The organism is Streptomyces sp. NPDC059142, assembly GCF_042755665.1.
GTDB lineage: Bacteria > Actinomycetota > Actinomycetes > Streptomycetales > Streptomycetaceae > Streptomyces.
Window position 1 is genome coordinate 1 of the sequence record NZ_JBHZDA010000022.1, and the last position, 46363, is coordinate 46363.

39 protein-coding genes, 1 tRNA gene and 1 pseudogene are annotated in these 46363 nt (G+C 72.7%); 18 read left to right on the forward strand and 23 right to left on the reverse strand.

The annotated features are described in order from the left end of the window. Positions 1 to 89: 89 nt before the first annotated feature. Both ACFXPK_RS11255 and ACFXPK_RS11260 read right to left on the reverse strand, forming a co-directional pair. The gene (locus ACFXPK_RS11255; RefSeq protein ID WP_385074089.1) at positions 90 to 2633 is read right to left on the reverse strand and encodes an ABC transporter permease; all 2544 of its coding nucleotides are present in this window, start codon (positions 2631 to 2633) and stop codon (positions 90 to 92) included. Between the two features lie 51 nt (positions 2634 to 2684). Further along, positions 2685 to 3455 (reverse strand): ABC transporter ATP-binding protein, encoded by a 771-nt coding sequence (locus ACFXPK_RS11260; protein WP_385005036.1) that lies wholly within the window; start codon positions 3453 to 3455, stop codon positions 2685 to 2687. Between the two features lie 512 nt (positions 3456 to 3967). Between ACFXPK_RS11260 and ACFXPK_RS11265 the strand changes: the two genes are divergently transcribed. Next, positions 3968 to 4050: transfer RNA gene (locus tag ACFXPK_RS11265), tRNA-Leu, on the forward strand. A 175-nt stretch (positions 4051 to 4225) separates the two neighbouring features. Next, complete coding sequence (locus ACFXPK_RS11270) at positions 4226 to 5104, forward strand: Bax inhibitor-1/YccA family protein (RefSeq protein WP_385074091.1); 879 nt, start codon at positions 4226 to 4228, stop codon at positions 5102 to 5104. A gap of 212 nt (positions 5105 to 5316) precedes the next feature. On the opposite strand, the gene ACFXPK_RS11275 is transcribed toward ACFXPK_RS11270, so the two are convergent. After that, complete coding sequence (locus tag ACFXPK_RS11275; protein ID WP_329823452.1) at positions 5317 to 5547, reverse strand: DUF4287 domain-containing protein; 231 nt, start codon at positions 5545 to 5547, stop codon at positions 5317 to 5319. A gap of 162 nt (positions 5548 to 5709) precedes the next feature. Between ACFXPK_RS11275 and ACFXPK_RS11280 the strand changes: the two genes are divergently transcribed. Then, on the forward strand, positions 5710 to 6030 hold the full coding sequence (locus ACFXPK_RS11280) for a hypothetical protein (RefSeq protein ID WP_384992388.1): 321 nt from the start codon (positions 5710 to 5712) through the stop codon (positions 6028 to 6030). A 19-nt stretch (positions 6031 to 6049) separates the two neighbouring features. On the opposite strand, the gene ACFXPK_RS11285 is transcribed toward ACFXPK_RS11280, so the two are convergent. From ACFXPK_RS11285 to ACFXPK_RS11295, 3 genes are all read right to left on the reverse strand, one after another. Further along, entirely contained in the window at positions 6050 to 7003 is a 954-nt protein-coding gene (locus ACFXPK_RS11285; protein ID WP_385074192.1) for a hypothetical protein, read from the reverse strand. Between the two features lie 383 nt (positions 7004 to 7386). Further along, on the reverse strand, positions 7387 to 8607 hold the full coding sequence (locus ACFXPK_RS11290) for an acetyl-CoA C-acetyltransferase (RefSeq protein WP_384992386.1): 1221 nt from the start codon (positions 8605 to 8607) through the stop codon (positions 7387 to 7389). Between the two features lie 131 nt (positions 8608 to 8738). Next, the gene (locus ACFXPK_RS11295) at positions 8739 to 9794 is read right to left on the reverse strand and encodes an SGNH/GDSL hydrolase family protein (RefSeq protein ID WP_384992383.1); all 1056 of its coding nucleotides are present in this window, start codon (positions 9792 to 9794) and stop codon (positions 8739 to 8741) included. Positions 9795 to 9938: 144 nt separating this feature from the next. On the opposite strand from ACFXPK_RS11295, the gene ACFXPK_RS11300 reads away from it, so the two are divergent. Further along, complete coding sequence (locus tag ACFXPK_RS11300) at positions 9939 to 11381, forward strand: cystathionine beta-synthase (protein WP_385074095.1); 1443 nt, start codon at positions 9939 to 9941, stop codon at positions 11379 to 11381. A 292-nt stretch (positions 11382 to 11673) separates the two neighbouring features. Here ACFXPK_RS11300 and ACFXPK_RS11305 read toward each other — a convergent pair whose 3' ends face one another. The 5 genes from ACFXPK_RS11305 to ACFXPK_RS11325 all read right to left on the reverse strand — a co-directional run bounded on the left by ACFXPK_RS11305 (position 11674) and on the right by ACFXPK_RS11325 (position 15858). Next, on the reverse strand, positions 11674 to 12093 hold the full coding sequence (locus ACFXPK_RS11305) for a hypothetical protein (protein WP_385074098.1): 420 nt from the start codon (positions 12091 to 12093) through the stop codon (positions 11674 to 11676). Positions 12094 to 12294: 201 nt separating this feature from the next. Beyond that, complete coding sequence (locus ACFXPK_RS11310) at positions 12295 to 13239, reverse strand: ABC transporter substrate-binding protein (protein ID WP_385074194.1); 945 nt, start codon at positions 13237 to 13239, stop codon at positions 12295 to 12297. A gap of 67 nt (positions 13240 to 13306) precedes the next feature. Further along, positions 13307 to 13972, reverse strand: coding sequence for an ABC transporter permease (locus ACFXPK_RS11315; protein ID WP_384992376.1), 666 nt, complete (start codon positions 13970 to 13972; stop codon positions 13307 to 13309). 6 nt (positions 13973 to 13978) lie between these two features. Further along, positions 13979 to 14644: an ABC transporter permease gene (locus ACFXPK_RS11320; RefSeq protein ID WP_384992373.1), complete on the reverse strand. Its 666-nt coding sequence runs from the start codon at positions 14642 to 14644 to the stop codon at positions 13979 to 13981. Then, the gene (locus ACFXPK_RS11325; protein WP_385074102.1) at positions 14641 to 15858 is read right to left on the reverse strand and encodes an ABC transporter ATP-binding protein; all 1218 of its coding nucleotides are present in this window, start codon (positions 15856 to 15858) and stop codon (positions 14641 to 14643) included. The genes ACFXPK_RS11320 and ACFXPK_RS11325 overlap by 4 nt, the downstream gene beginning before the upstream one ends. A 174-nt stretch (positions 15859 to 16032) precedes the next feature. On the opposite strand from ACFXPK_RS11325, the gene ACFXPK_RS11330 reads away from it, so the two are divergent. From ACFXPK_RS11330 to ACFXPK_RS11340, 3 genes are all read left to right on the forward strand, one after another. Beyond that, positions 16033 to 17703: an aromatic amino acid ammonia-lyase gene (locus ACFXPK_RS11330; RefSeq protein WP_385074197.1), complete on the forward strand. Its 1671-nt coding sequence runs from the start codon at positions 16033 to 16035 to the stop codon at positions 17701 to 17703. Between the two features lie 10 nt (positions 17704 to 17713). After that, entirely contained in the window at positions 17714 to 18550 is an 837-nt protein-coding gene (locus ACFXPK_RS11335; protein WP_385074105.1) for a MurR/RpiR family transcriptional regulator, read from the forward strand. A 160-nt stretch (positions 18551 to 18710) separates the two neighbouring features. Continuing rightward, positions 18711 to 19277 (forward strand): hypothetical protein, encoded by a 567-nt coding sequence (locus ACFXPK_RS11340; RefSeq protein ID WP_385074107.1) that lies wholly within the window; start codon positions 18711 to 18713, stop codon positions 19275 to 19277. A 45-nt stretch (positions 19278 to 19322) separates the two neighbouring features. On the opposite strand, the gene ACFXPK_RS11345 is transcribed toward ACFXPK_RS11340, so the two are convergent. The 5 genes from ACFXPK_RS11345 to ACFXPK_RS11365 form a co-directional block, all read right to left on the reverse strand. After that, positions 19323 to 19697 (reverse strand): hypothetical protein, encoded by a 375-nt coding sequence (locus ACFXPK_RS11345; protein WP_384992363.1) that lies wholly within the window; start codon positions 19695 to 19697, stop codon positions 19323 to 19325. A gap of 171 nt (positions 19698 to 19868) precedes the next feature. Next, complete coding sequence (locus ACFXPK_RS11350; RefSeq protein WP_385074110.1) at positions 19869 to 20261, reverse strand: roadblock/LC7 domain-containing protein; 393 nt, start codon at positions 20259 to 20261, stop codon at positions 19869 to 19871. A gap of 130 nt (positions 20262 to 20391) precedes the next feature. Further along, positions 20392 to 21135 (reverse strand): transcriptional regulator, encoded by a 744-nt coding sequence (locus ACFXPK_RS11355; protein ID WP_384992402.1) that lies wholly within the window; start codon positions 21133 to 21135, stop codon positions 20392 to 20394. 146 nt (positions 21136 to 21281) lie between these two features. Then, the gene (locus ACFXPK_RS11360) at positions 21282 to 21845 is read right to left on the reverse strand and encodes a hypothetical protein (RefSeq protein WP_385074113.1); all 564 of its coding nucleotides are present in this window, start codon (positions 21843 to 21845) and stop codon (positions 21282 to 21284) included. Between the two features lie 192 nt (positions 21846 to 22037). Beyond that, a complete protein-coding gene (locus ACFXPK_RS11365; protein WP_385074116.1) occupies positions 22038 to 23402 on the reverse strand; it encodes a diaminopimelate decarboxylase in 1365 nt (454 codons plus the stop codon). A 151-nt stretch (positions 23403 to 23553) separates the two neighbouring features. Between ACFXPK_RS11365 and hutU the strand changes: the two are divergent. From hutU to hutI, 4 genes and pseudogenes are all read left to right on the forward strand, one after another. Beyond that, positions 23554 to 25206 (forward strand): annotated as a pseudogene (hutU, locus tag ACFXPK_RS11370) (urocanate hydratase); the annotation flags it as partial. 119 nt (positions 25207 to 25325) lie between these two features. Further along, a complete protein-coding gene (locus ACFXPK_RS11375; RefSeq protein WP_385074119.1) occupies positions 25326 to 26681 on the forward strand; it encodes an allantoate amidohydrolase in 1356 nt (451 codons plus the stop codon). Then, positions 26678 to 28141: a formimidoylglutamate deiminase gene (locus ACFXPK_RS11380; protein ID WP_384992352.1), complete on the forward strand. Its 1464-nt coding sequence runs from the start codon at positions 26678 to 26680 to the stop codon at positions 28139 to 28141. Before ACFXPK_RS11375 ends, ACFXPK_RS11380 begins: the two co-directional genes overlap by 4 nt. Positions 28142 to 28293: 152 nt before the next feature. Beyond that, the gene (hutI, locus tag ACFXPK_RS11385; RefSeq protein ID WP_385074122.1) at positions 28294 to 29472 is read left to right on the forward strand and encodes an imidazolonepropionase; all 1179 of its coding nucleotides are present in this window, start codon (positions 28294 to 28296) and stop codon (positions 29470 to 29472) included. 43 nt (positions 29473 to 29515) lie between these two features. Here the strand turns inward: hutI and ACFXPK_RS11390 are convergent, their stop codons facing one another. Beyond that, positions 29516 to 31000 (reverse strand): hypothetical protein, encoded by a 1485-nt coding sequence (locus tag ACFXPK_RS11390; protein ID WP_385074125.1) that lies wholly within the window; start codon positions 30998 to 31000, stop codon positions 29516 to 29518. Positions 31001 to 31138: 138 nt separating this feature from the next. Between ACFXPK_RS11390 and ACFXPK_RS11395 the strand changes: the two genes are divergently transcribed. Beyond that, positions 31139 to 31585: a DUF6415 family natural product biosynthesis protein gene (locus ACFXPK_RS11395; protein WP_384992345.1), complete on the forward strand. Its 447-nt coding sequence runs from the start codon at positions 31139 to 31141 to the stop codon at positions 31583 to 31585. Between the two features lie 98 nt (positions 31586 to 31683). Here ACFXPK_RS11395 and ACFXPK_RS11400 read toward each other — a convergent pair whose 3' ends face one another. Continuing rightward, on the reverse strand, positions 31684 to 32892 hold the full coding sequence (locus ACFXPK_RS11400) for a cytochrome P450 (RefSeq protein ID WP_385074200.1): 1209 nt from the start codon (positions 32890 to 32892) through the stop codon (positions 31684 to 31686). Positions 32893 to 33301: 409 nt separating this feature from the next. Between ACFXPK_RS11400 and ACFXPK_RS11405 the strand changes: the two genes are divergently transcribed. The 6 genes from ACFXPK_RS11405 to ACFXPK_RS11430 all read left to right on the forward strand — a co-directional run bounded on the left by ACFXPK_RS11405 (position 33302) and on the right by ACFXPK_RS11430 (position 40924). Beyond that, positions 33302 to 34444 carry a GNAT family N-acetyltransferase gene (locus ACFXPK_RS11405; protein ID WP_385074128.1) on the forward strand — a complete coding sequence of 381 codons (1143 nt, stop codon included), beginning with the start codon at positions 33302 to 33304 and terminating at the stop codon, positions 34442 to 34444. Positions 34445 to 34691: 247 nt separating this feature from the next. Next, on the forward strand, positions 34692 to 36089 hold the full coding sequence (locus tag ACFXPK_RS11410; protein WP_385074203.1) for a glycosyltransferase family 2 protein: 1398 nt from the start codon (positions 34692 to 34694) through the stop codon (positions 36087 to 36089). A 35-nt stretch (positions 36090 to 36124) separates the two neighbouring features. Beyond that, entirely contained in the window at positions 36125 to 36895 is a 771-nt protein-coding gene (locus tag ACFXPK_RS11415) for a polysaccharide deacetylase family protein (RefSeq protein WP_385074206.1), read from the forward strand. Between the two features lie 62 nt (positions 36896 to 36957). After that, complete coding sequence (locus tag ACFXPK_RS11420; protein ID WP_385074131.1) at positions 36958 to 39201, forward strand: hypothetical protein; 2244 nt, start codon at positions 36958 to 36960, stop codon at positions 39199 to 39201. 20 nt (positions 39202 to 39221) lie between these two features. Further along, positions 39222 to 39809, forward strand: coding sequence for a hypothetical protein (locus tag ACFXPK_RS11425; RefSeq protein ID WP_385074134.1), 588 nt, complete (start codon positions 39222 to 39224; stop codon positions 39807 to 39809). Continuing rightward, positions 39806 to 40924, forward strand: a complete 1119-nt coding sequence (locus ACFXPK_RS11430) for a glycoside hydrolase family 26 protein (RefSeq protein ID WP_385074137.1) — start codon at positions 39806 to 39808, stop codon at positions 40922 to 40924. The genes ACFXPK_RS11425 and ACFXPK_RS11430 overlap by 4 nt, the downstream gene beginning before the upstream one ends. Here the strand turns inward: ACFXPK_RS11430 and ACFXPK_RS11435 are convergent. The 5 genes from ACFXPK_RS11435 to ACFXPK_RS11455 all read right to left on the reverse strand — a co-directional run. After that, positions 40903 to 43227, reverse strand: a complete 2325-nt coding sequence (locus ACFXPK_RS11435; protein ID WP_385074139.1) for a lipopolysaccharide biosynthesis protein — start codon at positions 43225 to 43227, stop codon at positions 40903 to 40905. The two genes, ACFXPK_RS11430 and ACFXPK_RS11435, sit on opposite strands and share 22 nt — an antisense overlap. Beyond that, entirely contained in the window at positions 43220 to 44377 is a 1158-nt protein-coding gene (locus ACFXPK_RS11440; RefSeq protein ID WP_385074208.1) for a DegT/DnrJ/EryC1/StrS family aminotransferase, read from the reverse strand. Before ACFXPK_RS11440 ends, ACFXPK_RS11435 begins: the two co-directional genes overlap by 8 nt. Before the next feature lie 173 nt (positions 44378 to 44550). Further along, the gene (locus ACFXPK_RS11445) at positions 44551 to 45045 is read right to left on the reverse strand and encodes a GNAT family N-acetyltransferase (RefSeq protein ID WP_385074142.1); all 495 of its coding nucleotides are present in this window, start codon (positions 45043 to 45045) and stop codon (positions 44551 to 44553) included. Positions 45046 to 45059: 14 nt separating this feature from the next. After that, positions 45060 to 45797 carry a class I SAM-dependent methyltransferase gene (locus ACFXPK_RS11450; RefSeq protein ID WP_385074145.1) on the reverse strand — a complete coding sequence of 246 codons (738 nt, stop codon included), beginning with the start codon at positions 45795 to 45797 and terminating at the stop codon, positions 45060 to 45062. A gap of 119 nt (positions 45798 to 45916) precedes the next feature. Beyond that, positions 45917 to 46363 (reverse strand): RlpA-like double-psi beta-barrel domain-containing protein (locus ACFXPK_RS11455; RefSeq protein WP_385074147.1); only part of this gene is annotated, 447 nt, incomplete at its 5' end.

Genomic DNA, 46363 nt, shown 5'->3' on the forward strand with positions numbered 1-46363 from the left:
CCGTCCCCGACGATCTCGCGGAGGCGGTCACCCGCGCGTACGCCCGGCTCGGCGAGCGGGCCGCCTGCGCCGTCCGTACCCGTGCTCCGTTACTCGGTCTTGATCGCCGTCAGCATGTTGAGCCTGGCCGCGCTGCGCGCCGGCCACAGCGACGCCAGGACACCCACCAGGGCGGCCAGCGCGAGGAAGAGCGCGATCCTGTCCCACGGGACGAACAGCGCGTACCCGGGGATCGCGTTCTTGATCGTCTGACCGATCGCCCAGGCCAGGAAGGTACCGAGACCGACCCCGACCACCGCGCCGAAGAGCGAGATCACCACGGCCTCCAGCCGGATCATCCGCTTCACCCTGCGCCGGTCCAGACCGATCGCGCGCAGCATGCCGATCTCCTGCTGCCGCTCGAACACCGACATGGCCAGGGTGTTGACGACCCCGAGGACCGCGATGATCAGGGCCATCGCCAGCAGGCCGTACATGATGTTCAGCGCCGTGTTGATCAGCCCGCTGGTCTGGTTCCTGATGTCGTTCTGGTCCATCAGCGTGATCGCCGGGTTCTTGCCCAGGGCGTCCACGAGGGCCTGGGCGCGGACGTCGCTCGGGCCGCCGTCCGTCTTCACCCACACCTCACGGATGTGGTGCGTGGTCTCGTGCGGGTTCGCCAGGTCCGTCGAGATGAGCATCGGGGAGAGGAACTCGTTCCCCTCGTAGACCGCGCCGATCTTCAGGTCGGCGCTCTTCCCGTCGTTGTACTTCACCTGGACGGTGTCGCCGGTCTTCCAGCCCTTGGACTTCGCGGTGTCCTCCGCGACCGCGACCGCGTCGCCGGAGAGCGAGCCGAGCGAGCCGGAGACCGTGGTGATGTTGAAGACCTTCTCGATGTCCCCGGGGGTCACTCCGGAGGCCGACACGTAGTCGCCCTTGATCTCCAGGTCGACCGCCTGCTGCGGGGAGACCGCGCTGACGCCGGGCGCCTTCTCCAGCGCGCTCAGGGCGCTCGGGTCGAGGGGGCTGCCGTTGGCCATCGAGGCCATGTAGTCGGCCTTGATGTTGTCGGTGGTCATCTGGTCGATGGCCTGGCCGATCGTGACACCCAGCACGGTGAGGGCGGTGACCAGGGTGAGCCCGATGGCCAGCGCGGAGGCGGTGGCCCCGGTGCGCCGCGGGTTGCGCACGGCGTTCTGGCCGGCCAGCTTGCCGGAGACCCCGAAGGCCCCTATGAGCAGCGGCCGTACGAGCGCGATGACCGGCCGGGAGAGCAGCGGGATGAGCACGATGACACCGATCATCGTGAGGAACCCGCCCGCGGCCAGCAGGAACCGGCCGTCGGAGCCCTGCTTCGCGCCCACCAGGATCAGGGCGGCGCCCAGCAGGGCGATGACCAGGCCGATGGAGTTGCGGACGACGAGGGACTTGGTGGTCGCCACGGCGTGCACGCTGCTCATCGCCGCCACCGGCGGGATCTTGGCGGCCCGGCGGGCGGGCAGCCAGGCGGCGAAGACGGTGATCAGCACGCCGACGCCGAGCGCGGCGGCGATCGCGACCGGGGAGACGACCAGCGGTCCGGCCGGGATCTTCGCGCCGAACGAGTCCATCAGGCCGCGCAGTCCGATCGCCAGACCGAGCCCGAGGGCGAAGCCGACCACCGAGGCGATGACGCCGACGATGGCCGCCTCGGCCAGCACCGAGCGCTTGACCTGCTTGCGGGAGGCGCCGACGGCGCGCAGCAGCGCCAGTTCCTTGGTGCGCTGGGCGACCAGCATGGTGAAGGTGTTGGAGATCAGGAAGATGCCGACGAACAGGGCGATGGCGGCGAAGGCCAGCAGCATCTGGTTGAGGCCGGAGAGACCCGACTCGATGTCCTTCGCCTGCTTCTCGGCCAGCGCGTCGCCGGTCTCCGCCTCGGCGTTCTTCGGGAGGAGCTTCTTCACCTGCGTGAGGAGCGCGGCGTCGGAGGTGCCGGGGGCGGCGCTGACGGTCGCCTTCTCGTAGTAGCCGGGCTCCAGGTAGAGCTTCTGGGCGACCTCGGTGGTGAAGAGGACCAGGCTGCCGCCCGCGTTGACCGCGCCGTCCTCGGTGGTGAAGACACCGGAGAGGGTGTACTCCTTCACCGGTCCGTTGGTGGCGACCCGCACGGTGTCACCGACCTTGTACTCGCCCTTGGTGGCGGTGTCCTTGTCGAGCGCGATCTGGCCTTCCTCGCGGGGGCCCGAGCCGTCGGTGAAGGTGTACGCGGGGTCCTTGCCGTTCTCGCCGGGCGCGAAGTTGGAGCCCGTGTTGGACCAGCCGTTGCCGATCAGCTTGCCGTCGGGGTCCGCGACCCCGGCGAAGTTCTCGACGCGCCCGGTGACGGAGGAGACCCCGTCGAGCGCCTGGATCCGGTCCATGGCCGTCTGGCTGAGACCCGCGCCGCCCTTACGGGCCTCCGGGTCGTCGCTGTCGCGGGAGTCGTAGGCGGATATGGAGACGGCTACGTCCTTGTAGCTCTTCGACGACTGGTTGCGGAAGGCGCTGCCGAGGGTGTCGGTGAAGATCAGGGTGCCGGAGACGAAGGCGACGCCGAGCATGACGGCGAGCACGGTCATCAGCAGCCTGGCCTTGTGCGCGAGCACAGTACGCAGGGCGGTACGGAACATGATGGAAGTCCTGGTGAGGGTGGGCCGGAGGGGACGGGACTGCGCGTACGGTCAGCTCGTGCGGCCCTTGGCGTCGAACGCCTTCATCCGGTCCAGCACGCCGTCGGCGGTGGGCGCGAACATCTCGTCGACGATGCGGCCGTCGGCGAGGAAGATCACCCGGTCCGCGTAGGAGGCCGCCGCCGGGTCGTGCGTCACCATCACGACGGTCTGGCCCAGCTCCCGTACCGAGTTGCGCAGGAAGCCCAGCACCTCGGCGCCGGAGCGCGAGTCCAGGTTCCCGGTCGGCTCGTCACCGAAGATGATCTCGGGCTGCGAGGCGAGGGCGCGGGCGACGGCCACGCGCTGCTGCTGGCCGCCGGAGAGCTGCGTGGGCCGGTGGCCGAGCCGGTCGGAGAGGCCGATCATCGTGATGACCTGGTCGAGCCACGCCTTGTCGGGCTTGCGGCCGGCGATGTCCATGGGGAGCGTGATGTTCTCCAGGGCCGTCAGGGTCGGCAGCAGGTTGAACGCCTGGAAGATGAAGCCGATCTTGTCCCGGCGAAGCTGGGTGAGCTTCTTGTCCTTCAGGGTGGACAGCTCGGTCTCGCCGATGCGGACGGAGCCGCTGCTGAAGCTGTCGAGGCCGGCCACGCAGTGCATCAGCGTGGACTTGCCGGAGCCGGACGGGCCCATGATCGCGGTGAACTCGCCCTGGCGGAAGTCGACGGAGACATGGTCGAGCGCGACCACTTGGGTCTCGCCCACTCCGTAGACCTTCGAGAGATCGGAGGCGCGAGCGGCCACTGCGGTGGCGCGGTGGGCGAGCGGGGTGGTGGTCACGGAAGAACACTCCTGTCGGACGGTCAGGACGGGACCGGGCTGAGCCGGCGGCGGGGCTCCGCGGACGGAGGAACCCCTCCCTCGCGGACCTCTCCATCCTCTTCGCGAAGGACCCCTCCGGGCGTCCGTCGCGATGCCCGTTCCCGTGGCCGCCTTGGGTCTGACCCTCGGGGGTGCGCTCTCCTCCTGGGGTATGACACCGGCCCTGAGAGGGTGTACATCCGGTCCCCGGAAGTTCCCCGGCCCCTCGCGCGCCCACCCGCGCGCCGGAGGCGCCCCGGCGTACGTCGGAGCGGCGCCTGTGCCGGATGCGTGACCGGGCGGCGACTTTTCGTCATTCTCGTGTGCCTCGGTACGAGATGACCACCCGCGCCCGGCATGTGCCGATGGCTCGTTACGTGCCCTGACGCACCCTCAGACCTCAATAAAATAAGACAACATCGGGTAGGCGCTCGGCTGTTCGAGTGGTGTGTCCCGATAGGCTCCTGTGCCAACGCGGCGTCGCGCGCCTTGCCCGGATGGTGGAATGCAGACACGGCGAGCTTAAACCTCGCTGCCCCTCGGGGGCGTGCCGGTTCAAGTCCGGCTCCGGGCACATCACGCGCCACGTGCCGGTCGGCGCCGCGGTCCCTTTGGGCGGCTTTTGTGACGAGCGGCACGCCGTTGGCGTCCCGATTCGGCGAAAGATCCTCCCCGAGCACTAGGACGTACGCTTTGCTCTCCCATTACTCTTGACGCAAGGCCGCGCTGGGTGGCCATGGAGGAGTGAGATGAGGAGCAGCAACCCGGTCTTCTCGCGACGGGGCTTCAGCCGCGACAACGGCCACGCGGGCTTCAACGCGGCGCCGCAGGCCGGGGGCCCCGCCGTAGGAACCAACCCGTACGCGACGAACCCGTACGCGACCAACCCCTACGCGCAGCAGCAGGGCGCCCCGGTCGGCACGCCGCAGGCACCGCCGAGCACCGGTGCCATGACCATCGACGACGTTGTCACCCGTACGGGGATGACGCTGGGCACGGTCGTGCTCACGGCGGTCCTCTCCTGGGTGCTGCTGCCGGTCGACCCGGCGAACATGGGCATGTCGTACGGCATCGCCATCGGCGCCGTGCTCGTCGCGTTCGCCCTGTCGATGATCCAGTCCTTCAAGCGCAAGCCGTCCCCGGCGCTGATCCTGTCGTACGCGGCGTTCGAGGGTGTCTTCCTCGGAGTGATCAGCAACGTCGTCAGCACGTACATCGCGCCCGGCGTGGTGGTGCAGGCCGTGATGGGCACGATGGCGGTCTTCGCCGGCGTGCTGTTCGCGTACAAGATGCGCTGGATCCGCGTCACCCGCCGTTTCTACGGCTTCGTGATGGCCGCCGCGATGGGCTTCGTGCTCCTCATGGTCGCCAACATGCTCTTCAGCGTCTTCGGTGGCGGTGACGGCCTCGGCTTCCGCAGCGGTGGCCTCGGCATCCTCTTCGGGATCATCGGCATCATCCTCGGCGCGTGCTTCCTGGCGCTCGACTTCAAGCAGGTCGAGGACGGCGTCGCGTACGGCGCTCCGCGCGAGGAGTCCTGGCTGGCGGCCTTCGGCCTCACGCTGACCCTGGTGTGGATCTACATGGAGATGCTGCGGCTCTTCTCGATCCTCAGCGGCAACGACTAGCAGGTCGGCGGGGTACCCGGCGGGCCGGCAGCGGCCGACCGGGTGACGGACACACAGACGGAGGGGGGGGGGGGGCGGGGCCCGCGGGGGGCCCGCCCGGGGGCGCCCGCCCGGCGCTGCGAGCGCGGCGGAGCCCCCCCCCCGCCCCCCCACCCCTCCGTCGTCCTTCGTCGTGTCGAACCGTTGCCGACCGGTACGCCTACCGGTGCGGCTTAGGTGAGGCGGCGTGCCGCGCGCCTCAGGTCGTACTCGTGGACGATCGCCTTGGCGTGTCCGTACGCGAGGTCGTGCTCACTCCGCAGCCAGCTCACCTTCTCCTCGAAACGGAAGAGGGACGGGCCGTCCTCGACGGTGCGGAGCCAGTCGGAGATCTCACGACCGGTGCAATGGGGGATTCGGGCGAGCAGGTTGCGGTGGGTCTCTTCGGAGAAGACAAGGGACATCGGCGCCTCCGGACGCTCTGCGCTGCTTGCTGGTCCTTCTGGACGGGATCCTTTCGGTCCTTCCGGTCCTTTACGCCCACCGTGCCTGAGCCGGGGGCCGTTGGCAAGGGCTGTTGGCAAGACGGTGGCAGCGGGTCCCGACGGCCGCGTAGGGTCGGGCGGGTGCTCGATACAACGCCTCTGACGGCTGCCGTGGACCGTTTCGCCGACCGGCTCAGGACCGCCCCGCAGAGCCGGCTCCAGCGCGGCGCCGCGGCCCGCGCGCTGGAGCTGGCCAGGGAGTTGTCCGTCAGGGCGCAGCGTCTGGAGAGTCCGGGGACGCCGGTGCGGATCATGCCGGACGCCGGGGTCTTCGCCGTCGCCGATCAGCTCACGGTCGCGGCCGGGGACCTGGCGGAGGCACTGCGGACGGCCCCGTCCGAAGAGGAACTGGACGAGGCCGTGCGGTCGGTGGAGAAGACGGTGGCCGACGCGTCGCTCTGACGCTCGGCGAGCGGGCCGGTCAGAGTGACGCTATGACGCGGTCCGCCAGGATGTAGATGTGCTCGGCGCCGGTGTCGCCGTGGGGGTATCCGTCGCCGCCGCAGGAGAACGTCAGGGTGTACGCGCCCGAGACACCGGACCCGCCCAGCAGGAACGGGGCCTCGCCCTCGCGCAGCGCGTCGGAGAGCCGCTCGGCGGTCTCGCGGTGCCCCGGGGTCATGCACAGCGTCGTACCGTCCGCGAAGACATAGACGTCGAGCGTGCCCAGCGGGCCGGGGCGGACGTCGGCCAGCGCCGTACGCGTCCGTGCCAGCTCTTCGAGCCGGGCGACGGTGCGCTCGTGGTCGGTGACGACCGGGGTCTGCACGGGGACGAAGTCCGGGTGCGAGGGGTGGCGGCGGCGGGCGGCGGCCAGTTCGGGGGAGTCCTCCGCGAACTCGACGGCCTCGCTCGTACCGGCCATGCCGCCCATGCCGAGCGCGGTCCCGACCGGCTCCGTCAGCTCACCGGAGGCGGAGTGGTCCGGGTGGCCCGAGAAGTCGTCGAACGCCTCGGCGGCGTCCAGGTCGAGCGCCTCCAGGGCCTCCAGCGACTCCAGGCCGACGAAGTCCATCTGGCGCGGCACGTAGAACGGGGTGTCCTCCGCGCCGAGGCCGGACAGCCCGCCCAGCATCGACGGGGAGTCGGTGGCGTCGCGGGCCTCCTGAGCGGCCCAGAAGGCGCGCGCCTCGGCCAGCTCCCGCTCCCGCTCCTCGGCCAGGGCCTCGGCGACGGCGGTACGTATGGCGTCGGTCTGGACGGCGTCGGCGGCGCTTCTGGCCTGCGGAACGGCGGCGGCGAGGCCGACGGGGCGCACCGCGGCCAGTTCACCGCGCAGGGCGCTGACCTGCCGACGCAGCGAGTGAGCGGCGTGCAGGGCAGCGACGCCCACGGCCGTGGCGGTGGCCGTGGTCAGCAGCAGGGCAAGAGACATGGTGCTCACTGACTACTCCCGATTCCGATCGATACCCCCGACTTCCTACCTCAGCTTGTCGGGGGCGGGGACCGCGCGGCAGTGCATTACGTCATGAAATGGACAGGTCTTTCGACCTTACGTATCGCCGGTTCACCGCCCTGACCAGGGCAAACGAATCTCCCCCGGGCATAGGTCACATCCTGGGGGAGATTCAGTCACGACTGGGGATCGGGGGCGGCCGTGGTCGCTTTTCCGTACTGCGCGGACACGTTGGGTGACAGGCCCTGGTCTCCGCCGCGGCTCAGCTCAGCCGCTCGTGTTTCCGGTCGCGCTGGGCTTCGCCTCCGCTGCGGGCAGGTGCCGTCCTCGTACCTCGGACGACCCCTGCCCTCCGCTGCGGCTCAGCTCAGCCGCTCGATCACCATCGCCATGCCCTGTCCGCCGCCCACGCACATCGTCTCCAGGCCGAACTGCTTGTCGTGGAACTGGAGGCTGTTGATCAGTGTGCCGGTGATCCGCGCGCCGGTCATGCCGAAGGGGTGGCCCACCGCGATGGCGCCGCCGTTGACGTTCAGCTTCTCCAGCGGGATGCCCAGGTCCCGGTAGGACGGGATGACCTGGGCCGCGAACGCCTCGTTGATCTCGACCAGGTCGATGTCCCCGACGGTCAGCCCGGCGCGGGAGAGCGCCTGGCGGGACGCCTCGACCGGGCCGTATCCCATGATCTCCGGCGACAGGCCGGTGACGCCGGTGGAGACGATCCGGGCCAGCGGCGTCAGGCCCAGCTCGCGCGCCTTGGTGTCCGACATGATCACGAGCGCGGCGGCGCCGTCGTTGAGCGGACAGCAGTTGCCGGCCGTGACCCGGCCGTCCGGGCGGAAGACGGGCTTGAGGCCCCGTACGCCCTCCAGGGTGACGCCCGCGCGCGGCCCGTCGTCCGCCGTGACGACCGTGCCGTCCGGCGTGGTCACCGGGGTGATCTCGCGCTCCCAGAAGCCGTTCTTGAGGGCTTCCTCGGCGAGGTTCTGCGACCGTACGCCGAACTCGTCCATCTCCTCGCGGGTGACGCCCTTGAGGCGGGCCAGGTTCTCGGCCGTCTGCCCCATCGCGATGTACGCGTCGGGCACCAGGCCGTCGGCGCGCGGGTCGTGCCACTCGGCGCCCTCGCTCCCCGCGACGGCGGCGGTCCGCTCCTCGGCCTCCGCGAAGAGCGGGTTGTGCGTGCCGGGCATGCCGTCCGAGGAGCCGTTGACGGAGCGCGAGACCATCTCGACGCCCGCCGAGATGAAGACGTCGCCCTCGCCCGCCTTGATGGCGTGCAGGGCCATCCGCGAGGTCTGGAGCGACGAGGAGCAGTAGCGGGTGATCGTGCACCCGGGAAGGTGGTCCATGCCGAGCTGTACGGCGACGATACGGCCCAGGTTGTGGCCCTGTTCGCCGCCCGGCAGGCCGCAGCCGAGCATCAGGTCGTCGATGTCGCGGGGGTCCAGCTCGGGGATCCTGTCGAGCGCGGCACGGATGATCGTGGCGGTCAGGTCGTCGGGCCGCAGCTCCTTGAGCGAGCCCTTGAAGGCCCGGCCGATCGGGGAGCGGGCGGCAGAGACGATCACGGCTTCGGGCATCACGGCTCCAGGGGTGCGGGAGTGGATCCAAGGGCAGGGCTCACTGGGAAGTTACCCGTACGTAGTACACGGGTCACCTGGCCCGGCGTGTGATGCGGGCCTCTTTTCTAAGCGCTTGCTCACCCCCGGGCTCATGTCTCCCTGACCCCGTGCGCCTCCGCCGCGCTCGGGTCCTCCGGGGTGGCCTCCGCGGGGGACGGCAGCGGGTGGCGCCGGCGGCGGTGCTTGAGCAGGGCCCACGGCGCCCGGACGCCCGTGACCTCCGTACCGGCCCGGGACGCCGCCGCCGAGGCCGCCTTCGCGACCGGCAGCATGTCCTCGTCGCGCGCGGCGTCGAGGTGGTCCGTCTCCGGCCACAGGCCGAGCACCGCGCAGAGGGTGGGCAGGACCGCCATGGCGGCCGTCGCGTACCCCTCCGCGGAGGGGTGGTAGTTGTCCGGGCCGAACAGCTCGCGCGGGTTCGCCGCGAACTCCGGGCCCAGCAGGTCGCCCAGCGAGACCGTACGGCCGCCCTGCTCCACCGCCACGATCGTCTGCGCGGCGGCGAGCTGGCGGCTCGCGCGCCGGGCCAGCCACCGCAGCGGCTGGTACACCGGCTCGATCGTGCCCAGGTCGGGGCAGGTCCCGACGACCACCTCGGCACCGGCCGTACGCAGCCGCCGTACCGCCGCCGCCAGGCAGCGCACGGACTCGGTGGCCGGCATCCGGTGCGTCACGTCGTTCGCGCCGATCATGATCACGCAGACGTCGGGGACGGGCTTCGTGGCGCCGGTCCCCGCGCCGGGGCCGGGCGCCGTCCATGGGGCAGGCTCCGACAGGAGCTGGCTCACCTGCCGCTCCAGATCGTCGGACCTGGCCCCGGGCAGCGCCACGTTCCGCAGGTCCACCGGGCGTTCGGCGACCGCCGCGAGCCCCGAGGCGAGCAGCGCCCCCGGGGTCTGCCCGGCCCGCCGTACGCCCTGACCCGCCGCCGTGGAGTCACCCAGAATGCCCATCCGCAGTGGCTCCGTGTGGCCGAAGGCCAGTCCGTACCAGCCGTCGCCGCTGGGCGGTACGGGGGCGGTCCCGCCGCCCACCGACCGCTTCGCGAGCTGGACCTCCGCCAGCACCACCCCGATGCCCGCCGCTCCCAGCAGGCCGATGGACCCACCGCCGTAGGCGGCGCCCGCCGCGATCCTTCGTGCCACCCTCGCCCTCGACACAGTGCGAGCCTCCTCGTCGTCCTACGCACGAGTACGTACACCAGCTAACTGCCCCGTGGGTACCGTCGCCCAATCTCACCCGCGGGCGCATACGCTGGCCGGACCATCACGGAGACCCCGGAGACAACGGTGCAATTCCACGACTCGATGATCAGCCTGGTCGGCAATACCCCGCTGCTGAAGCTGACCAGCGTGACCGAAGGCATTCAGGCGACAGTCCTGGCCAAGGTCGAATACTTCAACCCCGGCGGCTCGGTCAAGGACCGGATCGCCCTGCGCATGATCGAGGCGGCCGAGGAGAGCGGCGAGCTGCGGCCCGGCGGCACGATCGTCGAACCGACGAGCGGCAACACGGGCGTCGGCCTCGCCATCGTGGCCCAGCGGAAGGGCTACAAGTGCGTCTTCGTCTGCCCCGACAAGGTCTCCACGGACAAGATCAACGTGCTGCGCGCGTACGGCGCCGAGGTCGTCGTCTGCCCCACCGCGGTCGACCCCGAGCACCCCGACTCGTACTACAACGTCTCCGACCGGCTGGTGCGTGAGACGCCGGGCGCCTGGAAGCCGGACCAGTACAGCAACCCGAACAACCCGCGCTCGCACTACGAGACCACGGGCCCCGAGCTGTGGGACCAGACGGACGGCCGGATCACCCATTTCGTCGCGGGCGTCGGCACGGGCGGCACCATCACCGGCACCGGCCGCTACCTGAAGGAGAAGAGCGGCGGGCGCGTACGGATCGTGGGCGCCGACCCGGAGGGCTCCGTGTACTCGGGCGGCTCCGGGCGGCCGTACCTGGTCGAGGGCGTCGGTGAGGACTTCTGGCCGACCGCGTACGACCGTACGGTCACCGACGAGATCGTCGCCGTGTCCGACAAGGACTCCTTCCAGATGACGCGTCGTCTCGCCAAGGAGGAGGGCCTGCTCGTCGGCGGCTCCTGCGGGATGGCGGTCGTCGCGGCGCTCAAGGTCGCGGAGGGGCTCGGCCCGGACGATGTCGTGGTCGTCCTGCTGCCGGACAGCGGCCGGGGCTACCTCAGCAAGATCTTCAACGACGAGTGGATGAACGACTACGGCTTCCTCGACCACGACGGCGACACCGCGAGCGTCGGGGACGTGCTGCGCCACAAGGCGGGCCCGATCCCCACCCTCGTCCACATGCACCCCGAGGAGACCGTGGGCGAGGCCATCGACGTCCTGCGGGAGTACGGCGTCTCCCAGATGCCGATCGTGAAGCCGGGCGCCGGTCACCCGGACGTGATGGCCGCGGAGGTCATCGGCTCGGTGGTGGAGCGGGAGCTGCTGGACGCGCTGTTCACCCAGCGCGCCTCCCTCGGCGACCCGCTGGAGAAGCACATGTCGTCCCCGCTGCCGCAGGTCGGCTCGGGCGAGCCGGTCGCCGACCTGATGGCCGCGCTGAGCGGTTCCGACGGCGCGGACGCGGCGATCGTCCTGGTCGAGGGGAAGCCCACGGGCGTCGTGAGCAGGCAGGACCTGCTGGCGTACCTGGCCGGCGGACTGGTCGGCGGCACGGCCGCCGCAGCGGCCGCCGGCGCGGTCGGCGGCGCGAAGTAATCGCTGGTGGGTGGCCGGGTCCGGCCACCCACGGGCGGTTCGCGGCGATCCGGAAGCTCGGGTTCGCGAAAGTGGTACGAGCGCGACACGTCCACGCAGCACTCGCTTAACACGCGCCCTGCATAGTCGTTGTTGTCGGCGTCAAGGACTTCCGGAGCGGCTCCCGGACCTCCATGGACGCCCGGACACGTCAGCCGGCCCTGACCCGGACCGTGTCCCTCGCGGGGACCGCCGTCGTCCCGCCCCCCGGTAACGGGGGTGCGGCGGTCCCCGCGACTACTCTCCCGCCGGCTCAGACCTCCCAGTCGGACTCCGTACGCCGCTGCCGGGGCAACCGGGGCCGGCCGTGCAGGGCGTGCACCGCGTTGACCGCGACGATGCCGATCCAGCAGACCACCAGGCCCTTGAAGCCGGCGTTCACCACGGCGATCGCCGTGAGCGGGACGGCGAGGATCAGGGAGACGAGGCCGAAGCCGAAACGCTCCCCGAACCCCTCCACGGACGGGGACGACGGCGCGTTGCCACGGGCGACGACCATCTGTTTCTCGGCGAGCTGCCGCCGGACACGGCGGTCCACCGTGCTGTCCAGCCGCTGCTCCACCTTCTCCAGGAACGACTCGATGAGCGCGGAGTCGTACTCCGCCCCCAGCTCGTTGCGCGCCTGGAGTGTGGCGTCGAGGTCCTTCTTCAGCTCAGGGTCGCGGGCTTCCATACCGGTACGGTACGAAGCGGACGGGCCCCGGTCAGTGGGGCTACCCCCCGTCTTTGCCCGGGCCCGCCCGGCGCCCCTCCGTCCGGGGACGTGCCGCTCGATCCGTCGCGGCGCCGAAGCCCTCCCTCTCCGCGGGACGTCTCCGTCGGGACGTCTCCGTCGGGACGTCTCCGTCGGGACGTCTCCGTCGGGACGTCTCCGTCAGGACTTCTTCGTCAGGCCCCGCTCGGCCGTCCACTGCCTCGCCACGTCCTCCGGGTCCTTCTTGTCCTTGTCGACCTTGCGGTTCAGCTCCGTCAGATCCTCCGTCGACAGCGCGTTGCCCAGCCGGGCCAGCGCCTTGCGCACCGCCGAGTCGGCCTTGCGGTCGGCGATCAGGGGCACGATGTGCTGACCGGGGATCAGGTTCTTCGGGTCGGTGAGCACCACCCAGCCCTCGTCGGCGATGTCGGTGTCCGTGGTGAAGAGGTTGGCGACGTCCACGTCCCCCTTCTTCAGCGCCCCCTTGACCAGCGGCCCCGAGGAGTCCAGCGACTTGAACTCCTTGAACTCCACGCCGTAGACCTCCTTGAGCCCCACGACGCCCACCACCCGCTTCTTCACCTCGGGCGCCGCCCCGACGACCAGCTTCCCGTTCTGCTTCTTCAGGTCCGCCAGGGTCCGCAGCCCGTACTTCTCGGCGGTCGCGCGCGTGACGGCGAAGGCGTCGGAGTCCTCGGCCTTCCCGTACGGGAGGACCTGGAGCCCCGCCGGGAGGGCGACCGCCAGGGCGTTCTGCATGTCGCCCTCCTCGGTGGCGGTGGCCTTGGGGGAGAGGTAGTGCAGCAGCGCGCCCTGGTACTCGGGGAGCAGGTCGATGTCGCCGCCCTTGAGCGCGGGGATGAGGATCTCGCGGGTGCCGAGGTTGGGGCGGACCTTCGTCTTCACCCCGGCGGCGCCGAGGACGGACGCGTAGAGGTAGCCGAGGATCTGGTTCTCGGTGAAGTTGGCGGTGCCGATGGTGAGCCCGTCCGCGCTGGAGCCGCCGCCCCCGCTCCCGCCGGCCGCGCTCTGCCCGTCGAGGGAGGTGATGCCGCCGCCGCACGCGGCGAGCACGGGGACGGAGGCCGCGGCGAACAGGCCGCCGAGGAGGGTGCGCCGGTTCATCGGTGCGTTCATGGGTGGGTCTCCCGGGAGGGGTACGGAGAAGGTGGAGGAGGGGCGGTCCAGCGGTTCACGCGGGCGTACGGTGGCGGAACAGGAGGCGCTGGAGCCCGGCGAGCGCCAGGTCCAGGACTACGGCGACCACCGCGACCAGCACCGCGCCGCCCAGCACCTGGACGAGGTCGCGCTGGGCGAGACCGTCGAAGACGTACCGGCCCAGACCGCCGAAGCTGACGTACGCGGCGATCGTCGCCGTCGCGACCACCTGGATCAGCGCGAGCCGCAGCCCGGTCATGATCAGCGGCAGCGCGAGCGGGATCTCGACCTGGAACAGCACCTGGTGGCCGCGCATGCCCTGGCCCCGCGCCGCGTCCTTCACCTCCGGGTCGATCGCGCTCATCCCCGCGTACGTGTTGGTCACGATCGACGGGACCGCGAGCGCCACCAGCGCCACGTACACCGGCGTCATGGAGAGCCCGCTGGCCAGGAAGACCAGCACGACCAGACCGACCGTCGGCAGCGCGCGGCCGAAGGAGGACAGGTTGATCGCGAGGAACGCGCCGCGCCCCGTGTGCCCGATCAGCAGCCCGACGGGCAGCGCGATCACGGCGGCGATCAGGGTCGCGAGCAGCGAGTACTGGAGGTGCTCGGCGAGCCGGTGGCCGATGCCGTCGGACCCCGCCCACTGCTCGCCCGCGGTCAGCCAGGAGCCGAGGTTCTCGAAGAGTTCGTACATGCCGGGTCAGACCTTCCCGCTCGTCCTGGGGCGACCGGGCCGTCTCGTCCAGGGGGTGAGTACGTACTGGACGCCGACCAGAACCGCGTCCGCGACCAGCGCGAGCAGCAGGGTCAGCACGACGCCGGCCACCACGGGGGTGGGGAAGTTGCGCTGGAACCCGTCGGTGAAGAGCTGGCCGAGGCCGCCGTCACCGATGTACGTGGCGACGCTGACCAGGGAGATGGACATGACCGTGGCGATCCGCACGCCCGCCATGATCACGGGGAGGGCGAGTGGCAGCTCGACGGTGAGGAGCGTACGGAGCGGGCGTGTCCCCATGGCCACGGCGGCCTCCCGGGCCTTGACCGGCACGGAGTCGAGCCCTTCGACCGTGTTCCGCAGGAGAACGACCAGCGTGTAGATCGTCAGCCCGATCACGGTGGTGGTCCTGGTCAGCCCGGAGACCGGGAGGAGGAGCACGAAGACCGCGATGGACGGGATCGTGAACAGCACGTTCGAGAGCCCGAGCAGGAACCCGCGCAGCGGGCGCACCCGGTGGGCGAGGACGGCGAGGGGGAGGGAGACCAGCAGGCCGAGGAGGACGGCGGTGAGGGCGGCCTGGAGGTGCGAGACGGTGAGGGTGGCGAGATCGCCCGCGTGGTCGGATATCCACGACCATTGGATGGTCATACGGCCGCGTCCTCGGCGGAGGGGTCCCCGGCGGACGGATCCCCGGCGGAGGAGCCCGCCGCGGGCCCGGCCTCCGAGGCGGACGCCGCCGCTGCCGGCGCCGCTGCGGCCGGGACCGGCGCCGCCGCCTCGCGGTGGCTGCGTCCCGCGTGCTCGTGGATCACCTCGCGCGAGGTGACCCCCGTCAGCACGCCGTCCGCGTCGACCCGGGCTATCTGCCCCGTGGGCGAGGCGATCGACTCGTTCAGCGCCGCGAGCAGCGAGTCCGTGTCGCGCAGCGGCCGTACCGGCGTGATGCGTTCCGCGTGCGCGGGGCCCGTGCCGGGGCCCGCGCCCCGGTCGGGGTCCAGCCAGCCCAGGGGCTCGCCCTTCGCGGAGACGACCAGATGCGGGCCGCTGCCGCGCGCGGGCGCCGGCGCGTCCTCCCGTACCGTCGTCGCCCGCTGGACCGGCACCCGGTCGAGCGTCGTCAGCGACAGCAGCTTCAGCTCGCGCTCCGCGCCGAGGAAGTCGGCGACGAACGGGTCCGCCGGGCGGGCCAGCAGTTCGGCGGGGGCGGCGCACTGGACGAGATGGCCGCCCGTGCGGAAGACCGCGATGCGGTCGCCGAGCCGTACCGCCTCGTCGATGTCGTGCGTGACGAACGCGATGGTCTTGTTCAGCTCCTGCTGGAGGCGGAGCAGCTCGTCCTGGAGCTGGGTCCGTACCACCGGGTCGACCGCGCCGAACGGTTCGTCCATCAGCAGCACCGGCGGGTCGGCGGCGAGCGCCCTGGCCACGCCGACGCGCTGCTGCTGGCCGCCGGAGAGCTGGTGCGGGTAGCGCTTGCCGGCGTCCGCCGCCAGCCCCACGGTCTCCAGCAGCTCCGCCGCCCGTGCCCGTGCCTTCCTGCGGCCCCAGCCGAGCAGCAGGGGCACCGTCGCGATGTTGTCCAGGACGGTCCGGTGCGGGAAGAGCCCCGACTGCTGGATGACGTAGCCGATGCCCCGTCTCAGCTCGGCGGCGTCCTGGTCGAGGATGTCCTTGCCGCCCAGCCGGATGGTGCCGGAGGTCGGGTCGACCATCCGGTTGATCATGCGGAGCGTGGTGGTCTTGCCGCACCCGGAGGAGCCGACCAGCACGGTGATGCCCCCCTCGGGCATCTCCAGCGTCAGGTCGTGGACCGCCGTGGTGCCGTTGGGGAAGCGTTTGTTCACCGCGTCGAATGTGATCATCAGTAGTCCCTTGAGTCGCCTGCCCGCGTCCCGTACCCGCGTCTCTTGCCTCGCTGCATATAGTCATGCAGAGTTCTTGTTCTCTGAATAGATTGTCAATGCCTGCGCGTAAATCACAGGTTACGGATGACCGCAGGGCGAGACGCGAGGTCCGAAAAGAGGCGTTTGAGCATGATGTCGTCCCGCATGACGGACCCAGAGGGTGGTGGGGGTACGAGTCCGGCCACTACGACTATTCCATCCATTGTCGTGCTCGACGGACAGAGCCTCCCGGTGTCCGACATCGTCCGGCTCGCCGACGGCGCCGCCCGACCGGTACCCGGAACCGAGGCGATCAAGCGCGTCGAGCAGAGCTGGCACGTCGCCCGCGAGCTGGCCGCCTCGGGGCGGGTGTACGGGCGCTCCACCGGCGTCGGCGCCAACCGCTCCGAGGCCGTGCCCACCGAGGCCGCCGCCGACCACGGGCTGCGCCTGCTGCGCAGCCACGCCGGGGCCATCGGGGAACCGCTGCCCGCCCGCGAGGTCCGCGCCATGCTCGCCGTGCGCGCCAACCAGCTTCTGGCGGGCGGGGCCGGGCTGCGGCCCACCGTCGTCACCGCGCTCTGCGACGCCCTGGAGTCCGGCGCGTACCCGCTGGTGCACGCGTTCGGCTCGGTCGGCACGGGCGACATCGCCGCCCTCGCGCAGATGGGCCTCGCCCTCGCCGGCGAGCACCCCTGGCGGCTCCCCGGCGAGGACGAGGGAGGCCCGCCCGGCGTACGGACCGGCGGGCGGTCCACGGGAGCGCGCGGCGGCTACTGCGGGCGGGGCGGCCCGCCGCCCGCCCCGCAGCCCCTCGACAACAACGACGCCCTCGCCCTGATCAGCAGCAACGCACTGACCCTCGGCCAGGCGGCGCTCGCCCTCGACGAACTGCGCCGCCTCGTCGCCGCCACCGAACTCGTCGCCGCGCTCTCCCTGCTGGCCGTCGACGGCTCGTACGAGGCGTACGCGGAACCCGTGCACGCCGCGCGCCCGCACCCCGGCTCCTACGCCGTCGCCGCCGACCTGCGCGCGATCCTCGGCGCCCCCGAACGGCCGGGGCCGCCGCTCGGCCGTATCCAGGACCCGTACGGTTTCCGCTGCGTCCCGCAGATACACGGCCCCGCGCGCGACGCCGCCGACGCGCTGGAGCGGGCCCTCGCCGTCGAGATCAACGCCGCCGCCGAGAACCCGCTGATCCGCCCCGGCACGGACGCGGAGCCGCTGCCCGCCGCGTACCACCACGGCGGCTTCTACCTGGCCCAGATCGCCCTGGCGCTCGACCACTTCAGGCTCGCGCTCGTCCAGACCGCGCGGCTCTCCACCTCCCGGCTCTCCGCGCTCAACGAGCCCGGCTTCACCCGGCTGCGGCCCTTCCTCGCCGACGCCGAACCCGCCAGCTCCGGCGTGATGATCCTGGAGTACGCGGCGGGCGCGGCCCTCGGCGATCTGCGGGCGTTCTCCGCGCCCGCCTCGCTCGGCCACGCGGTGCTCTCCCGGGGCGTGGAGGAACAGGCCAGCTTCGCCTCCCTCGCCGCCCGCCAGACACTGCGGCTCGCGGACCCGTACCGCCTGGTCGTCGGCTGCGAACTCGTCGCCGCCGTAAGGGCGTTGCGCCAGCGCGGGCTGCGTCCCGAACCGGAGCTGCCGGTCGGCAGGGCGTATGCGCTGGCCGAGTCCGTACTCGACGAGGAGGTGGCGGACCGGCCGTTGACCGATGATGTGACGGCGGCGGCCACGCTGCTCGACCGGTTCACGGAGCTGGCCGGCGACCTGAGCGCCCGTCCGCCGGCCCGCCACGACCGGCCCCACGAAGGGAATTGAGGAATCTCGCATGAGCGACAGCCCCGCCGCCCGGCTCCAGCAGCTCTTCGAGGGCCACCGCCTCACCCCCACCCAGCGGCGCATCGCGCACAGCATGGTGCGCCAGGCGGTGGACGCGCCGTTCCTGTCCAGCGTCGAGCTGGCGGAGCTGGCCGGGGTCAGCCAGCCCTCCGTCACCCGCTTCGCGGTCGCGCTCGGCTTCGACGGCTACCCCGCGCTGCGCCGGCACCTGCGCGAGGTCGCGCCGGGCGGACAGGCCGAGGGGGAGACCCCGTACAACGAGTACCAGCAGGCCGTGCGCGGCGAGATCGAGAACCTGCGGCGGCTCGCCGAGCTGCTCGCCGACCCCGCGCCCGTGGAGCGCGCGGGCAAGCTCCTCGCGGGCTCCCGGCCGCTCCCGGTGCTCGGTCTGCGCGCGGCCTCCTCGCAGGCGCGCGGCTTCGCCTACTTCGCGGCCAAGGTCCACCCGGACGTACGGCTGCTGGACGAGGGCGGCACGATGCTCCCCGACCGGATCGACACGGCGCGGAGCGCGGGCGCGAGCGCGCTGCTCTGCTTCGCGCTGCCGCGCCATCCGAAGGAGGTCGTGGACGCGCTGGCGTACGCCCGCTCGGCGGGGCTGACGGTGGTCACGGTCGCGGACTCGGCCTTCGCCCCGGTCGCCGCCCACAGCGACCTGCTGATCCCGGCGGCGGTCGGCACGGGCCTCGCCTTCGACACGGCGTGCGCGCCGATGCTGCTGGGCCGGGTGCTGCTGGAGGCGATGTGCGACGGGCTGCCGGACGCGCAGGCGCGCCTGGAGGAGTTCGACACGCGGGCCGCGGCCCGGGGGCTCTTCGTGGAGTGAGCGGGCGTACGGGCGCGCTCGCGCGGCGACGGCCGGGCGCTCCGGCGTACCGGTGCACGCGGCTGCCGGAGGCGTGCGTTCCGCTGGTTCTCAGGAAACGCTCAGAGTCCGTCATTAATCTGCCGCCACACAGTTGACACGCTTGAGGAGGCGGCAGGCCGTGGGGCGCGCAGGACAGTCTCTGGTACGGGTGGCGGTGGTCGTACGGGCCGGGGCGGCCCCTCTGTGGTGGCTGGGGGTGCTGGCGGCCGGGATCGGGTTCCTGATTCCCGGGCTGACCGGGCGGCGCGTCGGCGGATACGCGGGCGCCGCGCTCTTCCTGGTCTGCGCGGCGGTGGTCGTCCTCGTCCGGAGGCGCCGGTACACCGGGTGGGCGGACGCGGCGACGCGCGCGGGGAAGTTCGACTTCCTCCAGGACCGGGCGGTGACGGTACGGAACTGGCGGCGCGCCCACCGGTGGTGGCTGCTCGGGGCGTTCCTCGCGGCGGTGGCGTGCTCGTTCGCGGTGCCGATCGCCGTGGGGCTGGCCCTCGCGGGCGCGGGCACCGGGCTCTGGCTCAAGGCGGGCTGGCTGGGGCGGCGCGAGGAGCGGGACGAGGCGCTGCTGTGGGTCCGTACCGACTGGGCGGGGGAGGGGCGGCCGGTCGGCGCGCAGGTGAAGGGGTATCGCACGACGGGGCTGGGCGCGGGTGACGCCGTGCCCGGCGGGGCACGGCGTCGTCGCTGAACAGGGGCGGACCCCCGGGGGCCCGGCGGGAGCCTCCGGGCCGGGTCAGACCTCCAGGCTGTTCTCGATCTTGCCGAGCTGGTGGCGGGCCATCGCCAGATTGGCCCGCGCCTTGTCCAGCGCCAGGTAGAGGAAGAGTCCGCTGTTGCCACGGCCCTTGAGCAGCCGGATGAGGTGGTACTGGCTGCCGAGGGTGATCAGGATGTCCTCGATCTCGTCCTTGAGGCCGAGCAGTTCCATGGTGCGGACCTTCGACCGGACCACATCGGTGTTGCCCGCCGCCGCGACGGTCAGGTCGAGATCCTTGCTGCCGCCGACCGTACCGAGGGCCATGCCGCTGGAGTAGTCGACGAGGGCGGCCCCGAGGGCCCCTTCGATGGTGGTGACCGCTTCTTTGAGGGCGGCTTCGGTGTTGGCCATGAACGTCGCACTTCCTTTCCGTCGTACGGACGCCCGGGGTGTTCCGGACGGCCGGGGGGCGCGTGTTCTGCGTGAGGGGGAGGGGGTGGAGGAGCCGGAGGAGCTGCCGGAGGAACTCCCGGAGGAGCTGGAGGGGGACGAGGGGCACTGGGGGCTGGAGGAGGCCATGGGTCAGGCGTTCTCCAGCCGTTCGAGGGCGCCGTCGACCAGTTCGCCGATCCGGGCGCTCGACCGGCGAGCCTCCAGATGGAGTCTGCCCACATTGGTCCTGGGTTCAGCCAGAAGTGTCAGAACCGCCGAGGATCCCGCCGCGTAGGTCGCGACGTACCCCAGCTCGCCCCGGACCAGCAGCTCCTTGAAGGCGCCCTGCCCGGTGGCGTCCGTGAGCCGCACGGCGACGCCCAGCGCGGCGGCGGTGAGCGCGGCGACCCCCTCGGCCTCCACGTCGGCGGTGTCCTGGGCCAGCACCAGACCGTCGGTGCTGGCCGCCAGGGACCCGGTGAGCTGCGGGAGTCGGGCCCGAAGGCGCCTGAGTTCGCCGAGTACGTCGGCCTCCGCTGTCATGAGCTGTCTCCTCTCGGCGCGCGCCCGCAGAGCACGCCTCATGACGCCGTGGCGCGGCCTGCTCGGACGAGGCCGCACGGGCCCGTTCCCGGCCGTGGACCCTCGGAGTCTCGGTGGATGGGGCGGAAGGTCACAGGGTTGCCTCCAGTGCGTCGCGGAGCCGGCGTAACAGGGCGATGTCCGGGGCCGCGGAGACCGTCGCGACCCAGGAGGGAACCGTCGCGTGGGGGGCCGACGACGGGTCGTCGGGCGTCTCGACGAGGCCGGCCGCGGCCAGCCTGCGGATGTCGAGAAGGGTGTGGAACGCGGGCCTGCCCAGCGTCCAGGCGATGGCCACGGGGGTCCGTACGCCGTCGGCCAGCTCCAGCAGCGCGCGCTGCCGGCGGGTGACCGCCTGGCCGGGTGCCGGTCTTCGGGCGACCACGGGGGCGGTGTCGACGGCGGCGTACGGCCAGACCTGGTCGAGGAGTTCGCGCCGCCGCAGGGTCTCGCGCTCCACGGCCGTCGCGGTGACGGGCCGTACGGAGCCGATCCAGTGGGCCACCCCGTAGCGGAAGCGGGTGGGGCCGCTGGCGGGGGCGAGGGCGAAGAAGGCGGCGTCGAAGAGCGCGCCCGTATGGGCTATCTCCAGCTCGCCGTTGTGGATCCGGCCGCTGTCGACGAGGAATCTGCCGACCTCGCGGCGGGTGCCCGCCTGGTCCACGGCCTCCTCCCAGCCCGCCCGGGGCAGCCTGCCACCGGCGGTGAGGAGGACGTCGATCCCGGGGGCGGCGGGGCTCTCGGCGTGCACGACACGGCCGTCGGTGAGGTAGAGCGTGCCGTGGTCGCGGAGCAGGGCGCCGGTGGCGCGTTCCCCGGCGAGCCGCACGAGCATCGGGGAGAGGACGGAGCCACCGGAGGGGCCGGAGCCTCCGGAGGGGCCGGACGGGCCTGAGGCGCCGGATATGCCGGAGTGGCCGGATATACCGGAGCGTTCGGACGTGCCGGACGTGCCAGAGGGGCGCGGGGGTCTCGCCGAGGTCATCCCAGCACCAGCCGTTCCGCGAGGCGGCCGAGGCGTAATCGGGCGAGGGCGAGGTTGCCGGTGTCGCGGTCCATCCAGAGGTGCAGGAAGACGCTGCTGTCGAAGGTCGTCTCGACGAAGGTGAGGATGTGATAGCCGGTGCGGGTGGTGACGATGAGGTCCTGGACGGGCGGGCCTTTACGGCCTTTTCCCCGGCGCCCGCCTTCGCCCTCGCCCTGACCCTTGCCCTGGCCCTCGTTCTGGCCCTCGTCCTGCCCGCCGTTCGGCGTTCCGCCCGGCGCCCTGCCCGGTGTTCCGGCTGACTCGGAAGGCGGGGACGGTTCGGGCGGCTCGGAAGGCGGGGACGGTTCGGGCGGTTCGGGCGGCTCGGGTGCGAAGGCCGTGTACTCGGCGGCGGCGCGCGCCAGTTCGGCCGTCTCGGCGGCCGTGGCCTCGTGGTCGCCGTTGGGTGACTGTCCCGCCGTGCCGAGCGCGAGCCCGCTCGTCCAGTCGACGATCGCCGCGCCGCGCGCTCCCGGCAGGCTCATGGCCTCTTCCAGGCACGCATCGATTCCGGGCACGCGGACTCCCCTCCCTGCCGGGCGTGCGGGCGCACTGCCGTACGGCAGTAACCGCGAGATTACGCAACGTCCGCGCGAGGGGTGGGCGTTCTGGCATTTTCCATCGGAACATGCACGCGATTCGGAGACAGTTGGCAAGAAGAAGACCGGATGTGATGGGATCCGGCCCGGTGGCGCCCGTACTTCCGCTCCTCAGTCCAGCAGCGCGTCGCCGTACGCGCCGCCCGACTCGGCCACGATCTCGTCGGTCGACTGCTGTCCCCGTACGGTAGCGAAGCGCACCTCGGCACCGGTACCCGCTTTCACGACAAAGCCGTGAATCCCCGGCCTGGCAAGGCTGTTGTAGGAGTAGTGGGCGGTGAAGAAGTACGCCCCCGTGTCGAGCGCGGCGACCAGATCGCCCTGTTCCAGCAGCGGCAGCGGACGGTTCTCCGCGAGGAGATCGCCCGCGAAGCAGGCCGGTCCCGCGATGTCCTGCGCCACGGCGGGGCCCGGCCTGGGCCGCCCCTCGGCGTCGTAGGCGGCGATACGTACTGGCCAGGCGGCCGGGGCGTAGACCGTACGGGTGGCGACCTGCGCGCCCGCGTGGGTCACCGCGATGGGCCGGCCCCCGGCGGACTTGGCGTACTCGACGCGCGAGAGGACCGTGCCGTGCTTGGCGAGCAGTGAACGGCCGAACTCCGTCACCAGTGCGTACCGCCCGTCCAGCATTCCCGGCACGGTCTCCCCGAGGAGCCGGGTGTACGCGGCGTAGGTGGGCGTCTCCTCGTCGGAGGCGAAGTTGACCGGGAGGCCGCCGCCGATGTCGAGGGTGTCGATCTGACGGCGGCCGGCCGCCGCGTTGATCTCCTCCGCCAGCTCGTACAGGGTCCGTACGCCGTGGGCCATCAGGTCGAGCGGGACGCCCTGCGAGCCGGAGTGGGTGTGCAGCCGGGTGAGCCACGGACGGTCCAGATACGCCCGCACCACCCAGGCGCGGGCGCCCTCGTCGCGCAGCGCGACACCGAACTTGGAGGTCGCCGTGGCGGTGGAGAGCGCGCCGATCGACCCGGCGCCGAGCTGCGGATTGACCCGCAGCCCGCAGGGCGGGACGGGCGCGCCGCCGGCCCGCGCCGTGCCGGCCAGGGCGTCGATACGGGCCAGCTCCTGCGGATTGTCCGCGTTGACGGCGATGCCGAGCGCGAACGCCTCGCGCAGCTCCGTGACGGTCTTGGCGGGGGAGTCGAGGACGGTGCGGTCGGCCCGTACCCCCGCGGCGCGCGCGAGCGCGAGCTCCCCCGGGCTCGCGACCTCGGCGCCGACGCCCTCCGCGGCCAGCAGCCGCAGCACGGGCACGAGGGGCGCGGCCTTGACGGCGAAGGCGTGCAGCACGGACGTGCCGGGGGCCGTGACCTCGGCGAAGGCGGCACGGAGCGCGGCGGCCGATCCACGGATTCCGGCCACGTCGAGCAGCGCCACGAGCGGGGTCGCGTCGCTGATCAGCCCCTGCTCCACCGCGGCCCGTACCGCCCGGTCCCGGCGGGCGGCGGAGGGGTGCGGGGGCGTCTTCGGAGGCATGTCTGAAGGCATGGACGCCAGCCAATCATCCGGGGGCCCGCGGCGCAGTGGTTGACTACTTCTATTCATCCGGCCAGGATGTGAATAGATTGTCCAACAGGATCGTCCAAAAGGATCGTCCAGCAGGAGCGTCACGGAGGAGGCACCCGCCATGTCAGGACCCCGGCCGGTACGGGCACCGCGCGGTACGGAACTGAGCGCCCTGGGATGGCAGCAGGAAGCGGCCCTCCGGATGCTCCAGAACAACCTCGACCCCGAGGTCGCGGAACACCCCGACAAGCTCGTCGTCTACGGCGGCACCGGCAAGGCGGCCCGCGACTGGCGCTCCTTCGACGCCATGGTCCGTACGCTGCGCACGCTCAAGCAGGACGAGACGATGCTCGTCCAGTCCGGCCGGCCCGTGGGCGTCATGCAGACGCACGAGTGGGCGCCGCGCGTGCTGCTCGCCAACTCCAACCTGGTCGGCGACTGGGCCAACTGGGAGGAGTTCCGGCGGCTCGAATCCCTCGGGCTCACCATGTACGGCCAGATGACCGCCGGATCGTGGATCTACATCGGCACCCAGGGCATCCTCCAGGGCACGTACGAGACGTTCGCGGCCGTCGCCGCGAAGCGGTTCGGCGGCACGCTCGCCGGGACGATCACCCTCACCGCCGGTCTGGGCGGCATGGGCGGCGCGCAGCCGCTCGCCGTGACCATGAACGACGGGGTCGCGATCTGTATCGACTGCGACCCGCGCGCCATCGACCGCCGCATCGAGCACCGCTACCTCGACGTACGGGCCGACAGCCTGGACCACGCGCTCCAGCTCGCCACCGAGGCGCGCGACGCCCGCCGTCCGCTCTCCATCGGGCTGCTGGGCAACGCGGCGGAACTGCTGCCGCGCATGCTCGCCGAGGGCGCGCCCGTCGACATCGTCACGGACCAGACCTCCGCGCACGACCCGCTCGCCTATCTGCCGCTCGGCGTCGACTTCGACGACATGGCGACGTACGCCGCCGAGAAGCCCGCCGACTTCACCCGGCGCGCCCGTGAGTCGATGGCCCGGCACGTCGAGGCGATGGTCGGCTTCATGGACGCGGGCGCCGAGGTCTTCGACTACGGCAACTCCATCCGTGGCGAGGCCCAACTGGCCGGATACGAGCGCGCCTTCGCCTTCCCCGGCTTCGTGCCCGCCTACATCAGGCCGCTCTTCTGCGAGGGGAAGGGCCCGTTCCGCTGGGCGGCGCTCTCCGGCGAGGCATCGGACATCCACAAGACCGACCGGGCGATCCTCGACCTCTTCCCCGAGAACGAGTCCCTGCACCGCTGGATCAAGATGGCGGGCGAGCGCGTCCACTTCCAGGGCCTGCCGGCCCGGATCTGCTGGCTCGGCTACGGCGAGCGCGACAAGGCGGGCGAGCGCTTCAACGACATGGTCGCCTCCGGCGAACTCGCCGCGCCCCTCGTCATCGGCCGCGACCACCTGGACTGCGGCTCGGTCGCCTCCCCGTACCGCGAGACGGAGGCCATGCTCGACGGCTCCGACGCCATCGCCGACTGGCCGCTCCTGAACGCCATGGTCAATGTCGCCTCCGGTGCCTCCTGGGTCTCCCTCCACCACGGCGGCGGTGTCGGCATGGGCCGCTCGATCCACGCGGGCCAGGTCACGGTCGCCGACGGCACCCCGCTCGCGGGCGAGAAGATCCGCCGCGTGCTGACCAACGACCCCGGCATGGGCGTCATCCGCCATGTCGACGCCGGCTACGACCTCGCGGAGACGGTCGCCGACGAGCGCGGCGTCCGTATCCCCATGCGGGAGGGCGCACCGGAAGACGGACCGGCGGACAGCGGGGCGGACGGACGGGAAGGCGCCCGGGGGGACGGACGGGAGAACGCCCGGGGGGACGGGCCCGCCGCCGCGCCGGCCGAGGGCGCCACGGCATGACCTCCTCCGAACCGCGCCCCCCGGCCCCCGCCGCGCCCTCCGCCCCCGCCTCCTTCCAGGAGATGTGGCGCGACCTCGCCCCCCTCGGCCGCGACCCGGGCAGCGGCGGCTACCGCCGCTACGCCTGGACCGCCGCCGACGCCGACTGCCGCGCCTGGTTCCGCGCGCAGGCCGAGGACCGGGGCCTCGCCTACGAGGTCGACCGCAACGGCAACCAGTGGGCGTGGCTCGGCGACCCCCTCGCCGGGGACGCCGTCGTCACCGGCTCGCATCTCGACTCCGTACCCGACGGGGGCGCCTTCGACGGGCCGCTCGGTGTCGTCTCCTCCTTCGCCGCGCTGGACGAACTCCGGCGCAGGGGAGCGCGGCTCACCAGACCCCTGGCCATCTCCAACTTCGGCGACGAGGAGGGCGCCCGCTTCGGTCTCGCCTGCGTCGGCTCCCGGCTCACCGCGGGACGGCTCACCGCCGCCCAGGCCCATGAGCTGCGCGACGGCGACGGCGTCCCGCTGCCGAAGGCGATGGAGGCCGCCGGGTACGACCCCGCCACCCTCGGGCCCGACCCCGAACGCCTCGCCGGGATCGGCGCGTTCGTCGAACTCCACGTCGAGCAGGGACGCGCCCTCGACCTCTCCGGCGACCCCGTCGGCATCGCGTCCGCGATCTGGCCGCACGGCCGCTGGCGCTTCGACTTCCACGGCGAGGCCAACCACGCGGGCACCACCCGTCTCGCCGACCGCCGCGACCCGATGCTGACGTACGCCGAGACCGTCCTCGCCGCCCGCCGCGAGGCGGAGTTCGCCGGCGCCCTCGCCACCTTCGGCAAGATCTCCGTCGAACCCAACGGCGTCAACGCCATCCCCTCCCTCGTACGCGGCTGGCTGGACTCCCGCGCCGCCGACCAGTCCGCCCTGGACACCGTCGTCGCCGCGATCGAGGCCGCCGCCCGCGAGGCCGCGGACCGCGCGGGCATCGATGTACAGGTCGTACGGGAGTCCTTCACCCCCGTCGTGGAGTTCGAGCACGCTCTGCGGGACGAACTCGCCCGTATCCTCGGCCGCCACCCCGCTACCGCGACCGGCACGGACCCGGCCGGGGGAGCCGGGGCCGGGGAAGCCGGGGCCGGGGCCGGAGCCCGGGGAGCCAGGGCCGGGCGCCGTGGGATCCCCGTGCTCGGTACCGGCGCCGGACACGACGCGGGGATTCTGTCCGGCTCCATCCCGACCGCCATGCTGTTCGTACGGAACCCCACGGGCGTCTCCCACTCCCCGGCCGAATCCGCGACCGAGGACGACTGCGCGGCCGGAGTGCTGGCCCTCGCCGACGTACTGGAAGGACTCGCGTGCGCATGACGCAGCCGACCGCGGCCCCGGGCAGGACCAGGGCCACCGCCCGCCCCGAGGCGTCCACCGGGACCACGGGCCCCGACGCGCCGCCCGGACCGGCCCGCACCTACTGGCTGGAGCACGCCTGGCTCACCGACGGCCGGCCCCACGTCGAGCCCGGCGTGGCGGTCGGCGTCACGGACGGCCGGATCAGCGACGTACGCACCCAGGTCACCACGCCGCCCCCCGGCGCCACGGTCCTGCGCGGCCTGACCCTCCCGGGCCTGGCCAACGCCCACTCCCACGCCTTCCACCGCGCCCTGCGCTCCACCGTCCAGGTCGGCTCCGGCACCTTCTGGACCTGGCGCGAGATCATGTACGGGATCGCCGCCAGGCTCACCCCCGACTCGTACTTCACCCTCGCCCGCGCCGTCTACGCGGAGATGGCGCTGGCCGGCATCACCTCCGTCGGTGAGTTCCACTACCTCCACCACGCGCCCGGCGGCACGCCCTACGCCCAGCCCAACGCCATGGGCGAGGCCCTGATCGCCGCGGCGGCCGAGGCCGGGATCCGGATCACGCTCCTCGACACCGCCTATCTCTCCTCCGGCATCGCCAAGCGGCGCGGCGGCGAGCCCCCCGAGCAGCATCAGCTCCGCTTCTCCGACGGCGACGCGACCGCCTGGGCGGAGCGCGTCTCCGCACTCGCCTCGGCCGTCGAGGACAGCGACCGGACGCTGATCGGCGCGGCCGTCCACTCCGTACGCGCCGTCCCCGCCGAGCAACTCGCCACCGTCGCCGCCTGGGCCGAGGAGCACAGGGCGCCGCTGCACGTCCACCTCTCCGAGCAGACCGCGGAGAACGAGGCATGCCTCGCTGTCCACGGCCGCACCCCCGCCCGGCTCCTCGCCGACCACGGCGTCCTGGGCGCCCGGACCACCGGCGTCCACAACACGCACCTCACCGACGAGGACATCGCCCTGCTGGGCGCCACCGCCACCGGCACCTGCATGTGCCCCACGACGGAGCGCGACCTCGCCGACGGCATCGGCCCCGCCGAACGCCTCCAGCGCGCGGGCTCGCCGCTCTCCCTCGGCAGCGACAGCCACGCCGTCGTCGACCTCTTCGAGGAGGCGCGCGCGATGGAGCTGAACGAGCGGCTGCGCTCCCGCCGCCGCGGCCACTGGACGGCGGCGGCGCTGCTGCGCGCGGCCACCGCCGACGGCCACGCGGCCCTCGGCCGGCCCGACGCGGGCCGTATCGAACGCGGCGCGCTCGCCGACCTGGTCACGATCGCGTTGGACTCCGTCAGAACAGCGGGCTCGCTGCCACGGCTCGGAGCGGAGACCGCGGTATTCGCCGCCTCCGCCGCTGATGTACGCCATACGGTCGTGGGCGGCCGTCATGTCGTACGCGACGGAACCCATGCCCTGATCCCCGACGTCCCGGCAGCCCTCCACCGGTCCATCGCCGCCCTGCGCGGCTGACCCCCCGCCCCGGGCCGCCGACCCCACGACCCGCGCCCCCGGCAGTACGGCCGCCGCGACTGTCACCGCCGTCACAGCCAGTACGGCCGTCACAGCCGTCACGGTAGTCATGGCCCGCACGGCCACTACGGTCCAAGGAGATCATTCTTCCCATGACGACGACCACGACCGTCATCACCAACATCGCCAGTCTGGTCACCAACGACCCCTCTCTCGGTGACGGAACCCCCATCGGTCTGATCCAGGACGCGGCCGTCGTCATCGACGGCGACCGCGTCGCCTGGGTCGGTGAATCAAGCAAAGCACCCGCCACTGACAACGTCGTCGACGCCGGCGGCCGGGCCGCCCTCCCCGGCTTCGTCGACTCCCACTCCCATCTGGTCTTCGCGGGCGACCGGACCCAGGAGTTCAACGCCCGTATGTCCGGCCGCGCCTACTCCGCCGGCGGCATCCGCACCACCGTCGCCGCCACCCGCGCCGCGACCGACGCCGAGCTGTCCGCCAACGTCGCGCGCTACCTCGCCGAGGCGCTGCGGCAGGGCACCACCACGCAGGAGACCAAGTCCGGCTACGGGCTGACCGCCGCCGACGAGGCCCGTGCCCTCCGTATCGCCGGGGAGCAGACCGACGAGGTCACCTATCTCGGCGCGCACATCGTCCCGCCCGACCACGCCGCCGACCCGGCCGCGTACGTCGACCTGGTCACCGGCGAGATGCTGGACGCGTGCGCCCCGTACGCCCGCTGGATCGACGTCTTCTGCGAGCGGGGGGCCTTCGACGGCGACCAGGCCCGCGCGATCCTCACCGCGGGCCGCGCCAGGGGCCTGCACCCCCGCGTCCACGCCAACCAGCTCTCGTACGGCCCCGGCGTCCAGCTCGCCGTCGAACTCGACGCCGCCTCCGCCGACCACTGCACGCATCTCACGGACGCGGACGTCGACGCCCTCGCGCAGGGCGCCACCGTGGCCACGCTGCTGCCCGGCGCCGAGTTCTCCACCCGCGCCGCCTGGCCGGACGCCCGCAGGCTGCTCGACGCGGGCGCGACCGTCGCGCTCTCCACCGACTGCAACCCCGGCTCGTCCTTCACCTCCTCGATGCCGTTCTGCGTCGCCCTCGCCGTACGCGACATGGGCATGACCCCGGACGAGGCGGTCTGGTCCGCGACGGCGGGCGGCGCGGCGGCCCTGCGCCGGACGGACATCGGCCGGCTCGCCCCCGGGGCCCGCGCCGACCTGGCCCTCCTCGACGCACCGAGCCATGTCCATCTCGCCTACCGGCCCGGTGTCCCGCTGGTCTCCTCGGTCTGGCGGAGCGGCGTCCGCGTCCACTGACAGCGCCCGGCCTCACCCTCAGGGGCGAAACGCACCGGCCCCCTCACCCCTTCAGGGCGGCGACCTCGTCGATCCTCGGCCCCAGCCTCCGTACCGCCAGGGTCTTCGCGTACGGCCGCAGCCTGCGCCGCATCGTCTCGAAGTGCTCGTCCCCCCGGGCCGACGAGACGTGCTCGTAGTCGTCCAGGAACTGCCACCAGCTCCCGCACGCCGCCTCCAGATGCCCCAGCTCCAGTTGGCGCTGCGCCAGGACGGCGAGGAAGTGGACGCGGCCCTGCCGCTCGTGCTTCTGCTGCACCTGCAAGGACTGCTGGAGCGCGGTGATCGAACCCGGCAGGTCCTTGAACTCGTACAGCACGTGCGACACATGGAAGAGATACGCGGTCCTGTCGTACCCGCCGACGGAATCGCGCCGGTTGTCCGCCTTGGTCAGGGCGGCCTCCGTCTGACGCAGCCGGCCGAACGCCTGCCGCCGGTCCCCGACCATCGCCGCCGCGTGCGCCTGCTGCCCGGACAGGAACGCCTGGAGCCGCGGCTCGGCCTTCGGTGACGCCTCGGCCGCCGAGTCGGCCAGTTCCAGCGCCCGTTTGCCGTACCCGAGGTTCGACGCCTGGAGCGACATGCCGCGCAGCGTGCGGCAGTACGTGACGTGGTCCCCGGCGGAACCGGCCAGCTCCAGGGCCCGGAGGTAGTACTGCTGGCCCAGTCCGTGGGCCCGCTCGTACATCGCCATCCAGCCGGTCAGGTAGACCAGGTCGGAGGCGGCGGCCAGCATGTCGTTGCGTACGGACTCGGCCGCCTCCGCCTTGAGCCACGGCATGACCGTGTTCACCAGAAAGGCGGCGGCCATCGGGCGCGCGTGACCGCCCCCGAGTTCATCCAGAATGTCCGCTATCCGGTCCGTCATTGTGCGTACGGCCTGTACCTGCGGCGCGCCTATACGTACGGTCCGCTTTCCCGGTGCGGGGGGCGAAGGGGTCGCCGAGTGGGCCAGATCGGGGAAGAGCGGAACGACGACGGCGGCGGAGAACAGACCCGCCGCGATGAGGCCGCGGCGTGACGGATCCATGTCTGCTCTCCCCATGTCGACCAGTTCTTCGAGCGTGTTGGCACCGGGGGTGCCGGGGCCGCCGGAGAGACCGGAGACGCCGGAGGAGCCCGCGGAACGGACGCCGCCCGAGGCGTCCGCGGCGCCGGCGACCGAGGGGCCCCAAGAGCCGGAAGTGCCTGGCAGTTCCCCGGACGACGGGGCGAAACGAGCGGACCGTACGACGGGAAGGCCGGCCTCCGAGTGGGTGACCGGACGTCCGAGTTTCCGTGCGAAGGCCTCCACGATCAGCGGCCTGACCTGGTTCTTGGGCATGGTGCCCGCGACCCAGTGGGAGACCGCCGACTGGTCGTAGTGGAGTTCGAGCCCGGCCTCGGCGCCGATGCGGTTGACGATCAGTGCGAACTGCGCGCGGGACCACTTCGCCTGCGCCAGCAGACCGGCCAGGCCGGTGTTGGGTGTGCGGGAATTACTCGCCATGTGTCCAACTCCCCCAAGCGTTCATGGCTTTCATCATCAGACTGTTCTCCACGGTACTCGCGGAGGGTCTTCAGGCTGTTTTCTGTTCAACAGGGCCAAGCAGCACAGCACACGAAGACGGGGGCCAAGGTGACCACAGTGACAGACAACAGAACAGGTGGCACAGCCGAAAACGCGCACACCACCTACACCGCCGACTCCACGCAGACTCCGCACACTTCACACACTCCACATGCCCAGCGCGCCGTCCTGAAGCATGTCCTGGACCACAACGCCATCGGTCTCGACGCCGATCGGGCGCTGGCGCCGCACCGCATGATGCCGCCGCCCGCCGAGATCGCGGACCTCACGAACCGGCTCGTCGGCCACGGTGCCACGCTCGTCTCCCTCGTCGAGGCGATCCCCGACACCGAGCACACCGTACGGACCAAAGGAGCGCTCAAGGACTGGTACGACCTGACCGACAGCGGCCCCGGAGCCGGAGCCATGGCCAACTGGGTCCACATGCGGGCCCTGGCACGCATGTGCCGCACGTTCATGGACTACCTGCGGGAGCGCGACCGCGAAGGCCGGTACCGGCCATGAGCCCGGAAGGGAAACAGCAAGCCTGGTTCGTGATCGCGGTCTGCACGCTGGGGCTGACCATCGCACTCGCCGTGGGGCTGCGTCTGTGACCCCGCGGGTCAGAGCGCCGAGCGCCCCGGCACCACCGGAAGCTCCCGCACGCTGTTGCCCACGAAGCTGTGCTGGCGGGCCAGTTCCGTCTCCGGGAGCGCGATCCTCAGGTCCGGGAAACGGGTGAACAACTGCCGCAGGGCGATCGTGGTCTCCATCCTCGCGAGAGGGGCGCCCAGACAGTAGTGGGCGCCGTGTCCCAGGGAGAGATGGCGGGTCGCGGCGCGCCGCGTGATGTCGAAGCGGTCCGCGTCGGGGCCGTACGCGGCGGGGTCACGGCCCGCCGCCGAGAACCCGGCCAGCACGGGGGTGCCGCGCGGGATCACCGTCCCGTCCACTGTCACGTCGCGCGTCGGGTAGCGGAACGGGAAGAAGCTGACCGGGCTGTCCCAGCGCAGGGTCTCCTCGACCACGTCGGCCCACTGCGCGCCGCCGGTCCGGATCAGCTCCAGCTGGTCCGGATGGGCACAGAGCGCGCGCACCGCGTTGGTGATCAGGTTGAGGGTCGTCTCATGGCCCGCGATGATCATCACCAGCATCGTGCCGATCAGCTCGTGCTCGCCGAGCCGGTCGCCCCGGCTGTCCGGCGGGCCGCTTCCGGGGCCCGCGCCGGCGTCGCGCGCCGCGATGAGGGCGCTGGTCAGATCGTCTCCCGGACGCTCCAGGCGGGACGCGGCCACCGCGCCGAGCACGGCCACCATCTCCCGGTTCGCCGCCACCGCCCGCTCCGGGGCGATGTCCGTACTCACCAACCGCGTCGACAGCGTGTGCAGCCGCGCCCGGAACTCCTCGTCCACCCCGAGCAGCTCACTGATCACGTTCATCGGCAGGGGGAGCGCGAAGAGCGCCCGCAGGTCCACCACCCCGTCGTCCGCCGCCGCTGCCGCCGCGGCCACCCCGTCCAGCAGCTCCGCGGTCAGCCGCTCGACCCCGGGCCGCAGCTCCTCCACGCGCCGCGCCGTGAACGCCTTGCCGACCAGCGACCGCAGCCGCCGGTGCTCGGCTCCGTCCGCGGTGACCATGCCCCGTACGGTCGCGAACGTCGTCAGCGGCCAGCCGACCGGGATCCGCCCCTCCTGGAGCGCCGCGAAGTGCTCGGCGCCCTTGGCGACATCCGGGTGCCCCATGAACTCCTTCAGCGCCTCGTGCCCGACGACCGCCATGGCCGGTACGTCGCCGGGCAGCACGACCTCGGCGACGGCGCCGCGCGCCAGCATCGCGGCGTTGAGGGCGTGCGGACAGGCGCCGGACGGATCGAGCCGGTACGGGGGCTGCTCCGACGGCGGGGACTGCGGCGGGCGCTGGGGCTGGGACTGGGACTGGGACGGACGCTGGGGCTGGGACGGACGCTGGGGCTGGGGCTGGGCGTGGGGCACGGAAACCCTCCTCGTCCGGATCCTATGAGGAGGCGGGTGGTCACGGAAAGGAGCCGTTCGGCCACGCTGTACTTTCTTCCCCCTCCCGCCCCTTCCGCACCACAGGTTGCACCCGTTGCACCCGATTCCCCGATCCGTGACGAGATGGGCGACTGCCCCTGTCCCGGAGGGATTTGGGCCGGTACCGTCCTGTCGAGTGCGGGCCCGCGGGGGACACGGGCGCGCGGGGGGATGCGACCGGGGGGTCGAGTTGAACGATGTACGGAGTGCGGCGCGCCTGCGCGTGGTGGCGCCCGCGGAACTGGACACGGCGGAAATCGAGTCCTGGCGCGAGCTGCGCGCCACGTCGGGGGCTCCGGCCAACCCCTTCATGGAGCCGGAGTTCACCCTGGCCGTCGGCCGCGTGAGGCCCGGCGCGCGCGTCGCCGTCGTACGCGAGGCGACGGCGGCGCCCACCGCATCGGGCAGGGGGACGGGCGAGCCCGTCGGCTTCTTCCCGTACGAGCGCGGCCCGCTCGGGCGCGGCAGAGCCATCGGCCTCGGCGTCTCCGACTGCCAGGGCGGGGTGTTCCGCGACGGACTGCGGCTCACGGCCCGCGAACTGCTCAGCGGCTGCTCGCTGGCTGCCTGGGAGTTCGACAACCTCGAAGCGGGCCAGCGGCTGTTCGTCCCGCCCGGCACCGGTGAACCGGGCGGTTTCGAGTCGCCGGTGATCGAGGTCGGGGAGGGGTACGAGGCGTACGAGGCGGCCCTGCGCGTCCGGTCGCCCAAGTTCTTCCGTACGACGGCCGCGAAGGAGCGCAGGCTCGGCCGTCGGACAGCCGGCGAGGTCCGCTTCGTCTTCGACGAACGCGACCCGGCGGCGCTGCGCACGCTCATGGAGTGGAAGTCTGCGCAGTACCGCAGGACCGGCCGCCGCGACCGCTTCGCCAAGGAGTGGATCAGCGCACTCGTACGGCAGCTCGCCACGACCCGAACGCCGGGCTGCTCGGGTGTCCTCTCCGTGCTGTACGTCGCGGACCGGCCGGTGGCGGCGCACTTCGGGCTGCGCTCGCGCACGGTGCTGTCGTGCTGGTTCCCGGCGTACGACCCGGAGTTCGCCCGGTACTCGCCGGGCCTGATCCTGCATCTGCGGATGGCGCGGGCCGCCGCGGCGGCGGGGATCGGGGTGCTCGACCTGGGGCGCGGTCCCGCGGAGTACAAGGACGCGCTGAAGACGGGCGGTCTACGGGTCCACGAGGGCGCCGTGACCCGGCCGGGCGCGCGGGCCGCCCTCTACCACCTGGGCAGGGAGCCGGTCCGCCGGGCGCACGGTTTCGTACGGGAGCGGCCCCGGCTGGCCGCGTACACGAAGGCGGCGCTGAACCGGGTGGGCCGCCTGCGGGACAGGTGACGGCCGGGGGAGGAAGAACGACGGCCGACGCGTCGCAGGGCAGGGCGGCGCAGGGCAAGGCAAGGCAAGGCAAGGCAAGGCAAGGCAGGGCAGCGCAGCGCAGCGATCGAGCAGGGGGGAGCCGATGACGTACACACCGCACACGACCGGCGCGGGGCCCGGGGGAGAGGCGAAGGGGGAGGAGGCCGGGGGAGCGGCCGGACGCGGAGGGAAGGGCGGCGGTCCGCTCCGCCCGGCGTCCCGGGGCCTGCCGGTCCCCGGGCCCGTCGCCGTCGCCGAGCTCGATCTCCGCGCGGCCGACGGAACCGTCCTGTCCCTCCGCCCGGCGCCCGGCGGTCCTCCGGTCGGGGAGGGGGAGGTGTTCGCGCTCGTACGGATCGACGGCCGGCCCGTCGCGACGGTGACCCGCCGGGTGGCGGCGGGCCAGGAGCCCGCGGAGGCGCTGGCGGCGGCCTTCCGGGCGCAGCACCGCGCCACGCCGACGCTTCCGTGGATGCCCCCACCGGCGCCACCGCCGACGCCCCCACCCTCTTCCGCGTTCTTTCCGCCTTCTTCCCCGTCCCTTGCTCCTCCCCCTTCGGAGTCCGGTCCTTCCTCGTCCAGTCCTTTCTCGTCGGGTCCTTCCTCGTCCCGTCTTTCCTCGTCCTTCTTTCCGCCGGCCCGTAGCAGCGTTCGACCTCTCCGTACCACCGTCATCGTGGCCACCCGCGAGCGCGCCGACCGGCTGGCCCGCGCCCTGGACTCGCTCCTCGCCCAGGACCATCCCGACTTCCGCGTCCTGGTCGTCGACAACGCGCCCGCCACCACCGCCACCCGTGACCTCGTGGCGTCGCGCTACGCGGACCGCGTGGACTACGCGCACGAGCCACGGCCCGGTCTGGCCGTCGCCCACAACCGGGGTATCGCGGTGGCGGACCGTGCTGTTCCGGTTCTCGCCTTCACCGACGACGACGTGATCGCCGACCCGCACTGGCTCTCCGCGCTCACCGCGCCCTTCACGGCCGATCCGAGGCTCGGCTGCACCACGGGGCTCATCCTCCCCGCCCGGCTCACCACCCCCGCGCAGATCCTGCTGGAGAGCCACGGAGGCTTCGCCAAGGGGTTCGCGCCCCGGCTGTACGACCCGGCGGCGCCGCCCGCCGGCGAACCGCTCTTCCCGTTCGCGGCCGGAAGCTTCGGTTCCGGCGCCAACATGGCGTTCCGCGCCGGTGTACTGCGGGCCGTCGGCGGCTTCGACCCGGCCACCGGCACCGGCACGCCCGCCAAGGGCGGCGACGACCTGTACGCCTTCGTGCGCGTCCTGGCCGCCGGGCACCGGCTGCGCTACACGCCCGAGGCACTGGTCTGGCACCACCACCGCGAGACCTGGCAGGACCTGAGGAACCAGGCGTACGGATACGGCGCGGGCCTGACCGCGTACCTCACCGCGATCCTCGTACGCCAACCCGCCCTGCTGCCCGCGCTGCTGGCGAAGGCGGGGCGCGGTCTGGCGCACGCCCGCGCGATCACGGCGCACGGCGCGCAGACGTATCCCTGGCCGCGCTCGCTCTCGCGCCTGGAGCGCAGGGGCATGCTGTACGGGCCCCTCGGTTACGCCCGGGCGCGGATCCGCGCCCGCGGGGCCGAGGGAGGGGGCACGCCGTGACGGAGCGGATCCCCGTCCTCCTCTACCACGCGGTGATGGACGACCCGCCCGCCTGGATCGCCGAATTCACCGTCACGCCACGGGACTTCACCGCCCATCTCGACGCGGTCGTCGCCGGGGGCCGTACGCCCGTCCCCGTCAGCACCCTCGTCGGGCATCTCACGCGGGGCGCGCCGCTGCCACCCCGGCCGGTCGTCCTCACCTTCGACGACGGCTTCGCCGATCTGCCCGGCCCGACCGCCGACGCGCTCGCCGCCCGCGCCCTGCCCGCCACCGCCTATCTGACCACCGGGGCGATCACCCCGGGGCGCACCAGCCTGCTGCCGCCCGCACCGATGATGACGCTCGCGCAGGTGGGCGGCCTGGAGTCGTACGGCCTGGAGGTGGGCGCGCACACGGTCACCCACCCGCAGCTCGACACTCTGCGCGGGCCCGCACTCCGGCGTGAACTGCGTGAATCCAAGGATGTGCTGGAGGACGTGCTGGGCCACGAGGTCGCGCACCTCGCCTATCCGCACGGTTACAACAGCCGCGCCGTGCGCCGCGCCGCCGAGGGGGCGGGGTACGCCTCGGCCGTCGCCGTGCGGCACGCCCTCAGCTCGGGGCGCGACGAGGCGTACCGCATCGCCCGGCTCATCGTGCGCCGGAGGCACTCGGCGGCGGATGTCGCGTCGTGGATGGCGGGCGGGGCGGCGGCGGGGGAGCGGGCGCGGGTCGCGCCGTACCGCGACTCACCGGCCACGGTGGGCTGGCGGCTGTACCGGGGCGCGCGGGCCCGGGTGAGGGGACCGGAATTCGCCGGGTAGTCACGGATAGTCATGGATGGCGGTGGGTAGTGACGGAGTGTGACGAGGGGGGAAGGTATCTCATGAGCACGCGTACCGACACCATGACCGGCTCAGGCGACGGCGCGGGGGACGGCTCCGGCCCGGGGGACGGCTCTGGTCCGGGGAACAGCTCCGGTCCGGGGGACGGCGCCGGCGCGGGGAACAACTCCGGTCCGGGGAAGGATTCCGGCGTGGGGAGCGGTTCCGGCGCGGCGACCGGACCGGGCACGGATGCGTCCGGTCCGTCCACGGCATCCGGCGCGCCGGGTCCGGTGGACCCGCCCCGCGCAAGCGCACACCCGGGCGCGCACCCGCATACGCGCTCGCACTCGCGTGCGCGGGCGCGCCCGGACGAGGAGGCGGACCGCCCGCCACCCCGCAGACCGCTCCCGCTCGACCCGCCCGACCCGCCCGATCCGCCGGGCCCGCCGCTTCCGCCGCGCCGGGGCCCTGGTCCGTCGTTCCTGATCCGCTTCCAGCGGTTCCTCACCTGGCCGCCGCTGCTGATCGCCGCCGTGCTGTGGAGCTGGTCGTTACCCCGGATCGGGTTCCGCGACATCGGGGAGTTCGGGCTCCTCGACCGGTTCCCGGTCGCGTTCTACGCCTCGCTGGGCGTCCTCTCCCTCGGCTTCCTCATCAGCCTGCGCCGGGCCGGGACCGCCCCGTGGTGGCCGCTGACCTACTGCGTCGCGATGCTCGTCGCGCTCAAGGCGCCACCGGGGATCCTCTACGACTCCGTGCGCTACGCCTGGGCGTCCAAGCACGACGCCGTGATAGCGCGGCTGCTCGCCGAGGGGACGTTCCATCCGCAGGCGCGGCTCTCCGGCGGGATGTCCGCGTACGACCAGTGGCCGGGCTTCTTCTCGCTCAACGCGGCCCTGATCAGGGCCTTCGGGGTGCATGGGGCCGCTTCGTACACCAACTGGGCGCCCGTCCTCTTCGGGCTGCTGATGCTCCCGGTGCTGGTGCTGATCTACCGCACCTTCACCGACGACTGGCGTCTCGTCTGGACCGCCGTATGGATCTTCCAGCTCGCCAACTGGGTGGGGCAGGACTACCTCGCGCCGCAGGCCTTCGCCTATCTGCTCTTCCTGACCGTGTTCGCCGTGGTCGTACGCCACTTCGTACGGCCCGGGTCGGCCGGGCGGCTGCGTGAGCGCTCCCGGCTCGATCCGTCCGCGACGTCCGTCCCGCCGCCCACCACCCTGAGACAGCGGGCGATCTGTGTGGCGATCCTGGCCCCGCTGATCGGCGCCATCAACGCCTCGCACCAGCTCACGCCCGTGATGCTCTGCATGACGCTGATGGCCCTCTGCCTGACGCGTCGCTACCGCAACCTCGGGCTGCTCGTGGTCACCGGCCTCATCATGCTCGTCTGGGACCTGACGATGGGCCGTGTCCTCTTCCTGGACACGCTGGCCACGCTGCGGGACTCGGCGGGCGACCTGCTGAAGAACTCCCGCCCCGGATTCGCCGGCGAACCGACCGGCCCGGGACCGGAGCTGGTGGGCACGGCCAACATCGTGATGGTGCTCGTCCTCGGCGGGCTCGCCGTGACCGCCGTGCTGCTGCGGCGCAGACTGGCCGGGAGCGCGCTGCCGCTGCTGCTGGCCGCCGCCGCGCCGGTGCCGCTCTTTGCCGTGAACGACTACGGCGGCGAAATGCTCTTCCGCGTCTATCTGTTCGGGCTGCCGGGCACGGCGTTCTTCGCCGCCGCCGCGCTCGTACCGTCCGCCGCGGGGCGCGACAAGGCCCGGCGTATCGCGCGCAGGACGACGGCCCTGGTGCTGCCGGTCGCGCTGGCCGCGCTGCTCGTCGGCTTCCTGCCCTCGTACTACGGCAAGGAGGGCATGCAGTACGCGCCCCCCGCGGAGAACGCGTTCGTGGAGCGGGCCTACGACCAGGCGCCGGACGGTTCGCTGATCCTCGCCACCACCGGTTCCTTCCCGGGGGCGTACTACCGCTACGACCACTACGAGCGCTGGTTCTTCACCGAACAGGAAGTGCCGGAGAACCTGGTCATGCTCAGGGACCCGGCCGGCTATCTCGACGCGGGCATACCGGACGGGCGTCCCGCGTACGTGATCCTCACGCCGTCCCAGGAGAAGGCCACGATCGGCGAGGGCTATCTGCCGGCCGGGAGCTTCGCCCGGATGAGCGCCGCGCTCAAGCGGTCACCGCACTTCAGGGTCCTGGAGGAGAGCCGGCACGGCCTCCTGCTGGAACACGTGGAGGCCCCGGCGCGGCCCCCCGCCTCCACCACCCCCACCCCGTCCGCCCGATGAAGAACGCGGAGGCAGCCGTCATGGACCAGCACACGGCCCCCCAGTCCCCGTCCCGATCCCGGCCCCGGCCCTCGTCCCAGCCCCGGCCCGGGTCTCACCCCCAGCCCCGTCCGCAGTCCTGGTCCCCGCCGCGCCCCGCGCGCGGAGGAGTCCTCGGGCGCCTCGGCCACGGGGTGGCGCGGGCCCTCGCCGGCGCGGTGGCCCTGGTGCACCCCCGGCCGAGGCCCTGGCTCAGAGCCGGGCTCGCGCTCTGCGGGTGGCCGGCCCTCGCGGCGACGGCGCTCCCCGACGGGCAGCCGCTGCGCTGGATCCCCATCCTGCTCTTCGTCACCTTCGGCCCCGGGTGCGCCCTGCTCCTCCCGCTGCCCGGGAGCCTGCGCCCCGCCGCCCGGCTGGAGGCCCTGGCGCTGGCCGCGCCGCTCAGCCTCTCCCTCGCGACGCTCACCGCCACCGCGCTCTTCCTCGTGGCGGGCTTCTCGGCCCCGCTGTTCCTCGGCGCGCTCGCGGTCTTCTGCACGGTCGTGGCGCCCCTGCCCGCCGTACCCCTGCCCGCCGCGACCCGAGGAGCGGCCGAGCGCACCAAACCCGGTCCGGAGGGCCCCATATGACGCCACGACGCTTGCGCGACGCGGGCCGCGGTACGTATCTGACACTGGTCCTGGCGGCCGTCGGCGCCCTGCTGGCGGGGCTCGGGGTATGGGTCGCCCGGGCGGACAGAGGCGGCGAGGACGCGGGCTGGGCGCTGCCGGGGAGCGCCGCCTCCGGCGCCCCGCCGCACGGGCGGTGCGCGCCGGGCGAACTGCTGGAGCCGCCCTGCGGGGCCTGGTGGGGCGCGTACGTCCCGTACGCGGCGAACGGCTCGCTCACGGACGCCGTCCACGCCTTCGAGAAGAGGATCGGGCGCAAGCTGGATCTCGTCTACAACTACCACGACATGTCCAACACCCGGCGCGACGGAGTGCTGCTCACCCCCGAGGAGCAGGAGCTGGGCCGGGACCGGATGCTGATGCTGGCCTGGGAGTCCACCGTGTGGACCGAGCCGCACCACGAGAACTGGACGGAGACCCAGCTCGGCTGGGCCGATGTCGCGGCCGGGAAGTACGACGAGGAGATCATCGATCCGCAGGCCAGGCGGCTCAAGGCGTACGGCAAGCGGATCTTCTTCTCCTTCGACCAGGAGACGGACTTCCGCACGCCGGACGCGGGCACGCCCGAGGAGTTCGTCGCCGCCTACCGCCATCTCCACGACCGGTTCGAGAAGCTCGGCGTGGACAACGTGGTGTGGGTGTGGACGGTCTCCGGCTACCTGGGGAACGCGGCGCTGATGAAGTCGCTCTACCCGGGCGACGCGTACGTCGACTGGATCGGCATGGACCAGTACAACTACTACCGCTGCCAGCGGAACGCGCGCTGGCTGGACTTCGACGACAGCCAGCGGCCCACCTACGACTGGCTGCGCGCGAACATATCGGACCGCAAGCCGATCATGCTCTCCGAGTTCAGCACGGCCCCCGACCCGGACGACCCGGACCGGCAGCGCGGCTGGTACCAGCAGGTCCCGACGGTGGCGCGAACCCTGCCACAGGTGAAGGCGCTGGTGCAGTGGAACCGGCCGGTGCCCGGGCCGCACTGCGACCTGACCGTCGACAAGGGCCCGGCGCTGGAGGGCTACCGGGAGGCGGGCCGCGACGGCTACTTCCGTCAGCCGGTTCCGTCACGCTGACGCTGACTCCGTCGCACGAGGAGGGCCACGGCCGCCACCACGAGCAGCCCCAGGAAGACCGGCAGGGCCACCGCCGCGAACGGGTCCTGTGCCGACCACCCGGCCACCGCCAGCACCCACACCACCCCCGACACGGCCCGCCCGTCCGCCCGCAGCGCCCACAGGGTCAGCGCGACCAGGGCCAGACAGAGGAGTTGCAGGACGACGGGCAGCGCGCGCAGCACACCGTCGCGCCCGGCGGGCCCCGCCATCCCCGCCAGCGCGTCCGCGACCTGCCGGTGCCAGAGCCCCGACGCCCGGTCGGGCCGTACGCCCAGCAGCGGCGGCGCCGTGTGCAGCGCGGCGAAAATGATCAGCGGCCCGAGGGTGAGCAGCGCCGGCCCCGGCCGTTCCAGCGAGACGGCGGCGCACTGGACGACGATCAGCAGCATGCCCGCGACCAGGGTGAGAGGGGGCAGCACGTCCAGAAGCTGGGCGCCGGTGAGCTGGTCGCGGCCGATGTCACCGAGCCGGGCCAGCGGCGTCCAGAACAGCCCGGCGGAGAGCCCGAGCAGCAGCCACAGCACGGTGACGGTCCGGCTCTCGTCGATCCGCCCGGCGTGCCCCGGCGCAGCCGCCGTCGCGCCCCCGGACCCCCGTACGGGAACGGGCACGGGCAGGCCGAAGGCGGGCGTCGGCGCGTCATGGGCGCCGCGCAGATAGGCGGTGCGCCCGGCCCAGGTCGTGCCGTACGCGGCGTCCTCCTCGGCCCGCGCGTCGTCCGCGCCGCCGTCCCCCGGTGCCCCGGGCGTCACCTGGGCGCGCAGGGCGGCCCTGCGGGCCCACGTGGTCCCGTAGTACGCGTCCGCGCCGTCCCGCGCCGTGCCCGTACGCCGGCCGCCGGTCCAGTCGGCGCCGTCCTTCGTACGGTGGCGGTAGCGCAGCGCCGCGCGCAGTCCCGGCGCCGCGACCAGGGCGATCAGCGTCATGGACAGCAGCATCGCCAGCCCGGCGCCGGAGATCCCGGCGGGCCCGAGCAGCACCAGCGCGCTGCCCAGGACCAGGACGCACATGGCGCCCTGGAGCGCCGCGAGCATGCCCGTACGGCCCTGCACGCGCAGCACGCCGATGTACAGCTCGACGACGACGCGGGGCAGCGCGGCGGCGGCGAGCAGCCGCAGGACGGTGGTGCCGTGCTCGGCGTAGTCGGCGCCGAACGGCGTGAGGATCTGCGGCGCGAAGACGACCAGCACCAGCACCACGGGCACCAGCAGCAGCGTCATCCGGCGCAGCGCCCCGCGCACGCCCTCCGCCAGCCGGTCGGGGCTGTGCGAGGCGTGCGCGGTGAGGGAGGAGGCCATGTTGATGGCCATGAACTCCATCGTGCCGCCGACGGTGTAGGCGGTGTAGAAGAAGGCGTTGTGCGCGGAGTCGAAGCGGACCGCGACCATCACCGGCAGCAGATTGATCATGGCCAGGCTGAAGAGCGCCCCGACCGAGTCCCCGGCGAGGAACCGTCCGATCTCCCGGAGCCGGGGCGGTGCGCGGTCGTGGTCGGCGGCGGCCTGGCGCGGGATGAGCCTGCGGAAGATCAGCCAGCCCAGCGGCAGTACGGACAGGGCGATGGCCGCCGCCCAGGAGACGAAGACGCCGAGGACCGGCAGGGCGGTGGCGAACGCGGCGAGCATGAGCAGCTTGCCGATGGAGAAGACGGCGTTGCCGACGGGCACCCAGAAGGCCTTCCGCAGGCCGGTGAGGACCCCGTCCTGGAGGGTGAGCAGCGCCCAGGCGACACAGGACGCCGTGAAGACGAGCCCGGCGGCCGGGCCGGCGAGCGGCGCGTAGGAGGGACCCCACAGATCGAGCGTGACCAGGAACAGCGCGCAGGCGACGCACACCACCAGCGAACTGACGGCGTAAGCGCGCCACACGAGCGGCCCGGTGGCCCGGCCGGCCCGGGGGACGTAGCGGACCACCGCGCCGATCATGGTCGTCGCGGTGATCGAGGCGAGCAGCCGCATGGCGGCGATGGCTGCGGAGCCCTGGCCCACGGCCTCCTCGGTGTAGTAGCGGGCGGCGACGAGCCAGAAGCCGAGGCCGAGCGCGGCGGAGACACCGGTGGAGAGCATGAGCGCGTAGGCGTTGCGGAACATGGAGTCGCGGTCCCGGCCGCCCGCTCCCTCTCCCTCGCCGGAGCCGGGCGCAGGCGCCTCTGCCTCTGCCTGTGCCCGTGCCTGTGCGGAGGCACCACCGGTCCCGGAGCCGCCGTCCACGAGTCCCGCGTCCCCCAGGTGCGGCCCCGGCAGCCGGGCGGTGTCAGCCACCGCTGCCGGTCTCCTCCCACTCCGCCGGGCGGGCGCCCAGCGCGGTGAGGACGCCGATCGCCCGGTCGGCGTGGCGCGGATCGACGGGCAGGGCGTGCCGGGCGAACCAGGCCGCCGGGCCCGGTGCGGGCGACGGATCGGTGAAGTCCGCGCCCGCGTACGCGTCGAGCGGTGGATCGTAGAGGTAGCCGGTGGTCAGGCGGTGCCGGGCGAGCGCGGCGATGGCCGCGTCCCGGTCCTCGACGAGCAGCGGCACCCGGAAGAGCGGCTGTACGGGCCCCTCGGCGGCGCCCGGCGCGGCCCACGGACTGGCCAGCAGCCGCCGCGTACCGTCGCGGTGCGCGGCCAGCGTCCGGTCGAGCCCGCGCAGCAGCCGTTCGGTGCGGTCGAGGCGCGGGCGGCCGGGGCTGAGCCGGTAGTCGTGCAGGTCGACCCGGACCCAGGAGTGGAATCCGTCGAGCCCCGGCGCCGTGCCGAGGGCCTGCCGTAACTCCGGGGCCCGCAGGGGCATCCGGATCGCCTCCCGTTCCTCCCGCCCGAGCAGCCGCAGCGCGGCCCGCGCGGCCCCCACCAGCCGCAGCCCGCGCACCCCGGCCTCGGCGTACGGGCGTACGGCGTACGCCAGTTCGGCGGTGGGCCGGGCGGGCCGGAGCAACGCGTCGCGGGCGCGCGCCAGTTCCGTACGCAGCGCCGGGTCCGCGACCGCGAGGAAGCCGCCGGTCTTGGCGCCCACATGCTTGGACAGGCTGAACACGGCGGCGTCCCCGAACCCGCCGACCGGCCGGTCCCCGATCGCGCTGCCGATGGCGTGCGCGGCGTCCTCGATCAGCGGGATGCCCAGCGCGTCGCAGCGCGTACGGAGGGCGGGCGCGGGGTCGGGGTTCCCGTACAGATTGGTGGTGAGCACGGCGGAGAGCCCCCGCCAGACGGACTCCGGCACGGCGGCGAGGTCGAGGGACCCGTCACGCGGGTCCAGCGGCGCCTGGACCGGGCGCAGTCCGGCCGCGAGCACCACGAAGAAGATCACATCGTCGTTGACCGGCGACATCAGCACCCGCCCGCCGGGCGGACACCAGTGGCGCAGCGCCACATACAGCGCGAGCCTGCACGACGGCGTGTACAGACACTCCCTGCCGAGGCGCCGGCCCATCAGCGACTCCAGCGCCGCGTACGGGCCCGCCGACGGCACCGCGTACGCCGAGTCCACCGGACGCGCCCGGCCCTCCCCACGAGCCATTCCGTATCCCCCCTGCCCCCGGCTCAATGTGTCCCATACCGGACGCCCCGTCAATAAGGCGAAGACACCGGGGAAGGGCGGCTGCGTCAGTCCGTCAGATCGCGTACGAACCGCAGTCCGGGCCGCCCGCTCAGCTCCACCTCGCCGACCTGCCTGAACCCGTTACGGGCGAGCACCGCACGCGAACCGGCGTTGTCCACGGCCGCGGAGGCCCGCAGCGAGGTCAGCCCGTACTCCGAACCGGCCAGCTCACACACCCGCCGCACCCCCACGCTCGCCACCCCGCGCCCGGCCGCCCGCTCGGCGACCCGGAACCCCAGCTCGGCGGACCCGTCGGCGACATCCACCAGATTGACCCGCCCCCACACCGCCCCGTCCCCGTCCACCAGCAGATGGAAGTGGCACACCCCGGCCTCCTGCTCGGCGAGCAGCGCACCGTGCCGCTCCTCGAACCGGGCGAAGTAGGCGTCGCCCCGGTCGGGAACGGACGCCGCGAAGTAGGCCCGGTTCTCCCGCTCGAACGCGAGCAGGGCGGCGGCGTGACCGGCACGCAGACGCTCGACCCCGAGCACGGGCCTCATGGGCCCCACGGGCCTCATGGCGCGAGCCGGTATACGGACACGTGGGAACGCGAGTCGGCGGTGAATTCGGCCCCGGCCCAGTCCGCGTGCCTGCTCTCCCGCTCGAACCCGGCGAGCTGGGCCATCAGGTCGAGTTCGGCCGGCCAGATGTAACGGTGCGGGCTGCGGAACAGCTCGGCTTCCTTGCTCTCGCCGAAGCGGAAATGGTGCGAGACGACGTGCTGGCGCAGGGTGTCGTACGTGTCCAGCCCGATGTAGCCGGGCTCCGTGTGGCAGACGATGGCCTCCTGACCCGGCGGCAGCTTGCGCAGCTCGGGGACCCACAGCTCGATCACGAACCTGCCGCCGGGCGCGAGATGACGGGCGGCGTTACGGAAGCACGCGACCTGTTCGGCCTGGGTGAGCAGGTTGGAGATGGTGTTGAAGACGAGATAGACGAGCGCGTACGCGCCGGGGGCGGTGGCGGTCGCCATGTCACCGATGACCACGGGGATCGCCGTCCCGTCGGCCTTCGTACGCAGCCGCTCGACCATCGGGAGCGACAGCTCGATGCCGGTGACGGGCACCCCGCGCGCGGCCAGCGGGACCGCCACCCGGCCCGTTCCGATGGCGAACTCCAGCGCGGCCCCGTCACCCGCCAGCGCGGCGAGCCGGTCCACGGTGGGCGTCAAGACATCGGGCGCGAACATGCCCGTGCCGGGGGTGTCGTAGCGTCGGGCGGTCTCCGTGTCCCAGATCTCCTGCTGACCCATGCGGCATACGGTCGCCGCCGCCACCCACGGTGTCCACCGATTTTCCCTCCACCGCCCGGGGAGGGGCCGGGGCACACCCACCCCGGCCCTCCCTCACGAACCCGCGCCGTGCCCGCGGCTCAGACCCAGTCCCAGCTCACATTGATCCGTCCGGCGTTGAGGTCGCCGATCCGGGAGAACGCGGTGGGGCTGAGGTCCACGTCGTTGGTGGCACAGCTCATGCACTTGTCCACGACTCTCACGACGACGGAGCCGAGCGGCCCGTTGACGCGGATCTGCCGTCCGCACTGGGGCGAGTTGTTGGGGTTGGGGTAGGTGCCGTACAGCGTGGTCGAGATCGCCACGACCAGCTCACTGTCGTTGTTGTACCAACCGCACGCGCCCAGCCCGGTGTTGTACCAGGTGGCCTGGCCGTTGGCCTGCACGCCGCTGGGCGCCGCCGCGGCCGGCCCGGCGCTCGCGCCGACCACACCGAGCGCGAGCACGGCAGATCGGGCGGCCAGCGCCGCCGCCGGTGCACCGGGGCGGGTCTCGAACTGGGCCGGTGTGAGGGTCGGGGGTGTGTT

Coding starts and splice junctions, on each gene's coding strand:
- ACFXPK_RS11400 (WP_385074200.1), bottom strand. CDS start 32,892: ATGCTGGCGCGCGGCGCCGTCGCCGAGGTCGTGCTGCCCGGCGACGTA.
- ACFXPK_RS11270 (WP_385074091.1), top strand. CDS start 4,226: ATGAGGAGCAGCAACCCGGTCTTCTCGCGACGGGGCTTCAGCCGCGAC.
- ACFXPK_RS11445 (WP_385074142.1), bottom strand. CDS start 45,045: ATGAGGCCCGTGCTCGGGGTCGAGCGTCTGCGTGCCGGTCACGCCGCC.
- ACFXPK_RS11310 (WP_385074194.1), bottom strand. CDS start 13,239: ATGAACCGGCGCACCCTCCTCGGCGGCCTGTTCGCCGCGGCCTCCGTC.
- ACFXPK_RS11450 (WP_385074145.1), bottom strand. CDS start 45,797: ATGGGTCAGCAGGAGATCTGGGACACGGAGACCGCCCGACGCTACGAC.
- ACFXPK_RS11380 (WP_384992352.1), top strand. CDS start 26,678: ATGACGCAGCCGACCGCGGCCCCGGGCAGGACCAGGGCCACCGCCCGC.
- ACFXPK_RS11345 (WP_384992363.1), bottom strand. CDS start 19,697: ATGGCCAACACCGAAGCCGCCCTCAAAGAAGCGGTCACCACCATCGAA.
- ACFXPK_RS11315 (WP_384992376.1), bottom strand. CDS start 13,972: ATGTACGAACTCTTCGAGAACCTCGGCTCCTGGCTGACCGCGGGCGAG.
- ACFXPK_RS11290 (WP_384992386.1), bottom strand. CDS start 8,607: ATGCCCGAAGCCGTGATCGTCTCTGCCGCCCGCTCCCCGATCGGCCGG.
- ACFXPK_RS11440 (WP_385074208.1), bottom strand. CDS start 44,377: ATGGGCCGGCGCCTCGGCAGGGAGTGTCTGTACACGCCGTCGTGCAGG.
- ACFXPK_RS11375 (WP_385074119.1), top strand. CDS start 25,326: ATGACCTCCTCCGAACCGCGCCCCCCGGCCCCCGCCGCGCCCTCCGCC.
- ACFXPK_RS11285 (WP_385074192.1), bottom strand. CDS start 7,003: ATGTCTCTTGCCCTGCTGCTGACCACGGCCACCGCCACGGCCGTGGGC.
- ACFXPK_RS11415 (WP_385074206.1), top strand. CDS start 36,125: ATGGACGACCCGCCCGCCTGGATCGCCGAATTCACCGTCACGCCACGG.
- ACFXPK_RS11430 (WP_385074137.1), top strand. CDS start 39,806: ATGACGCCACGACGCTTGCGCGACGCGGGCCGCGGTACGTATCTGACA.
- hutI (WP_385074122.1), top strand. CDS start 28,294: ATGACGACGACCACGACCGTCATCACCAACATCGCCAGTCTGGTCACC.
- ACFXPK_RS11420 (WP_385074131.1), top strand. CDS start 36,958: ATGAGCACGCGTACCGACACCATGACCGGCTCAGGCGACGGCGCGGGG.
- ACFXPK_RS11330 (WP_385074197.1), top strand. CDS start 16,033: ATGTCGTCCCGCATGACGGACCCAGAGGGTGGTGGGGGTACGAGTCCG.
- ACFXPK_RS11425 (WP_385074134.1), top strand. CDS start 39,222: ATGGACCAGCACACGGCCCCCCAGTCCCCGTCCCGATCCCGGCCCCGG.
- ACFXPK_RS11320 (WP_384992373.1), bottom strand. CDS start 14,644: ATGACCATCCAATGGTCGTGGATATCCGACCACGCGGGCGATCTCGCC.
- ACFXPK_RS11325 (WP_385074102.1), bottom strand. CDS start 15,858: ATGATCACATTCGACGCGGTGAACAAACGCTTCCCCAACGGCACCACG.
- ACFXPK_RS11275 (WP_329823452.1), bottom strand. CDS start 5,547: ATGTCCCTTGTCTTCTCCGAAGAGACCCACCGCAACCTGCTCGCCCGA.
- ACFXPK_RS11350 (WP_385074110.1), bottom strand. CDS start 20,261: ATGACAGCGGAGGCCGACGTACTCGGCGAACTCAGGCGCCTTCGGGCC.
- ACFXPK_RS11365 (WP_385074116.1), bottom strand. CDS start 23,402: ATGCCTCCGAAGACGCCCCCGCACCCCTCCGCCGCCCGCCGGGACCGG.
- ACFXPK_RS11335 (WP_385074105.1), top strand. CDS start 17,714: ATGAGCGACAGCCCCGCCGCCCGGCTCCAGCAGCTCTTCGAGGGCCAC.
- ACFXPK_RS11305 (WP_385074098.1), bottom strand. CDS start 12,093: ATGGAAGCCCGCGACCCTGAGCTGAAGAAGGACCTCGACGCCACACTC.
- ACFXPK_RS11355 (WP_384992402.1), bottom strand. CDS start 21,135: ATGCTCGTGCGGCTCGCCGGGGAACGCGCCACCGGCGCCCTGCTCCGC.
- ACFXPK_RS11390 (WP_385074125.1), bottom strand. CDS start 31,000: ATGGCGAGTAATTCCCGCACACCCAACACCGGCCTGGCCGGTCTGCTG.
- ACFXPK_RS11255 (WP_385074089.1), bottom strand. CDS start 2,633: ATGTTCCGTACCGCCCTGCGTACTGTGCTCGCGCACAAGGCCAGGCTG.